The organism is Pelagibacterium sp. (assembly GCF_035555455.1).
Lineage (GTDB): Bacteria > Pseudomonadota > Alphaproteobacteria > Rhizobiales > Devosiaceae > Pelagibacterium.
Map to the genome: position 1 here is coordinate 1 of NZ_DATMGM010000012.1, position 57671 is coordinate 57671.

The window sequence follows — 57671 nt, forward strand, 5'->3', positions numbered from 1 at the left end:
AGTTCAACTAGCAGAACACTTTGGAAAGAGTGGCCATAGCGGGTGACAGCCCCGTATGCGAAAGTGAGACTTCAGGACTCGAGTAGGGCGGGACACGTGAAATCCTGTCTGAACATGGGGGGACCACCCTCCAAGCCTAAATACTCGTACATGACCGATAGCGAACAAGTACCGTGAGGGAAAGGTGAAAAGCACCCCGATTAGGGGAGTGAAACAGTACCTGAAACCGAATGCTTACAAGCAGTTGGAGCTCCTTTAGGGAGTGACAGCGTACCTCTTGCATAATGGGTCAGTGACTTAATCTAACATGCGAGCTTAAGCCGTTAGGTGTAGGCGCAGCGAAAGCGAGTCTGAATAGGGCGCTTCAGTATGTTGGATTAGACCCGAACCCCGGCGATCTAGGCATGACCAGGTTGAAGGTGCGGTAACACGCACTGGAGGACCGAACCGTTGTATGTTGAAAAATACTCGGATGAGTTGTGTTTAGGGGTGAAAGGCCAATCAAGCCGGGAAATAGCTGGTTCTCCGCGAAAACTATTGAGGTAGTGCGTCGGATGTATGCCGTTGGGGGTAGAGCACTGGATGGGCTAGGGGGTCGCGAGATCTACCAAACCTAACCAAACTCCGAATACCAACGAGTCTTATCCGGCAGACAGACGGCGGGTGCTAAGGTCCGTCGTCAAAAGGGAAACAGCCCTAACCTACAGCTAAGGTCCCCAAGTCATCACTAAGTGGGAAAGCATGTGGGAATCCCAAAACAACCAGGAGGTTGGCTTAGAAGCAGCCATCCTTTAAAGAAAGCGTAACAGCTCACTGGTCTAAATAAGGGTTCCTGCGGCGAAGATGTAACGGGGCTCAAGTGATGCACCGAAGCTTAGGGTTGCAGTTTACTGCAGCGGTAGCGGAGCGTTCCGTAAGCGAGTGAAGCCGAAGGGTAACCGACGGTGGACGTATCGGAAGTGCGAATGCTGACATGAGTAGCGATAAAGAGGGTGAGATGCCCTCTCGCCGAAATCCCAAGGGTTCCTGCTTAAAGCTAATCTGAGCAGGGTTAGTCGGCCCCTAAGACGAGCCCGAAGGGGGTAGTCGATGGGAACCACGTTAATATTCGTGGACCTGGTGGTGTGTGACGGATGGCGTAACTTGTCAGGCCTTATTGGATTGGTCCTGGCAGGGAAGTTGTCCCGGGAAATAGCCCCACCTGCCTTTAATGGCAAAGACCGTACCCTAAACCGACACAGGTGGGATGGTAGAGTATACCAAGGCGTTTGAGAGAAGTATCCTGAAGGAACTCGGCAAATTGCCTCCGTACCTTCGGAAGAAGGAGGCCCTCTCACTGGGCAACCAGTGTGGAGGGGGCACAGGCCAGGGGGTAGCGACTGTTTAGCAAAAACACAGGACTCTGCTAAGTCGGCTTCAAGACGACGTATAGGGTCTGACGCCTGCCCGGTGCCGGAAGGTTAAGAGGAGGAGTGCAAGCTCCGAATTGAAGCCCCGGTAAACGGCGGCCGTAACTATAACGGTCCTAAGGTAGCGAAATTCCTTGTCGGGTAAGTTCCGACCTGCACGAATGGCGTAACGACTTCCCCACTGTCTCCAGCATCGACTCAGCGAAATTGAACTCCCCGTGAAGATGCGGGGTTCCTGCGGTCAGACGGAAAGACCCCGTGCACCTTTACTATAGCTTCACGCTGGCATTCGTGTCGGCATGTGCAGAATAGGTGGTAGGCTTTGAAGCAGGGACGCCAGTTCTTGTGGAGCCGCAATGTGAGATACCACCCTTATCGTCATGGATGTCTAACCGCGGTGTAACAGCACCCGGGACAGCGTGTGGTGGGTAGTTTGACTGGGGCGGTCGCCTCCTAAAGAGTAACGGAGGCGCGCGATGGTGGGCTCAGACCGGTCGGAAATCGGTCGTCGAGTGCAATGGCATAAGCCTGCCTGACTGCGAGAGTGACAGCTCGAGCAGAGACGAAAGTCGGTCATAGTGATCCGGTGGTCCCGCGTGGAAGGGCCATCGCTCAACGGATAAAAGGTACGCCGGGGATAACAGGCTGATGATGCCCAAGAGTCCTTATCGACGGCATCGTTTGGCACCTCGATGTCGGCTCATCACATCCTGGGGCTGGAGCAGGTCCCAAGGGTATGGCTGTTCGCCATTTAAAGTGGTACGTGAGCTGGGTTTAGAACGTCGTGAGACAGTTCGGTCCCTATCTGCCGTGGGTGTTGGAATATTGAGAGGAGCTGCCCCTAGTACGAGAGGACCGGGGTGGACGAACCTCTGGTGGACCTGTTGTGGCGCCAGCCGCATAGCAGGGTAGCTAAGTTCGGACGGGATAACTGCTGAAAGCATCTAAGCAGGAAGCCTCCCTCAAAACCAGTATTCCCTATCAGAGCCGTGGAAGACCACCACGTTGATAGGCCGGGTGTGGAAGCGCAGCAATGTGTGAAGCTTACCGGTACTAATAGCTCGATCGGCTTGATCGTTCTCATTTACCAATGTCCGTAACCAGATATTGGTGGAAAGATCACAATCCTCACCGTCTTCCAAAAGACCGTGAGGCTAATACAAAAGACCAGTTCACGAGAAATAAGCAGGTTTATTCGACTTGGTGGCTATGGCGAAGCGCTCAGAACCCGATCCCATTCCGAACTCGACCGTTAAATGCTTCAGCGCCAATGGTACTGTGTCTCAAGGCACGGGAGAGTAGGTCGCCGCCAAGTCTAGTAAACCTGCAAAATCCTTCTCAAAACAAAATAAACACAAAAGCCCCGCCCAAAAAGCGGGGCTTTTTTGTGTGAAAAAAATTGAAAAAAATAAAAGTTGAAGGAAAAAGGCCAGCCCATATCATTGGAGCATCGACGCAACCCGATTGCGGCAGGCTCCATGGATATTGCGCTCGCCAGAACCTTTCTCGAAATTGTGGAGTCGGGCAGTTTTGTTGCCGCCGCCGGACGGCTGAACGTGACCCAGACGGCGGTGAGTGCCCGGGTGCACACGCTGGAAGAGACGCTTGGCCGCCGTTTGTTTATCCGTAACAAATCGGGCGCGCGGCTGACGCCAGCGGGCGAGCGGTTCGTGCGTCATGCGACGACGCTGGTACAGGCATGGGACAGCGCCCGACGACAGGTGGCTTTGCCGCAGGGACACACCGACATCGCCAGCGTGGGCACGGAGATCAGCCTGTGGAATCCGGTACTGGTCGACTGGCTCGCCTGGATGAAAGGGCGCGCGCCCGACATCGCCTTGCGCGCCGATGTCGGGACGCCCGCCCGCTTGCTGCAAGCGGTGCAGGACGGAACGCTGGATATGGCGGTGCTGTATGATCCGCCCCCTCAGGGTGCGACCACTGTTGTCGAGTTGCTCCATGAGGAAAAGCTGGTGATGGTGACCACCAATACGGCGCGGGAAATCGGGGATGTATCCGACTATATCCATATCGACTGGGGGACATCGTTTCAGGCCAGCCTGCAAGCGGCGTTTCCGTCGCTGGAAAGTCCAGGCGTATCGATCTCGCATGGCCCTCTGGCCTTGCTCTATCTGCTGCAGGTGGGGGGAACCGGCTATTTCCGGCTGGAAGCGGTGCAGGAACACCTAGAAACCGGTCAGTTGTACCGAGTGGCGGAGGCGCCGGAGTTTTCGTACTCGATGCATATGGTCTATTCGAGCCGCATGGAGCCCGAACTGATCGATGTGATACGGCGCGGCTTCATCGACAGCGTATGAAAACGTTCAGGCGCCGCCGTCTGTGGTCACAAGTATCCAGTTCGGGTCTTTTGAAAGGATACTGCGCTCGAAGGTCCAGATCTCGGTGATTTCGACCACGTTGGTGGGATGCCCTTGGGTGATGCGGCCCTCGCGGTCGGTTAAAAACGACACGAGTTGCACGACAAACCGCACCGATATCCATGCATTCGACCGATCGAGTCCTGCCGCGACGGGTTCGGCGGAGGAAAAACCGACCAAGAGCGTGGATAAGGTTTCGCTCCGCTCCTGCCGTTGGGTGATGGCGGCGAGGAACGTGGTGCGGACAGGCTCGCTCAACAGGTTCCGGACCGAAACGAGATCGCCGGCGGCAAAGGCGGAGACGATGTGCTCATAGGCAAGCTTTGCACCCGAAAGGAATTGATCGCGGTCAACACCATCCGCCATTCCGAGAACGCGATCCAATTGGTCGTCGAGAGGTTTGGTGTTGGCCGGGAGCAGTGCAGGGGCTGTTCGTAGGGGCAACCCGGACTGCTCGATGGTCGCGTTCTGATCCGAATGCTCGACCGACGCAAGAAAGCGCCAGGCGACGCCGATGAGGACCATGGTGATGACCCAGTCGATTACGCTGATGCTCGACACGGCGACGTCCTTTCCTCATTGGCGATGCGCGATATGGGGCAACGTGTTGAACTGATGGATCGGCGGCGGCGAGGTGAGGGTCCATTCCAGAGTTGTCGCGCCTTCGCCCCATGGATTGGATGTGGCCGGGCGTTTGACCACAAACGCCTCGATCACCACCACGACGAACAGAACCACACCGGTCGTGGAGATATAGGCACCCAGCGAGGAGACCAGGTTCCACAGCGCCATTGCATCGGGGTAATCCACATAACGGCGCGGCATGCCTGAGAGACCGAGGAAATGCTGCGGGAAGAAGACGATGTTGACGCCGATGAACATCAGCCAGAATTGCAGCTTGGCCAGCGTCTCGTTGTAGAGATAGCCGCTCATTTTCGGGAACCAGTAAAAGAACCCGGCAAAGATCGCGAAGGCGGAGCCCAGCGAGAGCACATAGTGAAAATGGGCCACCACATAATAGGTGTCGTGCAACAGATGGTCGAAGCCGGCGCTGGCCACAACGACGCCGGTCACTCCGCCGATGGTGAACAGCAAAATGAAGCCCATGGCCCATAGCATGGGCACCTTGAAACTGACTGAGCCTCCCCACATGGTGGCCAGCCATGAAAAGACCTTGATGCCCGTGGGCACGGCAATCACCATGGATGCGGCCATGAAATAGGTCTGCGTGCGCAGTGAAATGCCGGTCGTGAACATGTGGTGGGCCCAGACCAGGAAGCCGATGACGCCAATGGCGATCATGGCAAATACCATGCCCATATAGCCAAAGATCGGCTTACGCGAGAAGGTCGAGACCACATGGCTGATAATGCCGAAGGCCGGCAGGATCATGATATAGACCTCAGGGTGTCCGAAAAACCAGAACAGGTGCTGGTAGAGGATCGGGTCGCCGCCGCCTTCGGGCGCAAAGAAGGTTGTGCCGAAATTGCGGTCCGTTAAGAGCATGGTGATTGCACCGGCCAGAACGGGCAGGGAAATCAGCAGCATGAACGCGGTGACCAGCATGGACCAGGCAAAAAGGGGCATGCGGAACAAGGTCATGCCGGGCGCGCGCATGTTGAAGATCGTGGTGATGAAGTTGATGGCGCCCAGGATGGACGACGCGCCGGCGATATGGATGGAGAGGATGACCATGTCGACGGCGGGGCCGGGCTGGCCGATGGTGGAATAGGGCGGATAGAGCGTCCAACCACCGCTATGGCCAGTAGATCCTGGAGGGCCTTCAACGAACAGGGAGAGCAGAAAGAGGATAAAGGCAGCGACCAGCAGCCAGAATGATATGTTGTTAAGGCGCGGAAAAGCCATATCGGGCGCGCCGATGAGAATGGGCACGAACCAGTTGCCAAAGCCCCCGATCAGGGCTGGCATCAGGACGAAAAAGATCATCACCAGCCCATGGGCCGACACCACGGCATTGTAGAGGTCGGTGTTGAGAAACAGTTGCAGGCCGGGCTGCTGCAATTCGATTCGGATCGCCAGTGACAGCCCGGTACCCACCAATCCGGCAATCACTGAAAAGATCAGATAAAGCGTCCCGATGTCCTTGTGATTGGTCGAATACACCCAGCGTCGTATGCCCCGGGGCGGCTGGCCGACGGTCGATACGGAAGTATCCACTTTGCTGCTCCATACGGTTCGGGAAGCGCAGGGCCGCGCCAACCCGCGCAGACAGCCTAGGGCTGCAAAATGGAACAGACAATCGAATTTGATTTAGGGTTTGCTGCAAAATCTATGTAGTTATTTGAGGTGACCGGCGGGGAAAAGGATGCGGTAGTAACGGTCTTAGAGGGGCACACTCACCACAAGGATGTGTATCCCAACCCTCAATGGTGAGGGCATCGATACTGCAAACAGGCCCGCCAAAACACCACAGCCCGGCCCGGAGCAGCGCCGGGCCGGACTGGGTCCAGCTGGTGTTGGGTTGTATGCACACTCCTGGGGCGGGAGGGTGCATTACCCGGAAATATTACCAGCCAAAGTGGGAGTAGGAGCGATACGAATAGTTCGAGCCCCACTGATTTCCGACCATATTGCCGGCGCCGATGACGTTGCCCGAACCGGGAACCACAGTGTTGCCATTGCCCATGACGTTGCCATTGCCGGGAATGACCACCGGGTTTTTGCCCGAAACGATCATGCCGCTCGGGGCGACGGCGTGGCCCGAGCCGGTCACATTGGTCGAGCTGTTGGTTGCCGAGACGGCATTGCCCAGCCCGATGCCCGACAGAACGTTCGAGCCGTTCAGTATACCGCCGTTCAATACGGAAATATTACCCAGAGTGAGCAGGTTGTTGCCCACACCCAGCAGGCCCGAATTTCCCGAGTTGAAGAACTGGGCCTGGGCTGGCATGGCCAGAGCCAGGGTGGATGCGACGGTCAGTGCAGCGAGAAGTTTCATTTTTGCCTCCATGTGTTGGCGTCAGTCTCTTCGACACCAACGAGAAAGGCCGCTGACCGGGCGTTAGGCAATGATTTACCATGTTATTATGCGTTTCATGCGCCTTATGCGCGAATGGATCCGGTTTTAACCAGACGCGTTAGCCACACTGGGCCAAACGGCCTGATTGTTCAGACTTGGTTCAGCCCCAAATCCGCAATAGGACAGTCGAAATTGTCGTCCAGATCAAAGGATTTTCTCCATGCAGCCCAGACCCCTCGCTTTCGGCATTGCCGCCTTTGCAGCTCTCATGATGGGCGGCACAGCGCTCGCCGATGGGATGAGCATTGCCGGGGACATCTCCTATCGCGAGCGGATTGCGCTGCCCGATACGGCGGTGGCCACGGTGGCACTGATTGACGTGTCCCTTGCCGATGCGCCATCAGTGACCATTTCCCAGCAGGTGATCGATCCCGCCGGACAGGTGCCGATCCCTTTCGTGCTGCCGTTTGAACCCGATGCGATCCTGGCCGGGCACAGCTATGCGCTTTCGGCTCGCATCGAAGTCGACGGCCAGCTGTGGTTCATCAACGACACCCGTATTTCTGTTGATCCGCTGGTCGATGTGGGCATGGTCGCGATTCCGCTAGTCAGCGCAAGAGGAGCAGGCGATGAACAAGAGGGCGCTGAGCAGGCTGACCAGGAAGATAGCGTGGACGTGGCTGAGCCGGGCCCGCTTGCCGGTACGCGCTGGGTGCTCAAAGCGCTTGATGGCGCTGCCATCCACGCGGATGTCGAAACCACACTGATTTTCGCCGCGGACGAGGATTCCATCAACGGCAATGGCGGCTGCAATTCGTATGGCGGCTCGGTGTCGTATGACGCCGATGACGCCATTGCCATATCGCAGGTGTTTTCAACGCTGATGGCTTGCGACGAGCAGAGCATGACCCAGGAGCGGGCGTATTTCGACAGCCTCGAAGCTGTCGGATCCTACAGCATCCAAGGCGATGCACTGCTGCTGTTCAACGAAGACAGTGTTGAAATCGCGCGGTTCAGCGCGCAGACCGATACGGACGAAGACGCGTCAGAATGATCCATCCCTGAGCGTGGCGGGGTCCATCAGCGCATGGACCCTGTCGGCGCCCAGCCTTGCCAGCTTGAGCAGCATGGCCTTGCGGCGCGCGCCAGCCAGCGGCGCATGCGGCGCCGGGCGCATGATATCGCCCCAATGGCCGTCCGCGACCATCAGACCCTCGTCGGCAGGAAAAATGCCGGCGTCCAGTTCAGGCGGCTTGCAGAAAAAGAACCGGTCGCAGAAATCCTTGTAATCGGGCCATTTGGAATCGACACGATAGTCGGTGACGCTCGATTTGATTTCGACGATCCAGATTTCTCCCTTGCCCCCCAGCGCGATCACATCCGCCCGACGTCCATTGACCAGCGGCACTTCGGCAAAGCAGGTCATATCGTGCACCGAGCGCAGGAAGCGCATTACCCCCCGCTGAACGCGCAGCGCGGTGGGCGATTGGCGGCCATCAACAATCTGAGGTGCAAGTGCGGAATCGATTTCACTCATGTTCCTATTTTATTCCGCATGCCCGATGCTGGCCAGAAGTTTCCGGCGTCGCGGGCAAACGGATGCAAATGTGTGCATGAATGAAGGGAGGCGGTTAGGGCGTATCTTCGATGGAGTGACAGGAGATCGGCTCATCGGATTCGGCCATGGCATCGGTGAACGACACCTCATTGCCCTTGCTCCACCACTCATACTGGCCCGAGACATACCGCGCGCCGGACGCCGAGATCACGTTGACAAAGACCAGGCTTTCGCCCTCGATCGGCACAACAGCGAGGAAAATCGGATGGGCGTTGATATATTCGACCGTCATCGGTTCATCGATGCCGTCGCACTGATAGCTGATCACGTCGCGCTGTGCGTTGCCTTCGAGCGTGAGAACGAGCTGCATCGACGTTTCCACGGCAAAGGCTGGCAATGACAGCGCGGCCAGTGTCACGGCGGCGAGGATGGCTTTCATGCGAATTTCTCCTTGGAACGGGTTCGGCAATATTCTCGGCTGGACAATCCGCTCGCTCATTATCATGGCTTGCGATCACTATTGGGGCAAGTTCAAACCAAGCAGGTTGGTTCCCGGCAAAACCTCTCGTGAACCCGCGATTTGCCAATACGATTAAACGCTCTAGTATCGGTGCCGAGTGACTAGTGCAGGCTCCGCAAATCGAAGCTGGAAAGCGCTTTCAGCTGTAGCGATTGTGTCCCGAAGTGAGAACAGGATCGTCACACTCCATGTCTTACGCCGCAATTTTATCCGCCGCTCTTTTGACCGATGCCGACCTAGTGGGAGGCGACCTCGTGGTCGATACACCCATTGATGGGGCGAGACTGGGCGCTGTGGCCTCCCATGACCGCGTTGCGATCGATGCAATGATCGCGAAGGCGAAAGCGGCCTTCGAAGTCTGGAAGCTGGTTCCCGCGCCGCGCCGAGGGGAATTGATCCGCCTGTTTGGCGAAGAATTGCGAGCCGCCAAAACGGAACTGGGCGCGCTGGTCTCGCTGGAAACCGGCAAGATCGTTCAGGAGGGTCTCGGGGAAGTCCAGGAAATGATCGATATCTGCGATCTGGCAGTGGGCCAGGCACGGCAATTGTTCGGCCTGACCATCGCATCCGAGCGTCCGGGCCACTCCATGCGTGAGAGCTGGCATCCGCTGGGCGTGACGGGCGTGATATCGGCCTTCAATTTCCCCGTAGCAGTATTTGCCTGGAACTTTGCACTGGCCACCGTCTGCGGCAACGCCACCATCTGGAAGCCATCGGAAAAGGCACCGCTTAGCGCACTGGCGGTGTCCAGGATTTTCGAAAAGGCAGTAGGGCGGTTCGGCGAGGACGCGCCCGAGGGACTGCTGCAACTGGCCATTGGCGGGGCCGAACTGGGCGAGGCGCTGACCGCATCGCGCGACGTGCCGCTGGTTTCGGCCACCGGCTCGACCCGGATGGGTCGGATCGTCGGGCCGAAAGTGGCCGAGCGGTTCGGCAGGACCATTCTGGAGTTGGGCGGCAACAATGCGATGATCGTTGCGCCATCCGCCGATCTCGAAAACGCGGTGCGCGCCATCGTCTTTTCGGCGGTGGGCACATGCGGCCAGCGCTGCACCAGCTTGCGGCGGCTGATCGTGCATGAGGACGTGCGCGAGCAACTGGTCGAGAGACTGAAGACGGTTTACGCCGGGTTGCCGATCGGCAACCCGCTCGACGCGGGCACGCTGGTCGGCCCGCTGATCGATGCGCAGGCGTTCGATGCAATGCAGCACGCGCTCGATGCAGCGCGGGCGGAAGGCGGGGTTATTTCCGGCGGCGAGCGGATCGAGGCAGTTGCCGGTGGCCATTATGTGCGTCCAGCGCTTGTCGAAATCGCCGAGCAGACTGCCATCGTCCAGCACGAGACCTTTGCCCCCATTCTCTACATCATGCCCTACAGGACGCTCGATGAGGCCATAGCGCTGCAAAACGGCGTGCCGCAGGGCTTGTCGAGCTGCATCTTTTCCACCGATGTGCGCGAGACCGAGACCTTTCTGTCCGCAGCCGGTTCCGATTGCGGCATTGCCAATGTCAATATCGGCCCGTCGGGGGCCGAGATCGGCGGTGCATTCGGGGGCGAAAAAGAAACCGGAGGCGGGCGGGAAAGCGGTTCGGATGCGTGGAAGGGCTATATGCGCCGGCAGACCAACACCATCAATTATTCCACCGAGCTCCCGCTTGCGCAGGGAATCCAATTCGACATCTAAGGACCGCAGCCATGAGCCAGTTCCTGTCAAAGAGCGAAATTCGCGCCCGGTTCTGTCGGGCAATGTCGGACATGTATAAAGCCGAGGTTCCCCTTTATGGTGACCTCATGGACTTGGTCCGCGACGTCAATGCCGAGGTGATGGCGCGCGATCCAGAACTCAGGAAGCGGCTCGAAGCCTTCGACAATCTCGACCGCATTTCCGAAGAGCGCCACGGAGCAATCCGGTTGGGCACCGCCGAGGAGCTGTTCACCATGCGGCGGTTGTTTGCCGTGATGGGCATGGAGCCGGTGGGGTATTACGATCTGTCGGTGGCCGGTATCCCGGTGCATTCGACCGCCTTCCGGCCCACGCAAGGCACCGACCTCAAGCGCAGCCCGTTCCGGGTGTTCACCTCGCTGCTGCGGCTGGAGTTGATAGAAGATGCAGCGCTGCGCCAGGAGGCCGAAACCATCCTTGCCCGGCGCGATATCTTTACGCCCAAGCTGCGGGAGTTGATCGAGACATCGGAAACAGAAGGCGGGCTGCGCGAAGACGAAGCCCAAATTTTCATTCGCGAAGCCTTGGAAACCTTCCGGTGGCATTCGGACGCGACGGTGTCTGAGGCGACCTATCAAAAGCTCCATGACGCGCATCGCCTGGTCGCCGACGTGGTCAGCTTCAAGGGGCCGCATATCAACCATCTGACGCCCCGCACCCTCGATATCGATAGGGTGCAGCGCCTGATGCCGGCGCGCGGCATCACGCCCAAGGCGATCATCGAAGGGCCGCCGCCGCGCCACTGCCCGGTGCTGTTGCGCCAGACCAGTTTCAAGGCGCTCGAAGAGCAGATCGCCTTTCTCGGCGAAGCCGGAGAGCGGGTGCCGGGACGACACACGGCGCGGTTTGGCGAGATCGAGCAACGGGGTGTGGCGCTTAAACCAAAAGGGCGCGCCCTTTACGACACATTGCTCGACGCGGCGCGCGGGCTGGCCCAGCCCAAGGCCGATGGTTCCAACGCGGACCAGTATATGGCAGCGCTGAGCGAGGTGTTTACTCCACTGCCCGATAGTTATGATCGCTTGCGCAGTGACGGCCTTGCCTATTTCCACTATTTCCTAACGGACAAGGGCCGCGGCGCGCCAAAGGCAGACCTTGCAAGGGATCTGGAGGGGCTGGTCAGTCAGGGCCATGTGGGCTTCGACCCCATCGTCTATGAAGATTTCCTGCCGGTCTCGGCCGCGGGAATCTTTCAGTCCAACTTGGGCGACAACGCTGCAAAAGACCGGCTGGAACGCTCTAATCGGGACGTGTTTGAGCAGGCGCTGGGCGGTCCGGTTGCCGATGAATTCGCGCTGTATCAGGCCTTGGAGGACGCATCGATCAAAACCGTACTCGAAGAGGTCAACCAAGGCGCTCTCGTGTCACAATAGGGTGGTTTGAAGCGATTTAAGAGGCTGGTTTCCTTGCTTTGTGCGCGAGAAACGCTAGCATGACGGCGTCTGGGAAATTGTGCGAACCATCAACTGTTCCGCCACGTTTCCTGGCTCTTTCACACGCTAAAGGGCGCGCCCTTTTCTGCACGTGCATCAGGACAGATTATGATACCAGCTGCGTTTCCCGCACTCGTTCTTCATGATGCCGACAATGTTGCCGTCGCTCTCGACACCATCGAAGCGGCAACGCCCGTCGCTCCGGGTGTTTCTGCGGCGCAGCGCGTGGCGCGTGGGCACAAGATCGCGACACGCGCTATCGGGGTGGGCGACCCGGTTCGAAAATTTGGCCAGATCATCGGCTTTGCCCTCGCGCCCATCGGCCGAGGCGAATGGGTGCATGAGCACAATTGCGGGATGGGCGAGACAGGCGGCAGCATCGCGGGCGGATATGAATTCGGCTCGGAGGTCGCTGCGGTCGAGTATGTACCCGAAGCAGAGCGTGCCACCTTTCAAGGCTATCGCCGGGCCAATGGGATGGTCGGCACTCGAAACTACATCGGCATCCTGACATCCGTGAACTGCTCGGCCACCGTAGCGCGTTACATCGCCGATGCGGTCAATGGCTCGGATATGCTCAAGGACTATCCCAATATCGATGGGGTGGTGCCGTTTGTACACAGCACCGGCTGCGGCATGTCCGATGAGGGGGAGGGGTTTGACATCCTGATGCGCACCCAGTGGGGCTACGCGGCCAACCCCAACCTCGCCGCCGTGCTGCTGGTGGGACTGGGATGCGAAGTTTTCCAGATCGGGCGCATGAAGAAATTGTACAATATTGCCGAAGGCGACACTTTCCAGACGATGACCATTCAGGGTGAAGGCGGCACGCGCAAGGCGATTGAGCAGGGCGTAGAGCGTATTCGCTCCATGCTGCCGATCGCGGCACGAGCCCGGCGCGAAACCGTGCCGGCATCAGAACTGGTATTAGCGCTGCAATGCGGTGGTTCGGATGGTTATTCGGGCATTACGGCCAACCCGGCGCTGGGCGTTGCTGCTGATATTCTGGTGCGGCACGGCGGCACTGCAATCCTGTCGGAAACGCCGGAAATTTACGGTGCCGAACATTTGCTGACCCGGCGGGCCAAGTCGCGGGATATTGGTGAAAAACTCATCGACCGCATTCGCTGGTGGGAAGAGTATTGTGCCCGCAATGGCGCCCAGATGAACAACAATCCGTCGCCCGGCAACAAGGCAGGCGGGATCACCACGATCTTGGAAAAGTCGCTGGGTGCTGCCGCCAAGAGTGGCACGACGCCGCTGACTGCGGTTTATCAATACGCAGAACCGGTGCGTGAGCACGGGTTTGTGTATATGGACACGCCGGGCTTTGATCCCGTGTCGGCGACGGGACAAGTGGCGGGCGGAGCCAATGTCCTGTGCTTTACGACAGGGCGCGGGTCAGCCTTCGGGTGTAAGCCGGTTCCCTCCATCAAGCTGGCAACGACATCCGACCTCTATCGCCGGATGACCGACGATATGGACATCAATTGCGGTGATGTGCTGGAGGGTGTGACGCTGGAGCAAAAGGGGCGGGAGATTTTCCAGGCTATTCTTGATGTAGCGTCGGGGCGGCAGACCAAATCGGAACTGTTGGGCTATGGCAGCAGCGAGTTCACGCCCTGGCAGGTCGGCGCGGTAATGTAGTGCGAGTGGGTCAAGGCCTTGGTGTGGCGATGAAACAAAAGCGGCCAATCCGGGGTTCGGATTGGCCGCTTTTTTTGTGTTTGGAAGGCGCTCTAGCTGAACAGATCGGACATGGATTTGCCGATGATCTTGGTCGCACTGAAGACCAGCACCAGCGTGACGAGGATGGCAACTGACCCGATGGCCGCCGCTGCCTGAATTTCCTGACTTTCCAGACGCTCGTAGATGGCGATGGAAACGGTTTTCCAGCGGGCGGAATAGAGCATCACGGTGGTGCTCATTTCCGAGATCAGCGTCGTGAAGACGATGATGGCACCAGCAAGAATGCCCGGAGCAATAAGCGGGATCGTAACCTTGCGCATGGTCATTCCCCACGTGGCGCCCGCCACAGTCGAGGCCTCTTCCATCTTGGGGTCGACCTGGGCAACGGCTGCCACGACCGAGCGATAGATATAGGCAATACGCCGCACAAAGTAGCCGATGACGAGGATCAGGGCGGTCCCGGTCAGGACGACGGGGCCACTGTTGAACGTCACCAGCAAGGCCACGCCGGTCACGATCCCCGGCAGGATGAACGGTAGCATGATGGTCAGATCGAGCGCCCATTTTCCGGCAAACTTCTTGCGTTCGGCGACATAGCCGGTGAGCGTTCCGAACAAGACGCAACTGACCGTGGCAATGGTCGCAAGGATCAGGCTGTTCTGCATGGGCTCCACCATGCGGCTGAACACATACTGGTAGTTGCCCCAGCCATACTGGAGCGGCCACAGGGTGCCCGGCCAGCGTTCGGCAAATGAGGTGAACAGGATGACGATCTGGGGAAGAATAGCGAGAAACAGCAGGCCCCAGACATAGACGTTGGCGACGATCTTGATGCCCAGCCCGGTATGGCGGGCCGCGCGCCGCGTTGTGCTGCCAACGGTGACGAACTTGCGCTTCTTGTTGAACCGAACCAGCAGCACAATAGCGATCAGTGTAATCGCAACATTGACCAGCGCGATGGCGGCGGCGGCGTTGAGATTGAAATAGCCATGAATCTGGAAATACATCAGCGTCGAGAGCACATACATTTCGCCGCCCAGAATGGCCGGAACGCCAAACTCGCCGAGCGCTTCGATCAGGATGATCATGGCCCCGGCCAGCATGGGCGGCAAGGCAAGCGGCAGCACGATAGTGCGCAATATCCGGGCCCGCGATGCCCCCATCACGCGGGCGCTTTCCTCCAGATGCGGATCGACCGCCGACAGGGCACCCTGCACGAACAGGAACACATAGGTGAAGTTCGAAAGCACCAGCGCAAGGATGACGCCGAAATGCCCGTAGATCGGTGGCATCTGCAGGCCGAACCAGGCGTTGGCGTAATGGGTAAGAATACCGCTGCGTCCGAACAGGATGACCCACGCGTAGGCACCAATAAAAGGCGGTGAGATCAGCGGAATGATCGACAGCGACAGGATCAGCGGCTTGAACCGCATATCGACGCGCGCCACGAAATAGGCGGCTGGCAAGGCAACAAGCGTCGCCAGAACCGTGACGGCGACACCGATCACCAGCGTGTTGATCAGCGCGCGTTGATAGAGCGCCGATGTCCAGAATCGCTTGAAATTATCCAGCGTTGCGTTGGCCCAGTTGAGTGCTTCACCCGCTGGGGCAAAGCTGTTGGCCATGGTTGTAAGGATCGGATAGGCCAGAAAGGCCACGAGCACGAACAGCGTCAGCCCGCCTGCGACATAGGGCAGGAAATCGGGGCCGCGTTTGCGGCGTGGCGCAAACCGGTTTGGCGTAGTCTCAACGGTGGCGGTCATTGTGCATACGCCTTGAATGCGGTCGCATCGGTTCGGGCAAAGCCGAAATGAACCGGGCTGCCTTCCACAACGCCATCCGCAAAAGCCGGCACGTCTATGATGACAGACGCTTCGGACTGATCGGTTTCGACCAGATAACGAACGAAGGTGCCCAGGAACTGGATGCGAACGGCAGTGCCTGAAAGAGCGATATCGCTCTGGGCCGGTTTTTGTGCCGCGATCCACATCTTTTCAGGACGCACCATCAGCAGTCCGTCTTCCGCCTTGGTGAACCAGTCCGCCTCATTGGCTGCCGCTGATTTCAGCGCGACACCATCGAGGGTTGCGCCCGAACGGGTGCGGACCTGAGCGGCGTCTGCGGCGATGTTGGACAAATGCGAGGGGAAAAAATTCGCCTTGCCGATGAAATCGGCGACAAACAGCGAGGCGGGATTGGCGTAGATGTCAAAGGGCGCGCCCACCTGCATCAACTGGCCCTTGGAGAACACCGCGATCATATCGGAAATCGCCATCGCTTCTTCCTGATCGTGAGTCACATAGAGGGCCTTTACCCCCAGAGTCTTTTGCAGCCGGCGGATCTCGTCGCGCATCTCGACGCGCAATTTGGCGTCGAGATTGGCCAGCGGTTCGTCCAGAAGCAGCATTCCCGGCTCGTACACCAGCGCGCGTGCAATCGACACGCGCTGCTGCTGCCCGCCCGAGAGGTCAGACGGATGCCGGTGCGCCAGGCCGTCAAGATGCAGCAGCTTGAGCACCTTTTGCACCTGTGCGGTGACCACCGACTGCTCCGCGCCCCGCAAGCGCAGCCCATACGCGGCGTTTTCAAACACCGTCATGTGCGGGAACAGGGCATAGGACTGAAACACCATGCCGATATTGCGCTGAAACGCATTCATGCGCCGGAAATCCTTGCCATCGGCAAGGATGGAGCCGGAGGTGACGGTTTCCAGTCCGGCAATCATCCGCAATGTGGTGGTCTTGCCGCAGCCCGATGGGCCCAGCATGGTGAAGAACGTGTCGCCTTCGATGGTGAAATTGACGTTCTCGACGGCTGTCACTGCGCCTTCGTCGGTCTGAAAGACCTTGGTCAGGGCGCGGACTTCAAATGTCTTGAGATCGTCAAGCGGTTGGGACAGGAGCTCGGCTGTGGCCATATCGGTCACTCTGGTCTGGATTTGAGAATAAGTATGGAGCGGTCGTCGCCAAACAGTGCGCCGGCGCGCCCTTTGGTGCTGGCAAACGGACCGATGCGATCGGGATCGACCGCGTCGGCGTGGGCAAGAGCCGCCTCCCAGGAGGCAACGCTCGGCTCGCTGGCCATCATCGGATAGCCGTCCGAAAAGATTTCGAGGGTATCGATTTCGGCGAGCGGGATGTCCCGGGTCAGCACAGCGCCCGAAAGATCGGCGTAGCCGTCGGGCACTTGGGCGTTGAAGGCGGCAGGATCGGCCCGGACCGCCCGCAACCCGCCATCAAGCGCATGTGCGAGGGTATCGCCTTCCAGCGGTAAATCTCTGAGCAGCTCATGGTTTGCGACCCCGGTACGGATCGCCTCAAGGTCGGCGTCGGTGAAAGGCGGGCGCGCCGGTTGGGCGAGCCCGTCGACGATCAAGGCGCGGGAAGCGGCCCGGACATCCTCTGTTGCCATCCCGCGCTCGCTCAGCAGTGCCCACGCCAGTGAGCGCGCCGCTGCGAAGATGGAATCGGCGGGAAACGCGTGTTGCAGGCAGTGCGCGCCATTGATCCTGATCGTGCAGTCGCCGACCGTGATCAATCGCATGGTCTGCCCATCGCTGAAAGCGGCGGCCATGGCGGCGCGAAACCGATGCTCTCCGTTAAGAACGAGATCGGGTGCGATCTCCAGACGCTCGTAAACCGCTGCGATCGAGCGGTTCACTGCATCCAGGACTGCATCGGGTTCCGGCAGGCCCGCGGTTCGGGAAACGTCATGCAACGCTTCAGCGATCGCTCGGGCGGCCAGACGACCACCGGTCGCATTTGATCCCAGCCGATCGTCGTAGCGACGGCCGGAAATGTCGGTCGCCCCATCGGCCACGGCGTAAAAGACGCCAGGTACGAGCGCGATCTGATCTTCATTGGTATCAGGCAGGGCCTGATTTTTGGCGCAACTGAATGCTTCGATATAAAACACGGATATCCCTGCGGAGTAGGGACCCGGGACCGGAAGATCCCGGGTCCGTTGCGCTTATTGGGCGAACAGCTCTTCCCAATGGGCCAGGGCTTCGTCACGATTTTCAGCGGCCGCATCGGCGTCGTAGGTGAAAGTGACGATCTCCGAAGTCGGAGCGAGCCCATCCGGAGCGGCGATATCGGCACGGACCGACCGGCGATTGGTCGAAACCAGCAACTCGTGCGCTTCGGCCGAGTTGGCGTAATCGAGGAACAGCTTCGCGTTGTCCAGATTGCGTGCGCCATCGATGATGGCGCTGGCGTCAAATCGCAGCCCGGTGCCATCGGAGGGATAAACGGCGGTCACCGGGTATCCTTCGTCGACCATCGGGCCAATATTGGCTTCGCCGGTCACGCCGATTTCGATCTCCCCGCGGCCCACGTCCTGAAAGACGCTCTGGGAGGAGGTTGTGAAACGTGCGTTGGCCATGATGCCTTCAGCAACGTCCCAACCATAAAGCTGAAGAATCTGGGCGAGCTGGGCGTAGGCCGAGCCCGAAAGCGATGGGTTGGCGAGCACCAGTTTGCCGGCAAAACGCGGGTCGGACAGGTCTTCCCAGCTTGTCGGATACTCATCTTCAGCCAGAAGATTTGTGTTCACGATGAAAGCCTGCAGCGGCATTGAGCAGCCGTAATAGGTGTTGTCCGGCCCGATCACATCAGCGCTGAAATTGGCGATTTCAGTGCTTTCATAGGAAGCAAACAGGTCCGGATTGGCCATGAACGCTTCGCTGGATGCGCACAGGATAATGTCGCCCTGGGGGTTGTTCTTTTCCGCACTCATGCGTGTGAACAGCTCACCCACACCCGCATTAATGGTGGAAACGGAAACGCCCGGATATTTGGCCTGGAAACCATCGATGATGAGCTCGCCCGCATCTCCCGCCGGGTTGTAAACGACCACCGAGCCTTCCTGCGCCAGGGCAGAGCCTGAGAGCAGAACAGCAGTGAGCGCAAGGATTCCCAATTTTGGTGTCATGAGTTCCTCTCCCTTATGAACATCATCAAGCTTAAGGCGGTTGAGAAGTGAGTCAACAAGTTTTCGCAACCGGTTGCATAAGGCTGAGATTCACGCTTTACTCGTCGCAGTAGGGAGCGGCACTTCATGTGGGCATTGCGCTGATGGCTTTGGTGGGCGTCAGGTGGCGCCTGAAGTGGAGGATTGATGGCCGCGTCCATTGAAACAGGCGTAACCCAGGGGAGCTCCTTGAATATTACCATCCATACTTCAGTGGCGGAACTTGGCCAGGCTGCGGCGCGCGAAGGCGCGGAGGCGATCAGGCAGGCGATTGCCAGCAAGGGTCGGGCGTCGATCGTGCTGGCCACTGGCGCCAGCCAGTTTGAGACCCTTGAAGCCCTGATCGCCAGCGATATCGATTTTTCGAAGGTGACAGCGTTTCATCTCGACGAATATGTCGGCATGGACGACCAGCACCCCGCCAGTTTCCGACGCTATTTGCGCGAGCGCGTGCTCGATCGGGTTCCCGATTTCCAGGAATTCGTCCTGGTCGCGGGGGATGCGCCGGACCTGGATGCAGAGTTGGCGCGTTTGAACGCGCGGATAGATGAGGAGGTCATCGATGTCTGCTTTGCCGGAATCGGTGAAAATGCCCATCTGGCCTTCAACGACCCCCCTGCGAATTTCGAGACGACGGATCCCTACATCGTCGTCGATCTCGACGAGGCGTGCCGCCTGCAACAGCTGGGAGAAGGATGGTTCGAAACCCTTGCTGATGTGCCGCACAGGGCGATTTCCATGAGCATTCAGCAGATTCTCAAGAGTCGCAAGATCGTGCTGTCCGTGCCGGACTTGCGCAAGGCTGCGGCCGTTGCGGCGTCGGTGGAGGGTCCCGTTACCCCCACGGCTCCGGCATCGATTTTGCAGAGCCATCCAGCCGTTTCCCTCCATCTCGATGTCCCTTCGGGTTCGGCGCTCTCGGATGCAAAACGGGTCGGATGAAGCGTTGTGGTGTGCCGTCTTTTGCGGGAGCGGGTCTGGCGGTTATCCGTGCAACCGGTTGCAGATGTGGGTCTGAATCCGCTTGACGCCCGTGGCGCGGTCATGGACGCTCGACTCCCCGTTTGCCATCGTCCTTCCGACGAGAAAAACATAACGCTCGCAGGTCCCGATCCATGACGCGAACCACCGTCTCCCGGTCCACTCCAACGATCAGTCAGGTTGCTTCGGCGGCGGGTGTCTCGCGCTCCAGCGTCTCGCGGGCATTTTCCCGACCCGAGCTGTTGGGCAAGGAGACGGTGGAGCGTATTCTGGCGGTGGCCCGAGACATCGGCTATGTGCCCAATCACACAGCCCGGGCCTTGAGCACGGGGCGATATTCCAACATCGCGCTTGTGGTGCCGGACGTGGCCAACCCGTTCTTTCCGCCAATTATCGAGGGGGCGCAGGCCGAAGCGGACCAGTCCGATTTCTGTGTGTTCCTGGGCAACTCAGGCGAAAGTCCCCGGCACGAGGACGCATTGCTCGACCGCTTCATGGGACAGGTCGAGGGGGTCGTTCTGGTGTCTTCGCGCCTCTCGGAAGCCCGCATCCGCCATCACGCGGCGAGAAAGCCCATCGTTCTGGTGAACCGCGACGTCAAAGGACTGGCGCGGGTCTTGATCGACAGCAGCCAGGGCGTTGAGCAGGCGGTGGTGCATCTCAATGAACTTGGGCATCGGCGCATTGCCTATGTGGCCGGTCCGGCGCAATCCTGGTCCAACCGGCAGCGCCGCGCGACGGTGGTGCGGGTAAGCAAGCGGCTCGGCCTTGCCGTGACGGTGATTCCGACCCCGGTGCCGTCCTATGCGGCGGGGGTGGCGGCGGCCAAACAGATTATTAAAAGCAGTGTCACCGCTGCCGTCGCATTCGACGATCTGACGGCTCAGGGGGTGATGGCCGGACTTGCCGAACAGGGCCTGACCGTACCCAGTGACATGTCTGTCATCGGGTGTGACGACGTGCTGGGCGCCTCCACCTACCCCGCGATGACGTCGGTTTCCAGCCGGTCGGCGGAGGCGGGGAAGGCGGCAGTTTCGCTGCTTCTTGATTTTTTGAGCGGCAGTTCACTGGGCGATGCCCGTTTGGCGCTCGACACCCATCTGGTCATGCGGCAGACCACACTGGCACCAGCAACATGAAGGGATGAGATGGGCCGCAGTCGACGGGGGAGGAGCCTGGGGGCCTGGCTCAACTATTCCAAATTCTATTCAAAGTTTGATGAGGGGGATGAATGAAACGAATACTGCATGAGACCTGGCGCTGGTTTGGTCCCGAGGACAAGGTGAGCCTCCAGGACATCCGGCAGGCCGGCGCGCAGGGGGTGGTGTGTTCGCTCTACGATATTGCGCCCGGAGAGGTCTGGTCGCGTGAGCAGATCGCCAAACGGCAGGATGAGGTTGCTTTTCGGCCCGATGGCCAGCCGTCGGGTCTGGCATGGGATGTGGTCGAAAGCCTGCCGGTGTCGGAAGCCATCAAGACCCGGACCGGGGACTGCCAGACCCATATCGCGAACTGGAAAACCAGCCTCGATAATCTGGCGTCGCAGGGCCTCGAAGTCATCTGCTACAATTTCATGCCGATCCTCGACTGGACGCGCACCGATCATCATCATGTCCTGCCCCATGGGGGAACCGCGATGGTGTTCGATCTCGTCAATTTTGCCGTGTTCGACATCCACATCCTGAAGCGTCCTGGGGCCGATGTGGCGTTTCCCGACGAGGTGGTCGCAGAGGCGCAGCAACGGGTCGGCGCGCTGTCTGAAAGCGACAAGCGCGATTTGGCCGACGCCATTCTGGCGGGCTTGGCCGGCGCTGTCGAAAGCTGGACGGTGGAAACACTGAGAAGCCAGCTCGACCTCTATGCGCAGATCGATGTCGAGACTTTGCGGCGGCACCATTACGATTTCCTCGAAGAGGTGGTGCCCCATGCCGAAAAGCTGGGGCTGCGACTGTGCTGCCACCCCGACGACCCGCCGTTCGAACTGCTGGGCCTGCCCAAGGTGATGTCGACCGAAGACGATTACCGGCGCATGGTCGAAGCAGTCGACAGTCCCGCCAATGGCATCACCTACTGCACAGGCTCGCTTGGGTCGCGCGACGATATCGACCTTCCCGGTTTTGTCGATCGGCTGGGCGACAAGATTTTCTTCACCCATCTGCGCAACGTCACCCTCCATCATAAGGGCGTTCCCACAGGGTTCCTCGAAGACGACCACCTTGTGGGCAATGTCGACATGGCCGCTGTGGTCGGGGCCCTGCTGCGCGAACAGGAGCGGCGCATTGCTGCGGGACGTGCCGACTGGCAAATCCCGATGCGTCCTGATCACGGTCACGATCTGCTCGATGACCTCAAGCGTGGGGCGCGGGCCGGTTATCCGGCGATCGGGCGGCTCAAGGGACTGGCCGAACTGCGCGGCCTCATGCACGCCTTGGCGAGCAATGAGCCGGTGTCAGCGCGCTGATCTGAACGCGCATTAAACAAAGCGGATCGCTTCCCTTCAACAGGTGAGGCGATCCGCGCTGCACGACGACAGGGAAAAATCATGGACCGACTCGACAACCATTCGCTTGGCCATCTTCGCGAAGGCGTGGAAAGCCCGGCCTATGAGCGCAGCGCTGTCACAGCGGGGATTGTGCATCTGGGCATTGGCGCGTTTCACCGCGCCCACATGGCGGCTTATGTCGACAAGTGTCTGGCCGAAGCACCCCAATGGGGCATCGTCGGCGCGAGTTTCCGGAGCCCGGACACGCGCAACGCGCTGGAACCGCAGGATTACCTGTATTGTCTTTTGACCCGGGAGACGAAGGGCAATTCGGCGCGTGTCATCGGGTCGGTGATCGACATTATCGATGCCTCGCAATCCAGTCGCGATCTCATTGCGAAAATGGCCAATCCGGCTGTTCGGATCATTTCTCTCACGGTGACCGAAAAGGGCTATTGCTACGATCCGGTTGGCGGTGGCCTCGACCGTCAGCATCCGGCAATCGTTCGCGATCTTGCGGCGGATGGTTCTCCGCACTCGGTTCCCGGTGTCATCGTCGCCGCCCTCGCCAGCCGCAGAGCAGAGGGACTTGGTGGTTTCACGGTGCTCAGCTGCGATAACCTCCCCAGCAATGGGCGAGTAACGCGACGCGTCGTCATGGACTTTGCCGCGCTTGTCGATCCTGCTCTGGCGGAGTGGATCGGCGCCAATGTCAGCTTTCCCTCCACCATGGTGGACCGGATCGTCCCCTCGACCAGCGACAGGGATCGCGACGATGTCGCGGCAATGATTGGTGCAAGAGATGCATGGCCGGTGGTCGCCGAAGCGTTCAGCCAATGGGTTGTGGAGGATGATTTTGTCGCCGGTCGCCCCGACTGGGAACACTTCGGCGTCCAGATGGTCAGCGATGTCGAACCGTTCGAGCATATGAAACTGCGCATGCTCAATGGATCGCACTCGACACTGGCCTATCTCGGCCTGCCCTGTGGTTTTACCCTCGTGTCCGAAGCCGCCTCTGATCCCGATCTGCGTGTCCTGATCGAGCGGATGTTTGCCGAGGAAATCGCCCCGACGCTCTCGGTGCCCGATATTGACCTTGGCGCTTACGGACAGGCGTTGATCGTACGCTACACCAATTGGGCATTGGAACACCGGCTGGCGCAGATCGCTATGGATGGCACCCAGAAGCTGCCGCAAAGGCTGATCGCAACACTTCTGGAGCGGGCCGAAACAGGTCAGTCGTTCCATTTCCTCGCGCTTGCCGTCGCCGGCTGGATCGCCTTCATCGTCAATGCCACGCAAAAGGGCGCGACCATCGATGACCCGCTTTCCGACCGCCTGCAGGCAGCTAGCCGCAACGGAGACGACCCCGATCAAACCCTCGAAAATTTTCTGGAGATCGGTGAGGTGTTTCCTTTGGCATTCGCTCGTAACCAAACCGTCCGCAGCACGACCCGCGATCACCTCGACGCACTTCTTCGTCTGGGAGCGCCCGCCGCCATCAAACGCGCTCTGTCGCGATAGAACAGCCCGCCCTTGGGTGGCGGGCACAGAGCCTTTTGGCTTTGAGCCCTGATTGGAAACCGTTAGTCATGGATACCGTCCCGGCGAGCAAGCCCGACCTCGATGAAATCTACAGCCGGGTGGCCGACCGGGCGATCGACTTTTCCGCGCCGATCTCCCCTCAGATTTATACCCTCCTGCGCAAGGCGATCATTGAGAACACCATCGGGCCGGGAACTCCAATCTACGAATCGAAATTTGCCGAAGCGCTCGGTGTCAGCCGCACCCCGTTCCGCGCGGCCCTGCAACAATTGGTGAACGAAGATCTGGTCGAAACGCGCCCGCAGGTGGGGTCGGTCGTCACCAGGATCGACGGCAAGAAGGTCTTTTCGGCGATCTTTTCCCGCAGCGCCATCGAAAGGGCCATCGTCAAGCGCCTCGCCGAACTGGAAACGCGCCAGATGGACAGCCTGTCCCATCTTCTCACCCTTCAGGCCGAATGCACCGCCCGCGATGACTATGTGGGCTTTTTCGAACTCGACGATGCCTTTCACAGCCGGCTGGCCGAAATGGCCGGGGTGCCGGAAGCGTGGCGGTTGGTGGTTCTGAGCAAGACCCATGTGGACCGCGCCCGCCTGCACCTGCAAAGCGCTATCCCTGGACGTGCCGCCATGGCCTATCGCGAGCACCTCTCGATCATCGAAGCCATAAGAAATGGCGATGGCGAACGCGCCGCCGCGCTCATGGATAGCCATGTGGGGTCGGTTATGGATATTCTGGGCGATGGCCGCACGGGCAAAGGCTCAATTCCAGCGCCAGGAGGATAATATAAGCTCGACGCTGATTCTTATTGATCTGCTGGGCGCAGGAGCGCTTCTGCTGTGGGGGTTGCGCCTGATCAAGACGGGCATGCTGCGCTCCTTTGGCACCTCCTTGCGCTATTGGATCGGCAGGAGCACCGGCAATCGCGTTATGGCGGCGGTGGTGGGCATGCTCGCCACGCTGACGGTTCAGTCGAGCACAGCCACGGCGGTGATCATCGCTTCATTCGCGGCGCGCGATCTGGTCTCCAGCGTCATGGCGCAGGCTATCATGCTGGGGGCAAATATCGGCACCTCGCTGGCGGCGCTGATTCTCTCGCTCGACCTGCACTGGCTTTCGCCGGTGCTTATCCTCATCGGCGTCGTTACGTTCAACCGCAGCCTCTATGCGGGCGGGAAGGGGGTGGGGCGGGCCATTCTCGGGCTTGGCCTGATGCTGCTTGCGCTCCAGCTCATGGGCCAGGCCACCGAACCGGTGCGCAACTCGGAAGCGGTCATCTATATGCTGGCCAATCTGGGCGGCGCTCCGGCTTTCGCCCTGATGTTTGCGACCGGCCTGGCCTTTCTGGCCACGTCCAGCCTTGCCGTCGTGCTGTTCGTGGTCCTTTTGGGCCATGGCAGCATCATTACCCCCGAACTGGCGCTGGTGCTTGTCGCCGGAGCCAATCTGGGCGGGGCCATACCACCCTATCTGGCCGTGTTATCCGAGGGCATAGAGGCGCGCCGTCTCGCCATTACCAATCTCGCCATGCGCGGGGTGGGCGCGCTGGCCCTTACGCTTCTGGCTGGCGTAATCGCCCCCTATCTCTCCGCCATCTGGCCCGATACCGGCACTTTGGCGCTGGTGACCCATATCGGCTTTTCAGCGGTTCTCCTGGTCCTGTTTCTGCCCGTGCTGGGCCCGGTAGTCAGGCTCGCGGAAATGATCATGCCCGATGGCCCCGAGCCCAAGGCCGCGCCGCGCTATCTCGACGAAAGCGCGCTTTCAACGCCCGCGCTCGCCCTGTCTGCCGCGGCGCGCGAAACCCTGCGTCTTGGCGACATGGTCCGCGACATGCTCGAAACGAGCCTCGTCGCGCTCCAGATGTCTGATCCCTCGATCAGGGGGCGGCTAGACGAAATCGAGAACGAGATCGACATGGTGCACGGTGAGATCAAATCCTATCTCTCCCGCCTCGGTCGCGAGGAACTCGACGAGGAAGACACGCGCCGCGCCTCGGAAATCATGTCGTATGCCGTCAATCTTGAGCATATCGGCGATATCATCGATGCCGGCCTGTCCGAACTGGCTGGCAAGAAGGCCCGCCGCAAGCTCGCCTTTTCCGAGGAAGGGCGGGAGGAAATTGCCCGCTTCTACGATCGCACTCTCGACGTATTGCAGATCGCGCAATCGGTATTCCTCTCGCGTGACGTCGACCTTGCCCGCAAGCTTGTCGGGTTCAAGACGGAAGTGCGGCGGCTGGAAGCGGAGTCAGCGGAGCGGCATTTGGAGCGTCTGCGCGATCAGCGCAACGAGACCATCGAAACCTCAGGATTGCATCTCGACATCCTGCGCGATCTCAAGCGTGTGAACGCACACCTGATCTCGGTTGCCTACCCGATCCTTGATGATACCGGTGAATTGCGCGAAACCCGGCTGCGCTCCCGCCCGGAACAATAAGAACCTGCTCAGATTCCGGAGATCTTGTAGGTACAGCGGCGCGCGCCGGTTACGATGTGGCTGGTGCGCTCGACATGAACGTCCGGCCCAAGGATATCGCGAAACACCGTCAACTCTGCGCGGCAGAAATTCTGACACGCAGTGGCCGCAGCGCAGATCGGGCAGTGGTTTTCATGCAGCGTAAAGCCGCCCGATACGTCGGCCTCCCATTCGGCCATATAGCCCTCTTCGGAGCGCAGTTCGGCCAGCCTCGCAACCCGTTCGCCCAGCGAGTGCGCTCCACTCATCGCCGCGCGATAGCGGGTCCGGGTGCGCTCTTCACGGGCGTCGATCACCCGCGACAGCGCTTCGGGCCCGAAGGTATCGCCAATGATCCCGACCAGTTCCACGGTGAGGGCGGCATGGGTATCGGGAAAGCGCTCCTGCGCGCGCTCGGTCAACCGCCAGAATTGGGAAGGCCGTCCTACACCGCGTGACTGGCTCCAGCTTTCCACCAGCCCTTCTTCGCCCAGCCGAACCAGTTGCTGGCGCGCGGCCTCTCCCGAAGTGCCGAGCGCCTGTCCCAATTCGGCAGCCGTTTTCTCCCCGTGCATCTTGAGATGAAACAGGATTCGTTCCGCGGCGCTGCGCGGGTTCCAGCTTCCAGATGCGGAAGGTTCACTATCCGGTTTGCTGCTTGACATGGCTCCGGGGCGACATTTAGAAAGCTCTCTCTTGGAAAATACAGAGGCGGTGGTCCGAGATCAAGCCCCGCTGTGCCTCTGTTGACCGATCAGTGCCGAAAAACAATCAGAGCGATGACCATTTCCGACCCGATCCATACGCCTGAGCAGGCTTTCTCGCGCCTTGCCTTCAATTGCGCCGACCACCCCGCTGCTCGCGACGCGGTGCCTATGTCCCAGTTCACCGGTGCGATGAGTACGCTGGCGAGTTCGGTGAGCGTGGTGACCGCGGCCCTCGATGGCGAACGCCATGGACGCACCGTCACCGCGATGCTTTCGCTTAGCGCCGAGCCGCCCGCCGTGCTGGTCTCGATCACCCGCGACAGTGACCTTGCCGCGATGATCGACAAGGCCGGGAAATTCTCGCTTTCGATCCTCGCCGATGACCAGCGGGCCGTCGCCGATGCGTTTGCTGGTTGGGGCCCGGCGGACAGATTCGAGGGTTGGAGTGCCTGGCCGTCCGGTCAGCCTCGCCTCGAAGGGGCGGTCGCCAGCTTCGATTGCGCCCTGGCCGGCACCATCGTCCTCGATACGCACATTCTTTACGCTGGCATCGTCCTGCACACTGCGTCCTACCCCGATCGCACCCCGCTCCTATGGCACCAGCGCCGCTATGCCGGCGTCGATGTGGAGTAGGGTGCCGCTGCGCTCATTCCGCTCCCCTCTGGCCCCCTTCATGCCCTTGTGACAGAAGAGGTGAACAGGCTTGCGCGCCCAGCGCTGCCCGATAATATCAACGTCCTGGAACCAACTCATTTCTAGGACGTCGGAGGTCATCAATCATGTCGCGTAATGTCTTTTATGCCGGTCGCGCAGCCTTTGCTGCGGCACTTGTAGTCGCCCTGTCCGCTCCGGCGGGTTTCGCACAGGAAGGGACCGTTGATGATCCCCGCCTGTTCACCCCGGGCAAGCTGACGGTCTCGACGTCCGATCCGGTGTTCCCGCCATGGATGATGGATAACGATCCCGCCAACGGCGAAGGCTTTGAAAGCGCTCTGGTTTATGCCATCGCCGCGCAAATGGGCTTTGACGCCGACGACGTCGTCTGGCTGCGAGAAACCTTCGATCAGGCCATCGCTCCGGGCGCCAAGCGCTATGATTTCGGCATCCAGCAGATTTCCGTCACCGAGGACCGTAGCCAGATCGCGACGTTCTCCGATGTCTATTATCAGCCCCAGAAGGCCGTGGTCGCCATGCCCGGCTCGCCGGTGGGCGAGGCGGAAAGCTTCGCCGACCTGCGCGAGGTGCGCTGGGGCGTCATGATCGGCACCACCGACCTCGATTATGTCGAGCAGATCATCGGTGTCGACAATGCCGCCGTGTACAACGATCAGGTCGGACTGTTCCAGGCGCTGCAAAGCAACCAGATCGACGCAGTGGCAACCGAGTTGCCAACGGCGCTCTATCTGACCGCCGTTCAGGTTCCGGATGCGGAAATCGCTGCCATCCTGACACCTGACGAGCATGATTACGGCCATGGCCTGCTGTTCGAGCAGGGCAACGATCTGGTCGATTGGGTCAACGAAGCGATCGCAGCGCTCAAGGCCGATGGCACCATCGATGCGCTGGTCGCGGACTATCTCATCGCTGATCCCGACCTGCCGATCATCACGGAATGACCGTCGAGGTTTCTGTGCAAGACAGCAAAGGGGGCGGGCCTGTTGAGGAGGCCCGCCGCCCGCTTCCGCCAGCCCGTAAGAAGGCCAGCGCCGCCGAGCGCTACGTTCCCGCCGCCATTTCGATACTGATGGTGGGGCTTGTGTTCGGTGGGGTGATCTATGCCGTCACGTCTGCCGAGCAATGGCCACGCATCGCGCGCCAGTTCTTCGATCTCAACGCCATGGCCATTTCCTTCCCCAAGGTGCTGGCCGGTTTCTGGCTCAACATCCAGGTCTGGGTGGTGTGCCTGTTTGGCATCATGGCGTGGGGACTGGTGCTGGCGCTGTTCCGCTCGCTTTCGGGGCCATGGTTCGCGCCGTTGCGCGTCTTTACCGTGGTCTATATCGACCTGTTCCGCGGCCTGCCGGTGTTGCTGCTGGTGCTGATTTTCGGCTTCGGCATTCCGGCGCTCAACCTGCCCGGACTGCCCAATTCCGCCCTGTTCTGGGGCGCGACGGCCATGATCATTTCCTACGCGGCCTATTCCGCCGAAATCTTTCGCTCCGGGATCGAGGCCGTCCATGATGGACAATGGGCGGCGTCGCGGGCCCTTGGCCTGTCGCAATGGCAGACCATGCGGTTCGCCATTCTGCCGCAAGCGATCCGCAACGTCGTGCCCGTGCTGCTCAATCTGGCGGTGGCGCTGCAAAAAGACGTGGCGCTGCTCTCGGTCATTGGCGTGCGCGATGCGGTGCGCGAAGCGCAGATCTATACCGCCCAGACCTTCAATTATTCGTCTCTGATTGCTGCGGCTTTGCTGTTTCTGGTGGCAACCATTCCGCTGGCGCGCCTCACCGACTATATCGCACGCAAGGACCGCAAGCGGCGGCTCCAGGGGGTTTTGTGACCGATCGCTGCATCTCAATTTCCGGCGTTACCAAATATTATGGCAATGTGTTGGTTCTCGACGATGTCGATCTCGACGTTGGCCGCCATGAAGTCGTGTGCCTGATCGGTGCTTCAGGTTCGGGCAAATCGACCCTGTTGCGCTGCATCAACGGGCTGACCGAATTTGATCACGGCACCATCTCGCTCGATGGGGTGTCGATCGAGGACCCGTCCTGGGGCCGCAACGGCATCTATCGCCGCATCGGTATCGTATTCCAGTCTTACAATCTGTTCCCGCATATGAGCGTCATGGAAAACATCACGCTCGCGCCAATCCAGGTGCACGGCGTGCCTGCGTCCGAGGCGATGGCCAAGGGGAGGGAGCTGCTCGACGCTTTCGGCATGGGCCGGTTTGCCAATGCCTATCCCGAACAATTGTCTGGCGGCCAGCAGCAGCGCGTCGCCATCGTCCGCGCCCTGGCGACCCATCCCCAGGTGCTTCTGCTTGACGAAGTGACTGCGGCGCTCGATCCAGAACTGGTCGGAGAGGTGCTGGCGGTCATCAGGCGGCTCAAGGCCGAGGGTATGACCATGGTGATCGTGACCCACGAAATGGGCTTTGCCCGCGACGTAGCCGATCGGGTGTGTTTCCTCGATGGTGGCCGCATTCTCGAACAGGGCCCGCCTAAGGCTTTGTTTTCTGCGCCAGAGAACCCCCGAACGCAGAAATTCCTCCAACGCATAATCGAGGCCGGCCGTCTCTGAACGACCACCGTTCACCATTATCGAATAATGAATGAACCATCAGGCGGGTTATCCAGCCTGATGCAGCGTCTATATTGGACTTCAATCGAAACACAGAAAGATTGGAGCCCGGACATGCGCAATCAGATCAGGGGTCTGCACCACGTCACTTCAATGGCGCGTGATGCCGATGCCAACAACCGCTTTTTCACCGACACGCTCGGATTGCGGCGGGTGAAAAAGACCGTCAACTTCGACGAACCGTCGGTCTATCACCTCTATTACGGTGATGAGATGGGAACGCCGGGGTCGGTCATGACCTATTTCCCGTTCCCCAACATCATTCGCGGACGCCCGGGAACGGGCGAAGTGGGCGAAACCGTGTTTTCCGTGCCCGAAGGCAGCCTCGGTTTCTGGAAGGAGCATTTCGCTCAAAAAGGCGTTGCAGGCGTTCTTGCTGACGATAGTTTTGGGCAAAAGCGCCTGCGGTTTTCCGCCGTCGATGGCGACAGCTTTGCGCTGGTGGAAGATGTCAACGACCAGCGCCCGGCCTGGACGGGCGGCTCGATCGCCGGTGACGTCGCCATTCGCGGCTTTTCCGGCGCTAGCCTGAGGCTGCGCGACAGCGGCGCGACCGAGGAACTGCTCCGATTCATGGGCTATGAGCTCGCGGATACCTCCAAGGGCATCAAGCGCTTCGTCATCGACGGCGGCAACGGGGCCGATATCATCGATATCCAGACGCTGCCCAATATGCCGCGTGGCGATCTGGGTGCAGGTTCGGTGCACCACATCGCGTTTGCCGTGGACGACAGGGCAGCTCAGGATACGGTGCGTGCCGCACTGATCGACAGCGGCCATCAGGTGACGCCACCGATCGACCGGGACTATTTCCACGCGATCTATTTCCGCACGCCGGGTGGGGTGCTGTTCGAAATCGCCACCAATGAGCCTGGCTTTGATCGTGACGAGGATACCGCTCATCTGGGCGAAGCGCTCAAGCTTCCCACCCAGCACGAACATTTGCGGGCCTGGCTCGAAACCCATTTGCCCGAACTCGACTAGGAAAAAAAGCGCCCGGCTACACGTCGGGCGCTTCGTCATCTTGAAACCCTGACAGAAAGGCACATCGCATGACTGAAAGCTATGTGTTCAAAGAGCATCCGGCTCAAGCAGCTGGTGCCCCGACATTGGCCCTGTTCCACGGAACTGGCGGCGACGAGAACCAGTTCTTTGCGCTGGGGCGGCAATTGCTGCCCTCGGCCCGGTTGATCGCGCCGCGCGGTGACGTGTCGGAAGGCGGAGCTCTGCGCTATTTCCGGCGTACCGGCGAAGGCGTCTATGACATGGACGATCTGCGCCAGCGCACGGACAAGATGGCAAACTTTCTTCGCAGCGTGAAAACCGACGGCAAGCTGGTTGGTTTGGGGTATTCCAACGGCGCAAACATTCTCGCTGCGGTTATGTTCGCCTATCCCGACCTGATCGATGCTGCGGTGCTGATGCATCCGCTGATCCTGTGGCAGCCGGAGCCTGTAGAGGGGCTCAAAGATCGCAAGGTCCTGATCACCGCCGGTCGTCGCGACCCGATCTGTCCCGCGCCCCAAACCCAGGCGCTGGCCGATTGGTTTGCCGCGCAGGGGACGGAAACGGAAGTCGTCTGGCATGAGGGCGGGCATGAAATCGTGCAGGCGGAGCTTGTCGCCGCCGCCCGCTTCCTGTCAGGCCAGCAGGTCTGACCAGTCCGGGTGGCGGCGGAACTGCACCGCCACATACGGGCATTGCGGGACGATCTTGAACGCGTCCCGCCTTGCATCCTCTATGGCACGCTTGACCAGCTTGAGCGCGATGCCCCGCCCCTCGAAAGCCTTGGGCACACCGGTATGATTGATGACCATGGTGCCATCGGGGCGGCGGAGATAGGTCATCTCCGCCGCGTTGTCATCGCCCAGATCGGCCCAGTACCGGCCACGATTGCCGGCCTGGGTGTGATGGATGTCGAGGGTGTGTTCCATGGTCGCTCCTGTGCGGGGTTGGAGAGGCGCGGTCAGCCTATAACAATCCTGATCCTGTTGCCTGCCGGATCGCGGGTTTCAATCCCCGAAGCGATCTCGATGACCGGAGAGGCGGCGATGTCGAGACGGGCGCGGATTTCGGCCAGCGTGTCCACATCGGCAACGATGATCTCGAACCAGCGCAGGCCCGCCACGCCTTCCGGCGGCGTCGAAGGATTGCGTCCGGCCCAGATGTTGAACGCCAGAATATGGGGGGCATAGTCAAGGCTGACATCCCCCATGCCATAGCGCCGCGAAAGCAACTGACCGGCAAAACCCAACTGGTCGCGGTAAAAATTCATGGCGGTGTCGAGGTCGTCCACATGCACATGGACGTGGCCGATCCGCGTGCCCGCCGGCATCGGGGCCATTGGCGTAGCGTCGCCATCGAGTTCCGCCAGCAGTCCCGGCACGTCGATGGGTTCACGGCCCGAATGCGGGGTTCCATCCGGGGTCATGGCCAGCAATTCATCGTTCTCGACAAAACGGCCACGCCACGGAGTTTCGTACGTGATCTCGATGCCGTTGCCGTCCAGATCCCACAGATAAAGGGCCTCGGTCACCAGATGGTCGGTGGGTGAAACCCGGACACCGGCGGCCAGCGCGCGATTGAGTGTACGGGCCAGATCCTTCCGGGTCGGCACGTGTACGGCGACATGATACAGCCCGACAGTGTGGGGCACGACCGGGCCACTGGCTCCGGTTTCGAGGACGATAAGGCGCTTGTCGCCCGCGCCCAGTATCAGCCGGTCCGTCGTCTGCTCGATGACAGTCAGCCCCACCACGTCCCGCCAGATGGCAAGAGCGCGTGCGGGGTCGGTGACGGCAATGTGAATGGGGCCGAGCCGGGTGGTCGTGGGGACCAGCAGCGGCGTGGCGACGGTCGCTTGGGGGGCAGACATAAGCAAATCTCCTTAACGGGACCCGGTGATGGGTGGGCAATAAGTCATTGCTACCAACATAATCGCGCGTGCCGGTGCGATTAAGGGGATAGATCGCGACGGATTGTTGCCGGATAGCGAATGGTGGAGGCAGGTCCTGTCCACCTAGGGAGCCAATGCGCCCCCTCTGGCCGGGGGATGAGTCTATTGGATGCCGCGTTGCGTTCTCACCCTGAACAGCGTTCAATCGGTGCAAGACACACAGGAGGCCCCAGATGACCCTCACGCCCGCGCTCACCGACAAGCTCAAGAACCCCCGGATTGTCGTTGCCGGCGGGTTCACCGACGGTAAATGGAATACCGTATCATCGCGCGGCAAGGTGTTCCGCGTCAGCAATCCAGCCACCGGAGAGGTTCTGGCGCAGATTTCCGACCTGTCCACCAAGGCGACAAAAGAGGCGATCGAGGCGGCCCATGCCGCCCAGCCTGCATGGGCTGCGCTGGCGGCAAAGGAGCGGGCCGATCTGCTCAAGGGTCTCAATCGGTTGATGATCGAACATGCCGATGATCTGGCAACGGTTCTGACGCTGGAAATGGGCAAGCCCTTCGCCGAAGCCAAGGGCGAAATCCTCTATGGGGCGGCCTTTATCGAATGGTTCGCCGAAGAAGCCCGCCGGGTCTATGGCGATACCATTCCCGGGCACACGGCCAACACCCGCATTACGGTCATCAAGCAGCCGGTGGGCGTTGTGGGGGTCATCACGCCGTGGAATTTCCCCAATGCCATGCTGGCGCGCAAGCTGGCCCCGGCGCTGGCGGTCGGGTGCACGGTGGTTGCGAAACCCGCTGCGGAAACGCCCCTGTCAGCCTTGGCCATTGCCCGGCTCATGGAGTGGGCCGGATTTCCGGCGGGTGTGTTCAACGTGGTCCCCGGCACCGATGCGGCCGCGATCGGGGAAGAATTATGCGCCAATCCTAAGGTGGCCAAGATCAGCTTTACTGGCTCGACCAATGTGGGCCGGACGCTGATGCGCCAATGCGCTGACGGCATCAAGCGCATGAGTATGGAACTGGGCGGCAACGCGCCGTTCATCGTCTTTGATGACGCCGATCTCGACGCCGCCGTCGCTGGCGCAATGGCGTCCAAGTTCCGCAACGCAGGCCAGACCTGCGTATGCGCCAACCGCATCTATGTGCAATCGCAAATCCATGATCGGTTCGTAGCGCGTCTCGGCGAGGAAATGGCCCGTCTGAAGGTCGGCGACGGCCTGGAAGAGGGCGTTACCATAGGGCCGCTGATCACCGACAAGGCGGTCGACAAGGTGACGGAACTGGTGGGGGACGCCCGGGATCAGGGCGCTGTAATTGTCATGGGCGGCACTCCCACCGGAGAGGCGACCTTCTATCCACCGACCCTGATCACCGGGGCTACAAAGGCCATGCGCCTGGCGCGGGAGGAAATTTTTGGCCCCGTCGCGCCGGTTTTCAGGTTCGAGACGGTAGACGAGGTGATCGATCTGGCCAACGCCACCGAGTTCGGCCTCGCCGCATATTTTTATGGGCGCGATATCGCGAAGGTCACCAGGGTGGCCGAGGCTCTGCAATATGGAATTGTCGGGATCAACACGGGCCTGATCTCGACGGAGGTGGCCCCGTTCGGCGGCATGAAGCAATCGGGCTTCGGACGCGAGGGGTCTAAATATGGAATCGAGGATTACCTCGACATCAAATATCTCTGTCTCGCGGTGTGATCGTATCCAAGCGTAGTCGTCCCAAGTTGCCGCTTACTTCCCGTTAGCCGTGAAATCCTAAATTGGATTTTTGCGCAGCGGGGTAGCGATTCGGGATATGCGGACCAGAGCGGTTTTCGGACGGGTGCGGGCCCGGGCATTCTTGCCGGTACGGCGGAAACGCCGCTCCTTGGCGGGCGAACTGGCGCTGGCTTTCATCGCGATTGCCCTGTTGGCATGGGCGGTGATCGATGGGCGCTATGTCGATCTCTCCGCCATCGTTCCCGAAGTTTCCGGCCCGCGCGACGTGGTGTCGACAAGCTTTTCCCTCTGCGCCGGGGCTGGAGGCACCTGCGTCATCGATGGCGATACCATCCGCATCGCCGATATCGATACGCCCGAGGTGCGCGACTATCGCTGCCCGGAGGAAAAAGCGCTGGGGGATCGCGCCACCCGCCGCATGCTTGAACTGGTCAACGCGGGGGCTTTCACCATGGCGCTGTGGGACCATCGCGATGAAGACCAGTACGGTCGTAAACTGAGGGTCTTGTGGCGCGACGGGCAGTCTCTGGGAATGATCCTCGTGGCCGAAGGCCTTGCGCGACCATGGGATGGCGCAAGGCGGAGTTGGTGCGCATAGAGCGTTTTCACTCAAAGTTTCTTGTCGTCAGTAATGCGGCGGTGGGGGCTCGGCCTTGCCGGACCGCGCCAGTTGCTCGACGGCGGCCATCTGATCGTCGATCGCCTCGACTCGCCGCTTGAGCCGGTCGATCTGCCGCCACTGATCCGCAATTACGGCGCTCAATTCATCGATCATGCGGTCCTGATGGGCCAGTCGCTCTTCAAGAGCGGTCAGCCTGTCGGTGTGGGTGTCTGGCATCGCGGGGCCTATGGTAAGAATGCACCGGCATCAGGAGCCTGACGCCGCAAGGGCATAGAAATCGCGCAGATGCGCCGCGAAGTCCACCCCGACTTGGCCAATGCCCGGCCAGTCTATAAGCAGGTATCTGGAGTGAGCGGGGAGGGCGCCGATGTTCGTGGTTGCGGGGGAAAGCCTTATCGATCTGGTCGCCGGGCCCAAGCGGACCGACGGTGTGTTGCAAATGGGCGCGCATCAAGGCGGCTCGCCGTACAATTGCGCCATCGCGCTGGCCCGTCTGGGGCAAGAGACCGGTTTTTTATGCCCCATCTCCAGCGACAGTTTCGGTGATCTGCTGCTGGCTCCCCTGGAAAAGGCCGGCGTCGTTCCTTTGATCAAGCAGCGCTCCGACTGCAACACCACCCTTGCGGTGGTGACCCAAAACGCCAGGGGCCTGCCCGCCTACGCGTTTTACCGGCAAGGCACCGCGGAGCGCGATATCAGCCGCGAAAAGCTGCTGGCTGCGCTGCCTCTATCAATCGATCTGTTCCAGATCGGCGGCTTCCTGCCCATTGAGCCCGACGACGCAGCGATCTGGCTCGATGTGGTCAAATCGGTCGCCGCCCGGGGGACGGTGCTGTCCATCGATCCCAATGTCCGGCCCAGCCTCATTGCCGATTTCCAGGGCTACACAGAACGCCTCGACGCGTTCCTCGACCTCGCCCATATCGTGAAGGTGTCCGATGAGGACCTTGTTGCGCTCGATGCGCACAAATCCATAGAGGAACACGCGCGGGCGCTGCTGGCCCGGCCCCATGTAGAACTTGTCGTGGTCACCCTGGGCGCGCAGGGTGCCTGCGCATTCACCGCGGACGCAAGAGCGAACGCCCCGATCTACCGCCCTGAAATGCTTGGCGATACCGTCGGGGCCGGTGACGCCATGATGGCCGGCATTCTCGCCGCCCTTGCTGAGCGCAACGCCCTGGCGATTGGCCGGATCGGCGCACTCGATGCAACCTCGCTCGAAGCAATCCTGCGGTTCGGGTCGGTGGTGGCTGGCCTCAATTGCGCACATGTCGGGTGCAATCCTCCCACCCGCGCCGAGGTGGAAGCGGTGCTGCAGACCAATTAAATTCCTCACACCTGTCGGAACAATTGATCGGCATCCGTCCTTGCCAGTGCTCGGACTCGAAAGAAAATTCGCGCCCGATGCATCGATTGGCAATTGCGCGGCCTGAAGGCGCGATTTAATCTCGCCGCCCGAAACACCCGGACACCCAAATGAGCCCGTTTCATCAGATCCTTGGCAACAACCTCGTCGCCAATGTGACCAATTTCACCGTTTGGTTCGCGATCACGTTCTGGATTTTTATCGAGACCCAGTCGGTGTTTGCCACGGGCATGGTGGCCGGCATCTATCTGGTTTTCACCGCGGCGTTCGGCTTCTGGCTCGGCTCGATCGTTGATCACAATCCCAAAAAGCTCGCGATGATGGGATCGAGCGCCGTGTCCGTGGTCTTTTACGCGCTGGCCTTCGCCATGGTGCTGTTCGAGCCGCAGGGCAGCTTTTCCAATCCCTATGGCTGGTATTTGTGGCTGTTCGTGCTGCTGGTCATGCTCGGCGTCATCGCAGGCAATATCCGCTCGATCGCCCTGCCAACGCTCGTCACCATCCTCATCCCCGAGGGCGAGCGCGACAAGGCCAACGGTCTGGTCGGCATGGTGACGGGCATCGGCTTCCTGACCACGTCGGTGATTTCCGGTTTCCTCGTCGCCTGGGGCGGCATGGTTCTGGTGCTGGTTCTCGCGCTGGCGGTGACTGTCCTGGTGTTGCTCCACCTTGGACTGGTGATCATAGACGAGGGCCGGGCGCCTCCCGTCCCCGGTGTGCCGTCCGAACCTGGCAGGGTTGATATCGCTGGGACCATCAGGGTGATTGCCGCAGTTCCGGGGCTGTTCGCGCTGATCTTTTTCGCCACCTTCAACAATTTCCTCGGCGGCATCTTCATGGCCCTTCTCGACGCCTATGGGCTGTCGCTGGTGTCCGTGCAGGTGTGGGGACTGCTGTTTGGCCTGCTCTCGACGGCGTTCATCATCAGCGGCCTCGTGATCTCGCGCACCGGCCTGGGGCGCAATCCGGTCCGCACGCTGCTGCTGGTCAATCTCGTCACCTGGTCGGTGTGTTGCGTCTTCACGCTCCAGCCCTCGATCTGGCTGCTGGCCTTCGGGTGCTTTATTTGGATGCTGCTCGGCCCCTATGCAGAGGCGGCTGAGCAAACGACCTTGCAAAAGGTCGTGCCTCTGGAGCGTCAGGGGCGGGTGTTCGGCCTGGCGCAGTCGATTGAACAGGCCGCATCACCGCTGACGGCTTTCCTCATTGGCCCCTATACCCAGTTTGTGGTCATTCCCTTCATGACCGATGGCGCGGGCGCACGAACGATTGGCGGATGGTTCGGCACCGGGCCGGATCGCGGCATAGCGCTGGTGTTCACGGTGGCGGGGATGATCGGTGTCCTGGTGACCGTTCTGGCGCTCAATTCGCGCCCCTATCGCCAGCTTTCCGCCCATTATGCTGGGGGTACGGCGACGGAGGACGAGGCCGGCCAGAAGGGTCCGCGTCCGGCCTAGTAGGGCTGCACCCGGGACAGGTGGCGGTCCGCGCCCATGGTCAGGGCGAGCGCCACAAAGGCAAACACCATCATGCCGAACGCGACGATATGGGCCTCGGTCCAGCGCAATTGCTCGACATAATCGAAAATCGCAATCGAGAGCACCTTGGTCCGGCCCGGGATGTTGCCGCCGATCATCATAACCACGCCAAATTCCCCCACCGTATGGGAAAATCCCAGCACCGTGGCGGTCAGATATCCGGGCCGTGCCAGAGGAAGGACGACCAGAACGAAAGCCTTTTTGAAATCAAATCCGAGCGAAAACGCCGCTTCCAGGGGGCCGGGGCCGATGGAAGCAAACGTATTGCGCAGCGGCTGCACGACAAAGGGCAGTGAATAGAACACCGATCCGATCACCAGTCCGGGAAAGGTGAAGGCCAGGGTGCGCGCCCCCCACAGCGAGGCCAGCCAGCCGCCGGGACCGTTGGCACCCAAAAGGATGAGCATGTAAAAACCCAGCACCGTGGGTGGCAGCACCAGCGGCAGGGCGACCAGCGCGTTGACCAGCACTGTCCAGCGGGATTTGGAACGCGCCAGCCACCAGGCGACCGGTGTGCCAAGGAGCAGCAGAATGATCGTTGTAGTGGCGGCCAGCGCCAGGGTCAGCCTGATCGCTGGCCAGATTTCCCAGAACAGGGTCACTGGGGCGCAAACCCATAGCCATAGGCTTCGATGATGGTCCGGGCCGCGTCAGAGTGCAGGAAGTCAAGGAACGCGCTGGCCGTCGCGTTTTCGGCATCCAGCAGAACCGCGTCCTGCGTGATGGGCGTGTACAGGTCATCGGCCACAATCCAGCTCGATCCGTCCTCGCGGCCGATCACTTGCGAGAGCGCAACAAAGCCCAATTCGGCGTTGCCGGTGTCGACGAACTGAAAGGTCTGCGAAATGTTCTGGCCGACCACCATCCGGTCGGCGAGACGCTCGGTCAGCCCCAGTGCGGCGATCGTCTCCACGGCGGCAGCGCCATAGGGGGCAGCTTGCGGCTCGGCGATGGCGATCTGGGTGAAATCGCCTTCAAGACTCTCGGGCCCGCTCACCAGGTCCGGATCGGTGGAAAACAGCACCAGTTTGCCGATGGCATAGGTAAAGCTCGATCCCTCGACACCCAGCCCCTCATCGAGCAGCCGCGCCGGAGTGGCGGCATCGGCGGACAAAAACGCATGGAACGGCGCGCCCTGGGTGATCTGGGCATAGAACTGTCCCGTCGCCCCGAAGGACAAGCCGATCTCTTGCCCCGTCTCGGCGGCAAAGGCCTCTGCCAGGTCTTCGGCGGCAGCAGTGAAATTGGCGGCAACCGCCACCAGCGCATCCTGGGCAAGGATGGCTGGAGAATGACCAAGAGCGAATACGGCCAAAAAGGCCGAAGCAATCATACGCATGAAACCTCCCTCGATATGTCCGTTTGGACATATCGAGATATCGCACGACCTGCGCCGGAGTGGCAAACGATATGTTCAGTTGGAAAGGTCGGACTTGAGGCGGCGCAGCGCGGCCACGTCATCTTCTATGGCCGCTTCGGTGGCGGCCTGCATGGCGCGATAGCGGCTGAGAACCTCGCGTCCCAGATCGGTGAGCTGCGCGCCCCCCTGTCCCGATCCGCCCCGGCTGGTGACAACGAGTGGAGCGCCGAACCCGGCATTGAGGGCCTGCACCAGGCTCCACGCCCGCTTGTAGCTCATGCCCATGGCCTTGCCTGCAGCGCCGATCGAGCCGGACCGTTCAATACCCTCAAGCAGGTCGGCCCGCCCCGGTCCGATATAGGCCTCGGCATCGAGCGTGATGCGCAGATGGCCCAGACCGGATGGCGGGACCGGCTTTTTCATTCAGGCCGAAAGTTTGGCAGCTTCGGCGGCCAGTTTGCGGATGGTTTCGAAATCGCGGGCGGCGATGGCATCTGCCGATACCACCCAGGAACCGCCGACGCAGATCACGTTGGGCAGGGCCAGATAGGTTTTCGCCTTTTCAATGTCGATGCCGCCGGTCGGGCAAAAGATCAGATCAGACAGCGGCGAAGCAAAGGATTTGAGGACCGGCGCACCGCCCATGGCTTCGGCGGGGAAGAACTTCAGATAGGTATAGCCCAGAAGCGATGCGGCCATGGCCTCGGAGGGGGAGGCAATGCCGGGCAGCAGGGGAATTGAGATATCCGCTGCGGCTTCGAGCAGCGCCACCGGTGCGCCCGGCGACACCATGAACTGGCATCCCGCGTCGACCGAGGCCTCCATGTCGCTCTTTTTGCGCACGGTGCCCGATCCGACCACAGCGCCCGGAACCTTGGCCATTTCCGCCATGACCTTGAGCGCATTGGGGGTGCGCAGGGTCACTTCCAGATTGGTGAGCCCGCCCGCCACAAGGGCCTCGGCCAGCGCGCGCGCCGTCTCCACGTCATCGTGGATGATAACCGGGACAACCGGGGCGGCGGAAAGAATGGTACTGAGCTTTGCGGCGTCCTGGGCCATGGTATTGTGGTCTCCAACCAAAGACTTGGGGGTTGGGGATGCTCTAGCATGGCTTTTATTGAATTGGGAACCAAAACTGCCTAAGTGAACCCCGCGGCAGTGGGCCGCTCCCGTTTTTTATTGCCCCGGGGATTTTATCGTCATGATCCAGAAGATCAACGCCTTCACTCCGATGGAGGAGGCTCGGGCCGTCCTCGCTTCCAGCTTCGATCTCAAATTTTCCGGAGCGATCGAGAAGGAGACGCGTCCGGTCTTCGAAAAGGTCCGCGCGCGCATTCCCGAGATCGAGTGGCCATTCTATGCGCCGCTGATCTTCCAGATCAACCGTCTGAAAGCGGAAAAGAACGCGGTCATCCTCGCGCATAACTACCAGACCCCGCAAATCTATTACGGCGTCGCCGATATCGTTGGCGACAGCCTGCAACTGGCCGTCGAAGCCACGCGGGTCGAAGCCGATGTGATCGTGCAGTGCGGCGTGCATTTCATGGCCGAGACCTCCAAGCTGCTCAATCCGCAAAAGACCGTGCTGATCCCCGACAGCCGGGCCGGGTGCTCGCTCGCGTCCTCGATCACGGCGGAAGACGTGCTGGCCATGAAGGCCCAATATCCCGGCGTGCCGGTGGTCACCTATGTGAATTCTTCGGCCGAGGTGAAGGCGGTGACCGATGTGTGCTGCACATCCTCGAATGCTCTGAAGATCGTCGAGGCAATGGACAGCGACACGGTCATCATGATCCCCGATCAGTATCTGGCCAAAAACACCGCCAAAAAGACCAACAAGAAGATCATCACCTGGGCCGGGGCGTGTGAAGTGCACGAAACCTTCACCCCTGATGATATCGCCGAACTGCGCGCCGCCTACCCGGGCGCCAAGATCATCGCCCACCCCGAATGCCCGCCCGAAGTGATCGATGTCGTCGATTTTGCCGGCTCCACCTCGGGGATGATCGATTGGGTGCAGTCGGAAAAGCCGGCGCGGGTGGTCATGGTCACCGAATGTTCGATGAGCGACAACGTCGCCGCTGAAACCGAGGGCGTATCCTTCCTGCGCGGCTGCAACATCTGCCCGCACATGAAGCGCATCAATCTCGAAAACATCCTGTGGAGCCTGCACACGGGCACCGAGGAAGTGATTGTCTCCCCCGACCTGATCGAGCCTGCCCGCGCAGCGGTCGAGCGCATGATCGAGATTTCGGCCCGCACCTAAAGTATTTCCGGCTACAGATCCGCACGGCGTCCAGAGGGGGAGGGGGCGATCGCTATTTTCGACAATATGTTCAACGCCGAAGGGGTGGTCATCGTTGGCGCGGGGCTAGCGGGTCTGTTTTGTGCCCTCAAGCTCAGCCCGTGCCCCGTCACGGTCCTCTCGCCCATGCCATTGGGGATGGGGGCGTCGTCAAGCTGGGCGCAAGGTGGAGTGGCTGCAGCTGTCGGCGCGGGCGATAGTGCGAGCGCCCATGCCCTCGATACCGAAATGGCCGGGGCAGGGATCGTCGATCATGGCATTGCCACCTCGGTGACCGCAGAAGCGGCGGCACGCATCGACGATCTGGCGCGCTGGGGCACGCCCTTCGATCGCAATGGGTTGGGAGAGTTCGTGCTCTCGCGTGAAGCGGCCCATTCCGCCAGCCGGGTCGTTCGGGTGTCGGGCGACAGGGCCGGTCATGCCATCATGCAGGCGATCATCGCAAAGGTTCGCAACACACCGTCCATCCGCGTGGTCGAAGGGATCACGGCGGTCGATCTGGCGCAAGCCGATGGCCGTGTTGTGGGTGTTTATTGCCGCAAGCTGGGCGATCGCTATGTCGAGCCCGTGCTGGTCCGCGCCCGGGCCACGGTGTTGGCCGCCGGTGGGCTGGGCGGGCTGTATGCGGTCACCACCAATCCCCCTTCGGTGCGCGGCCACGCCATGGGCATGGCGGCACGGGCCGGGGCGGTGATCGCCGACCCCGAATTCGTCCAATTCCATCCCACCGCGATTTTGACGGCGCGCGATCCCGCCCCCCTCGCCACCGAGGCCTTGCGCGGAGAAGGGGCCATTCTGGTCAATGACCTTGGCGAGCGCTTCATGGCCGATATCCACCCCGATGCCGAACTGGCGCCCCGCGATATCGTCGCGCGCGCCAATTTCCGGCAGATCAAGGCGGGCCGGAAGGTCTTCCTCGATACCCGTCAGGCGCTGGGCGAAAAGATCCTCACCGCCTATCCCACCGTCGCCGACTATTGCCGGGCCGGAGGCATCGATCCGGTGAACGACCCGATCCCGGTAACCCCGGCGGCCCATTATCACATGGGCGGCGTTGAGGTGAACGAAAGCGGGCGTTCGTCGCTGCCCGGACTTTGGGTGTGCGGCGAAGCCTCCTGCACCGGACTGCACGGCGCCAACCGGCTCGCCTCCAATTCGCTGCTCGAAGCCATCGTTTATGGCGCACGGATCGCCGAGGACCTGTCCGGGCTCGAACCGCAACGCGGCCCGCTGCCTCCATTCGACGGCATCGGGTGGGATGCAGAGGAGGGCGGGCGCGCCGAGCAGGTCCTGCGCGATCTCAAGGCGGTGCGCGACCTGCGGGCGGTGATGAGCGCCGAGGTCGGGGTCGAGCGCGACGCGCCGGGCCTGCGCCGGGCTTTGCGCACCCTGCTTGAGCTGGAGGAAACGGCAACGGGCGTCACTCGCGCCTATCTCAACATGGTGTCATCGGCGACGCTGGTTGCCGCCGGCGCCCTCAAGCGCACCGAAAGTCGCGGTGGCCATTTTCGCACCGATTTCCCGCAATCCGACCCGCAATGGCAGACGCACACACGGATTACCCTGGCCGAGGCGCGCGAAATCCGGGCGCAGGCCTGAAGACGCCGGGACACATCGTGCCGTGTTGTCGATCATGCGGCTGGAAAGCATAATGGCAGATACTGCGCCGCCAGTTTGCGCGCCTGCTCGATGATGTGAGCCGATGCGATCTGTCCTGGCTCAATTGAAACGGAGAAGACAATGACCCAGGACCTGGCCCGGATCCGCGCCTTCGTACAGGTGTTTGATGCGGGAGGCTTTTCAGCCGCAGCCCGGGTGCATGGCCGTTCAAAGGCGCTGTTGTCCAAATACGTGACCGATCTCGAAGACCACCTCGGCGTCCGGCTCATGAACCGCACGACGCGCAAGCTCAGCCTCACCGAGGCGGGCGATGCCTATTACCGCGAGGTGAGCGATATCCTCTCCCAGCTTGACGATCTCGATGCGACCATTTCAGAACAGACAGCCGCGGCGCGGGGAATCCTGCGTGTATCCGCCCCGCGCAATTTCGGGGAAGCGACGCTTCTTGAGCCGCTGTTCGAGTTTACCAGCGCCCACCCGGACGTGACACTGGACCTGCGGCTGGAAGATCGCATGGTCGATCTGGTCGAAGAAGGTATCGACGTTGCGCTGCGCATTTCGAAAATGGCCGACACCTCGCTGATCGCGCGCAAGATAGCCGAAACCTCGGTTGCGGTGATGGCGGCCCCCTCGGTCATCAAGGCCCATGGGGCGCCCCAAAGCCCTGAGGCCCTGCGCGGCGTGCCGTGCATCATCGATACCAACATGACAGGTCAGGCCAACTGGCAATTCGTCGAGGATGGCAGGACCGTCACCGTGCATGTGGACGGTCCGGTACGGGTGAATTCGGCTGTCGGGGCGCTGGTTGCGGCCCGAAAAGGCCTCGGTTACGCATTATTGCCGAGCTTTCTCACTGATTCGGCCATCAAGAAGGGGGAGCTCGTGCCGGTTTTGACCGATTATCTGCCGCAACGTCCGCTGCTACAGGCGGTCTATCCCCACCGGCGGCACCTTTCGGGCAAGGTGCGGGCACTGATCGACTTCCTCGTCGATTGGTTCGAAAACCACCCGGTCAATTCCTGAAGACATGCAGGGCGGGGTTTTCAAACGGGCCGGGGCAGCTCTCCTTACGGTTCTGGCGCTAGCCGCGCCGGCCGTTGCGCATCCTCATGTGTGGATCGATGCCGCCGGAGAGATACTGTTCGAAGACGGCGCGATCGCCGGCATGCGGCATCACTGGACATTCGATCCCTATTTCTCTGCCTGGGCCATCCAGGGGCTCGATGCTGACGGCGATGGAAACCTGTCGCAAACCGAATTGCAGCCCCTCGCAGAGGAGAACATCGAAGGGCTCGACTACTACTCCTACTATACCTTCGCGAACCCTGAAGGGCTCGACGGACACGCCGCGGTCGGATCGGCTTACGATCCGTCGATGACCTACGCCGACGGACGCGTGACGCTGACATTCACCATGCGGTTTCGCGAGCCCCAAAGCATCTTTGGCATCTATGACATCGAGGTGGGCGACCCGGAATATTACGCTGCCTTCACCTTTCCTGATGCCGGTGCCGTGAGGCTTGAAGGAGCGCCCGAGGGCTGCGCTGTGGTGGCCAAGGAGCCACAGCCGATCGATCCTCAAATCGAGGAACGGCTGTTCATGCTGCCGCCCGAGATCACTCAACTGCCCGAGGACCTCCGACAGGCGGCGCGTGATCTGGCCAATCTGGTGACCGTCACCTGCCCCGCCAGCGCCCCGGCCACGGCGCTTCAGGCCATTGAGACCGTCACCGCGCAGCGTCCGGCGACCCCGTTTTCCGCGCCGCCCGCCGAGCCCTCGATCCTGCCGTCACAGGGCGGGTTCTTCGGCTGGATCGCCGCCCAGCAGCGTGTCTTTTATCGCGCGATGACCGATGCGCTGGGGGCGCTGCACCGCGATGCCAGCGCCTTCTGGATTCTGGGTGGCCTGAGCTTTCTGTATGGCGTGTTTCACGCGGCGGGGCCGGGCCATGGCAAGGTGGTGATCTCATCCTATATGCTCGCCAATGAGCGCCAGCTCAGGCGTGGCATTGTCCTGAGCTTTCTGTCGGCGATGATGCAGTCGGCGGTGGCTGTGGCGTTCGTTCTGGCAGCCGCCGGTGTGTTGCGGCTCACATCAACGGCAATGAGTGAAGCCGCCCACGCCATGGCGGTTGCATCCTATGGGCTGGTCGCGCTGCTTGGGGCGTGGCTGGTGCTGCGCAAGCTCGGTTTCCAGCGCGGCCATGCTCACGGCGACGGGCACCATCATGATCACAGCCACGACCACGAGCACGATCATCGTCACCACCATGACCACGATGCGTGCTGCGGCCATATGGTCACGCCGCAACAGGCCCGGGGCGGGTGGCGCGAAGGATTGGGCGTGGTGGTTTCGGTCGGCTTGCGGCCCTGTTCGGGCGCTCTGATCGTCCTGGTTTTCGCCTTGAGCCAGGGTCTGCTGCCTGCCGGAATTCTGGCCACGTTTCTCATGGGGTTGGGAACGGCGCTGACCGTTGCGATGCTGGCCACGCTGGCGGTATTTGCCAAGGGAGGCGCACTGCGACTCACCGCCGGAGGGTCTGCGGGCACCCGTCTTTTGTGGTGGTTCGAACTTGCGGGCGCGCTTCTGGTCATGGGTTTTGGGGTGATCTTGCTATTTGCCAGTTTTTAACCGGTCAAATGGCCGCATTTTGGTGCAGGGGAGTTGCCCCGCTAGGGCTTATCGCTATTGTGCGCCTAATTTTCCAAGCCGAAAAATCCTCACCATGACCGCTTCCTTGCCTCTCGATCATCCCGCCATTCAGCCGAGAAAAATCGGCGTCCTGCTGCTCAATCTGGGCACACCGGACGCGACCGACTATTGGAGCGTGCGCCGATACCTCAAGGAGTTCCTCTCCGACACGAGGGTGATCGAGACGCCGAAATGGCGTTGGTGGCCGATCCTCAACCTGTTCGTTCTCACGACGCGTCCCCAGAAGACCGGGGCGAATTACGAGATCATCTGGGACAAGGAGCAGAACGACAGCCCGTTGCGGATCATCACCCGATCGCAGGCGGATAAGCTGGCGGCGGCTCTTGATGATGAGCGGATTGTCGTCGATTTCGGCATGCGCTACGGCAATCCGAGCACAGCCAGCGCCATCGAAAACCTCAAGGCGCAGGGCTGCGATCGCATCGTGATCTTCCCGCTCTATCCGCAATATTCGGCGACCACGACGGGCACGGCCAACGATCAGGCCTTCCTGGCCCTGAAAGATATGCGCTGGCAGCCTGCGGTCCGAACCGTGCCCGCCTATTTCGACGATGAAGTCTATGTCGAACGGCTGGCCAAATCGATCGAAGAGGGCGTTGCCGCTCTCGATTTCGAGCCCGATCTGATCCTGACTTCGTATCACGGCATGCCCGTCGAATATCTGAAAAAGGGCGATCCATATCACTGCCAATGCCACAAGACGACGCGGCTGGTGCGCGAAAAACTGGGCTGGCCCGAAGACAAGTTGATGGTCACCTTCCAGAGCCGGTTCGGGCGCAGCGAGTGGTTGCAGCCCTATACCGACGAGACGCTGATGGCGCTGCCGTCAAAAGGGGTCAAGAAGGTTGCCATCGTCGCCCCGGCGTTCTCTGCCGATTGCATCGAAACGCTGGAAGAGCTGTCTCTGGAAGCGCGTGGCCAGTTCCTCGATGCCGGCGGCGAGCACTACGCCTATATCCCGTGCCTCAACGATACCGATGACGGCATGGCGGTCATCGAATCCATCGTGCGCCGCGAATTGTCGGGCTGGGTCTAGCGTCGCCGGAAAAGCCAATTCGCGCCTGGTGGCGATTGTCAGGCCTCGCGGGTCGCCGTACAGTCGCGCGCAAAACGCGTGACCAGCGAGGCCCCAGCAATGGACGGATTTTCGATCACCCTGATTGCCATAGGACTGTTGGGCGTCCTCGTCCTCGTGGCAGGCGTCAAAACGGTGCCGCAGGGCTTCAATTTCACCGTTGAGCGATTCGGGCGCTACACCCGCACCCTGACGCCGGGCCTTAACATCATCGTACCGTTCATTGATGCCATTGGGCGCAAGCTCAACATGATGGAACAGGTGCTCGACGTGCCCCATCAGGAAGTGATCACTCGCGACAACGCTTCGATCACCGCCAATGGGGTGACCTTCTACCAGATCCTCGACGCCGCAGCGGCCGCTTACGAGGTGGCTGATCTCCAGAACGCGGTACTCAACCTCACAATGACCAATATCCGGTCGGTGATGGGCTCCATGGACCTCGATGAATTGCTCAGCCACCGCGACGAGATCAATTCGCGCATCCTCAAGGTGGTCGATGCGGCGGTATCCCCATGGGGTGTCAAGATCACTCGCATCGAGATCAAGGACATCGATCCGCCCAAGGACCTCGTCGATGCCATGGGCCGGCAGATGAAGGCCGAGCGCGATCGCCGGGCTGTGATTCTGGAAGCTGAAGGCCAGCGGCAGGCCCAGATTCTCAAGGCCGAAGGTGAAAAGCAGGCCCAGGTGCTCGAAGCCGAAGGCCGCCGGGAAGCCGCGTTTCGCGATGCCGAAGCACGGGAGCGCTCGGCGGAAGCCGAAGCCAAGGCCACCCAGGTGGTGTCGGAAGCCATCGCTCAGGGCGATGTTCAGGCCATCAACTATTTCGTCGCCAACAATTACGTCAAAGCCCTCGAAAAGATCGCGTCTGCCCCCAATCAGAAGGTGCTGATGCTGCCGGTGGAAGCCGCCAGCGTGATCGGCGCCCTGGGCGGGGTCGCCGAGATCGCCCGCGAAGCCTTTGGCGGCGACGCGCCCCAGCGCAACCGTCCCGCGGCCCGGCCCCCGGCAACGCGCAGGGACGGCTAAAGCGCTGCGCGAACCCAGATTTGCTCCAGGAGCCGCCCTCATGGCCATCATCGATTTCATCGCCGCCAATTCCGCATGGTCCTGGGTCGTTTTCGGGCTGGTGCTGCTGGGGATAGAGCTGGTGGCGCCCGGCGTGTTCATGGTGTGGCTGGGGGCTTCGGCAATCCTCACCGGCCTCACCGTCTTTCAGACAGGCATCGGCTGGCCCATGCAATGGGGGCTGTTCGGCGTCCTTTCCGTTGCCCTGGTCAGCGGTTGGCTCGCCTTTTCGCGGCGTCGCTACGGCAACGCGCCACCCAGCCAAGATCCTCTCATCAACCGGCGCACCGCTCGGCTTCTGGGCCGCGAAACGGTCCTGACTGACGCGATAACCGATGGGTTCGGGCGCGTGCGCATTGACGATACCTTGTGGCGGGTTGCTGGTCCCGAACTTCCCGCAGGTACCACTGTGCGCATCGTCGGTGCGCGGGGTGCCGTTCTGGATGTGGAAGCTGTTGGATAAAGCGTCCGATAGGACCGATTTTAAAGCTTTGTTAACCATAAGTTGAAACCCTCGGCTCACCTTTCCGGAAGTGTGAAAATTGGGCCGAAACCTGTACCGAATCGCCGCGATCCTGTTGGTCGGCGCCAGCCTCGCTGGCGGCAGCGCGCAAGCTCTTGCTCAGGGTAATGGCTCGGGAACCGACAATCCCGACCTGTTGCGCGGTCCATTGGGCTTCAGTTGTTCTCCGGGAACGCTGTGCGATGTTCCGGCCAGCGATCTGGTCGCGCGGCCCGTCTCTGCCCCTATGACCCTTGCAGCTCCGGTCTCTGCACCCCCGGCTGCCACAACCGGCTTTGCCCAACCCGCAACCCCGGTCGCGGTGCCCGCTGTTTCTCCGCATCCTATCGTCGACAGCGGTGGATTCGGCGATCTGCATTACGGCATGTCCCTGCGCGGCGCCTATGTGCGCACCGACGCCCACGAGCGGTTCGAACTGATCGCTATCCCCGAATTTGGCCTTTCCCGGCACGGCGGCGCGACGGATCTGGACGTCGATGCGTCGCTGAACATCGTGCTGCCCACCGATTCGGATGCGCGCGTCAGTCGCGCCGAATTGGGCGCAACCGTCGAACATCGCCTCTCGCCATCGGCGGGTTTGAGCTTTGATACCGGCCTCGCGCTGCATCAGGATGACCCCACCGGCCTTACTGTCGACGACGCCGATGTCGCGATCGCCCCGCAGACGCTCACCGGTCACGCGCAGATGGGATACGTCCAGCGCTTTGGGCGCTTCAATGCTGGTGCGACCTTGGGGCTGAGCCGCAATTGGGTGGGCGACACCACCCGCATCGACGGCACCACCTTTTCCAATGACGGGGATTCCTACACCCGCTACGAGGGCGGGGTGCGTGTTGGCTATGCGGTCACGCCGCTGATCGAAGTCTTCGGTGCAGGGGAGGCTGGGCGCAGCGAATTTGACGCGGTCGATCCCGGCCTTGGGGCATTCCGTACCAGTTCGGACATGGTGTTGCGCGGAGGTATCGCCGCCAACTGGCAGGATGTGCTGACCGTCGAAGCCTCGGTCGGCTCGGGCTGGCGGCAGTATGACGCCGCTGGCCTCGCCGACGCGCAAAGCTGGCTCTATGCCGCTTCGCTGGGCTACCAGGCGACTGCAACCACCCGATTTACCACAAGTTTTGAGACCGACCTCACCCCCGGCCACGGGGCGTATGGCGGGGCGATCACCCGCTATGGGCTGGATTTGGGCGTCCGGCACATCGCCAATTCATGGCTCACCCTGCGCGGCAACGCCGGTGCCGCCTTGCTGGTGCGCGAGGATGGATCTGAGGATGGGCGGCGCTACAACGCCGGGCTGGGGGCCGAACTGGTGCTCGGCCCGCACAGCACCGCCACGCTGGATTACGATTACGCTGTGCGTGAGGATTACGGTGCCACCCCCACCGAACGGGATGAGCACCGGATCAGCGCCGGGGTCAGCCTGCGATACTGATCGGGATTTCGCCGGTCAGCGTCTTGAGTTCCTGCATGAACGCATCGGCGATGTCCTCGCGGTCGAGTGCGAACACCACATTGGCGCTCAAGAACCCGATCTTGGAGCCGCAGTCGAACGAACGTCCTTCATACTTGACCCCGGTGAACTTCTGCATGTCCATCAGCGCCTGCATGGCGTCGGTGATCTGGATTTCGCCGCCAGCACCCGCCGCCTGCTCGGTGATCAGCCCGAAGATTTCCGGCTGCAGGATGTAGCGCCCCGAGATGATGAGATTTGAGGGGGCATCCTCGGGTTTGGGCTTTTCCACCATGCCGGTGATGGAAAACCGCTCATCGGGTCCTTCGCCCCGCGCCACCACGCCATAGGAGGAAACGTCCTCGTGGGGCACTTCCTCGACGGCGATCACATTGCCGCCCGTCTGCTCATAGGCGTCCATCATCTGCTTGAGAACGCCGGGTTCCGATTTGAAGATCATGTCCGGAAGCAGCAGCGCGAACGGTTCGTTGCCGACGATGTCGCGGGCACACCACACGGCGTGGCCGAGTCCCAACGGTTCCTGCTGGCGGGTAAAGCTGGTCTGCCCTGCCTTGGGCAGGTCGCGGCGCAGCTCTTCGAGGGCGTCGAGTTTCCCTCGCGCCTCAAGGGTCGCTTCCAGTTCGAACTGGCGGTCGAAATGGTCCTCGATGACACCCTTGTTGCGCCCGGTGACGAACACAAAATGCTCGATCCCCGCCTCGCGGGCCTCATCGACCGCATATTGGATCACGGGCCTGTCGACGACCGTCAGCATTTCCTTGGGCATGGCCTTGGTGGCGGGAAGGAATCGGGTGCCCAGACCGGCGACCGGAAAGACTGCTGTGCGGACTGTGTTGGCCACTGTGTGCTCCATTTTAAGAATGTCTGCCAAGATAAGACAGTTTCAACGCCTTGATGCAAGATTGCGGCAAACCTGCATGGTCTTGCAGTGCGCCCGGCGCGAGGCAAAGCCTGTATTAGAGCCCAGGAGTTGATAGAATGAGAACCAGGGCTCCGGATTCTTCCATTATCGTGACCTGTCCGAAGGAATAGCATGGGTATCCTCGTCACCGGCGGCGCCGGCTATATCGGCTCTCACATGGTTCTGCATCTCGCCGATGCGGGTGAGCGTGTCATCGTTCTGGACAATCTCACCACCGGTTTCGATTGGCTGGTCGATCACCGGGTCAAGCTGGTCGAGGGCGATATCGCCGATGCCGATCTGGTCGGACGGCTGATCGCCGAGCACGAGATAGAAGCGGTGATCCACTTCGCCGGCTCGATCGTCGTGCCCGAATCGGTGGAAAATCCGCTCAAATATTACCGCAACAACACATCGAAAACCCGCGACCTGATCGAAGCCTGCGTTGCCGGCGGCGTCCGCCATTTCATCTTTTCGTCAACGGCGGCGGTGTATGGAATGGTCGGCCTTGAGCCGGTCGGCGAGGAGGGCGCTCTCAATCCGGTGTCGCCTTATGGGCGCTCCAAGCTGATGAGCGAGTGGATGCTGGCCGATGTCGCTGCCGCCCATAAGATGACTTATGGCGTGTTGCGCTATTTCAACGTTGCCGGCGCGGACCCGCAGATGCGGGCCGGACAATCGACGGCGGGGGCGACGCATCTGATCAAGGTCGCGGTGCAGACGGCGCTGGGCCACCGCGACAAGATGAGCGTGTTCGGCGACGACTACGCCACGCCGGACGGCACCTGCGTGCGCGATTATATCCATGTCTCCGATCTGGTTTCCGCACATGGCCTGCTGCTCGATCATTTGCGCAAGGGTGGCGAAAGTCTCACCGTCAATTGCGGCTACGGTCGGGGCTTTTCGGTCGATGAGGTGATCTCGACGGTCAAGGCGGTCACCGGCATTGATTTCATCGTGGAACACGGCCCGAGACGGGCGGGCGATCCGGCCTCGATCGTTGCCAGTGCCGACCGGATCAGAGTGCTTGGCTGGCAGCCCCGCCACGACGATCTCGCTGGAATCGTCGATATGGCCTATCGCTGGGAAAAATATCTCGATACCCGCAACGATCGCCCGGCGATCTTCTGAAACGGGGCCGATCGGTCGCCCGGAACGCGAAAACCCTGTTCCGTATGGCCGGCAAAATACGGTATGAACATCCCATGACCGGCTTGCGCGCTCCCTTGGGCTCTCTTCTTGTGATCGTGCTGGCGCTGGCGGTGGCGTGGAGTGCCCCCGCGCTGGCCCAGCAAAGATCGCTGTTCGACGTGTTGTTTGGCGGCAATAACAATGCGGCCACCCAGCCGCCCCCGCCTGCTGCCCAGCCGCGCACGCAGCCTCAGCCGCAATCGATCCGGCGCGCGCCAGCGCCTGCGCCCGCTCCGGCCCCCGTCGCGCCACCCGCGCAAACCATCGCCAAGTCCGACGTCGCGCAGCGGGTTGCCGTGTTCGGAGATTCCCTGGGCGTTGATCTCGCCCGGGCCCTCGATCGCCTCTATGCCGAAAACCCCGACATTGCCGTGCTGCAAAAATCGGTGGGGTCTTCGGGCTTCGTGCGCAACGATTTTTACAACTGGAACACTGCCATAGAGGATGAACTGGTCGCCGACAGTTTTGACGTGGCCGTGGTCGCCATCGGCGTCAATGACCGGCAGGTGCTCAACGGAGCCGAGCCGCTCAGCGACCCCTGGCGCGAGGCCTATCGGGCCCGGCTCGACGCGTTCCTCGGCAATATCAGGGCTGCCGGAAAACAGGTGATCTGGATTGAACTGCCGCCCATGGAGCAGCCCACCTATGGGGCGGCCATGGCGCAGATTTCATCGATCCACAAGGCGGCCATCAGCGCTGTCGGCGGTGAGTGGGTCGAAACCTATGACCGCTATCTGGGGGAAAATGGTGCCTACAGCGCCAGTGGACCCGACCTCAACGGCAATATCGTCGTCATGCGCAAGGGCGATGGCATCCATTTTTCTGCCGCCGGGGCCGACAAGCTGGCGTTCTATGTCGATCGGGCCATGGGAGCCGGCGGCAGTCGGGTCAGCCTTTCGGGCAGCACTCTGGAGGTTGCGGACCTGTTGGCCGGAACCGATGCCGCCACAATGCTGCGCCCGCCCTTCCAGGGGCTGGAGCAGATGCGGCTGGTCGAAATGGCCAGCCTTGTGCAGGACCTTGGCGGTGTTGCCCCGAGGGCAGGCGATCTGATCCTCGCCGGAACGCCGGTGGCCAGAGGCTTCGCGCTCGAAGATATGCTCGACGCCCCGGCGGGCCGGGTCGATGCGTTCGGCGTGGGCCGGGTCCGGCGCGTGGTCGAGAACCCCACGGGGCGATAGCATCTTCAACGCGGCAGGGATGTTGCCCCCATCAGGTCCAGATCGATGGCCCTTGCGGCCTGACGGCCTTCGCGGATGGCCCAGACCACCAAGGATTGGCCGCGGCGCATGTCGCCCGCCGTATAAATCCCTGCAACGCTCGTCCGGTAGCTGAACGGATCGGCCAAAAGATTGCCGCGCGGGTCCAGGTTCGCACCCAGTTGGGCGAGCATGCCCTCGTGCACCGGGTGCGCAAAGCCGATGGCCAGCAGCACCAGTTCGGCAGGCAGCAGGAAATCGCTCTGCGCAATCGGCTGCCGGTCGATGCCGACCCGGGTGCATTGGACGCCACGGGCGTGGCCGTTTTCGTCGGCGACGATTTCGACCGTTCCTGCGGCAAACTCGCGGTTGACCCCCTCGGCCTGCGACGATGACGTGCGCATCTTGATCGCCCAGTTGGGCCACGAGGTGAGCTTGTCTTCCTTGAGCGGCGGCTGGGGACGGATATCGAGTTGAGTGACCGAAAGCGCCCCTTGCCGGACGGCAGTGCCTACACAGTCTGACGCCGTATCCCCGCCCCCGATCACCACGACATGCTTGCCGGTGGCCAGGATCGGCTCGCCCGTCACCCGCTCCCCGCCAGTGCGGCGATTTTGCTGGATCAGATAGGGCATGGCGTAGTGGACACCGCCAAGTTCGGTTCCCGCGCAACCCGGATGGCGCGGATGCTCCGCCCCGCCACAGAGCAGCACCGCGTCGTGATGGTCCCGCAAATCGGACAGCGGGCGGCTCACCCCGATATTTTCGCCAAAGTGGAAGACGACGCCCTCCGCTTCCATCTGGCTCTGACGGAAATTGATGTGGTGCTTTTCCATCTTGAAGTCGGGGATGCCGTAGCGCAGCAACCCGCCCGCCTTCGCCTCGCGCTCATAGACATGCACCTCATGCCCAACTCGCGCCAACTGCTGCGCGGCGGCCAGCCCGGCAGGCCCCGCGCCGACGATGGCGACCCGTTTCCCCGTCCGCTTTGCAGAAATCTGCGGGTGAACCCAGCCGGCCCGGATTGCCTTGTCGGCGATGGCCTGTTCGATCGTCTTGATGGCGACGGGGACATCTTCGAGGTTGAGCGTACACGCCTCTTCACAGGGGGCCGGACAGATGCGACCGGTGAATTCGGGAAAATTGTTGGTCGAATGCAGGTCGCGCGCCGCCGCTTCCCAATCGTCTTGATAGACCAGATCGTTCCAGTCCGGGATCTGGTTATGGACCGGGCAGCCCGTATCGCCATGGCAATAGGGAACCCCGCAGTCCATGCACCGCGCCGCTTGGTTGCGCAGGTCTGTCTCGCCCAGCGCCAGGGTGAATTCGCGATTGTGCCGCACCCGGTGAGACACTGGCTCATAGCCTTGCTCTTGCCGCGCAATCTCCAGAAAGCCCGTGACCTTACCCATTGGCCCGTTCCTCCTGTGGAGCAGGTGAAATCGGCGCTCGATCCTCCCGCCGTTCTTCCATGGCACGGCGATAGTCGGTCGGCATGACCTTGACGAATTTGGCCCGGTAGGCGGCCCAATTGTCGAGGATGGTTCGGGCCCGCTCCGAGCCGGTATAGTGCAGATGGTTGGAGATCAGCCGGAACAGCTGCCTGTCCTCGATTAGCGGTTCGAGATCGACCATGGCAAGGTTGCAGCGCGACTGGAATGTCTGATCTTCGTCGAGCACATAGGCGATACCCCCGCTCATCCCGGCAGCAAAGTTCCGCCCGGTTCGGCCAAGAACGACCACCACACCGCCGGTCATATATTCGCAGCCATGGTCCCCGACGCCCTCCACCACGGCGAGCGCCCCCGAATTGCGCACTGCAAAGCGTTCCCCCGCCACGCCCCGGAAATAGCTCTCTCCGGAAATTGCCCCGTAGAGCACCGTATTGCCCACGATCACCGAATCCTCGGGGACGGTCCTGGCGAGTTCGGACGGTCGGATGACGATCCGCCCCCCCGACAACCCCTTGCCGACGTAATCATTGGCATCCCCGACCAATTCGAAGCTGATCCCCTTGGCGAGGAAGGCCCCGAAACTCTGCCCCGCCGTACCCCGGAACCGCACCGAAATCGTGTCCTCGGCAAGCCCTTTGTGCCCATGCACTCTCGCGACTTCACCCGACAGCATCGCCCCGGTCGCCCGGTTGCGCGAACGGATCGGCTTTTCCAGCCGCACCGGCGTTCCCCAATCGATGGCATCGCGTGCCCGCTCGATCAGCCGCCGGTCCAGCACGGCTTCGAGATGGTGGTCCTGGCTCTGGGTGTGGCGGATGGCAGCGCCGTCCACAGGCTCCGGCTTATGCAGCACCCGGCTGAAATCGAGCCCTTTCGCCTTCCAGTGTTCGGATTGCGTTCCCTCCAGCAGGTCCGAGCGCCCGATCACCTCGTCGATCGTCCGCGCGCCGATAGAGGCCAGCAGGGCGCGCACCTCTTCGGCGACGAAGAAGAAATAATTGATGACATGCTCCGGTGTGCCCTTGAAGCGTTTGCGCAGCACGGGGTCCTGGGTGGCGATGCCGACCGGGCAGGTGTTGAGATGGCACTTGCGCATCATTACGCACCCGGCTGCGATCAGCGGCGCGGTGGCAAACCCGAATTCGTCGGCCCCCAGCAGCGCCCCGATCAACACGTCGCGCCCGGTCCGCAGGCCCCCATCGACCTGCAAGGCCACCCGCGACCGCAGCCCATTGAGCACCAGCGTCTGGTGCGTTTCGGCCAGCCCGATCTCCCAGGGCTCGCCCGCATGCTTGAGCGAGGTGAGCGGCGATGCCCCGGTGCCGCCGTCATGGCCCGAAATGGTGATGTGATCGGCGCGCGCCTTGGCCACCCCCGCCGCGACCGTCCCCACACCCAATTGGGCCACCAGCTTCACCGAAATGTCGGCTTCCGGGTTGACGTTCTTGAGGTCGAAAATGAGCTGGGCCAGATCCTCGATCGAATAGATGTCGTGGTGCGGTGGCGGCGAGATCAGTCCCACCCCGGGCGTCGAGTGCCGCGTCCTGGCGATCATCCGGTCAACCTTATAGCCGGGCAATTGGCCGCCCTCGCCGGGCTTGGCCCCCTGAGCAATCTTGATCTGGAGCATGTCGGCATTGACCAGATAGTCGGTGGTCACCCCAAACCGCCCCGACGCGACCTGCTTGATGGCCGAACGCTGCGGGTTCATCGTCCCGTCGGCGAGAGGCGCATAGCGCTGGGGCTCTTCGCCCCCTTCGCCGGTGTTGGATTTGCCGCCAAGCTGGTTCATGGCGATTGCAAGTGTTGTATGCGCCTCGCGCGAGATCGACCCAAAACTCATCGCCCCTGTCGAAAAGCGGCGCACGATGGCTTCAGCCGGTTCGACATCCGAGAGGTCAATAGCGGGCCCGAGCGTCTTGAGCGCAAACAGCGAGCGGAGCGACAAGCGCCCGGCTGTCTCCCCGTTGGCCGCGCGCGCAAACGCGTCGTAGCGCTCCTGCGCTGCGTCTGGCGTATCGCCTTTGAGGCGCACCGCGTGTTGCAGGGCGGTGACCGTTTCGGGTCCCCACGCATGGGCCTCGCCGCGCATACGAAAGGCATAGTCTCCGCCGATATCGAGGGCGTGCGCCAGCAGCGCGTCGTCGGAAAAGGCAAGGGTGTGCCGCCGCAGGCTTTCCTCGGCGATCTGATCGAGCCCCACCCCTTGGATGGCCGTTGCGGTGCCAAAAAAGTATGTCTCGACGAAATCCGAGGCGAGCCCAACGGCATCAAAGACCTGCGCGCCGCAATAGGACTGATAGGTCGAAATGCCCATCTTGGACATGACCTTGAGCAATCCCTTGCCGACCGATTTGATGTAGCGGTCCACCAAGTCCTGCGCGCTTATTTCCTGCGAGAATGCGCCCTCGGCGTGCAGCGAAGCGAGCACTTCGAAGGCAAGATAGGGGTTGATGGCCTCGGCACCATAACCGGCCAGCATCGCAAAATGAT

51 protein-coding genes and 2 rRNA genes (1 of these 53 running past the window's edge) are annotated in these 57671 nt (G+C 61.2%); 33 read left to right on the top strand and 20 right to left on the bottom strand.

Going from position 1 to position 57671, the window contains the following annotated elements; translation table 11 throughout:
• From VNS12_RS01975 to VNS12_RS01985, 3 genes are all read left to right on the top strand, one after another.
• Positions 1-2487: ribosomal RNA gene (locus VNS12_RS01975) — 23S ribosomal RNA — on the top strand; the annotation flags it as partial.
• 121 nt (positions 2488-2608) lie between these two features.
• Positions 2609-2724, top strand: a 5S ribosomal RNA gene (gene rrf, locus VNS12_RS01980).
• Positions 2725-2887: 163 nt separating this feature from the next.
• The gene (locus VNS12_RS01985; RefSeq protein ID WP_325486163.1) at positions 2888-3727 is read left to right on the top strand and encodes a LysR family transcriptional regulator; all 840 of its coding nucleotides are present in this window, start codon (positions 2888-2890) and stop codon (positions 3725-3727) included.
• Between the two features lie 6 nt (positions 3728-3733).
• On the opposite strand, the gene VNS12_RS01990 is transcribed toward VNS12_RS01985, so the two are convergent.
• From VNS12_RS01990 to VNS12_RS02000, 3 genes are all read right to left on the bottom strand, one after another.
• On the bottom strand, positions 3734-4348 hold the full coding sequence (locus tag VNS12_RS01990; protein ID WP_325486164.1) for a Tim44/TimA family putative adaptor protein: 615 nt from the start codon (positions 4346-4348) through the stop codon (positions 3734-3736).
• A 15-nt stretch (positions 4349-4363) separates the two neighbouring features.
• Positions 4364-5965, bottom strand: coding sequence for a cytochrome c oxidase subunit I (gene ctaD / locus VNS12_RS01995; RefSeq protein ID WP_325486165.1), 1602 nt, complete (start codon positions 5963-5965; stop codon positions 4364-4366).
• Positions 5966-6314: 349 nt separating this feature from the next.
• A complete protein-coding gene (locus tag VNS12_RS02000; protein ID WP_325486166.1) occupies positions 6315-6746 on the bottom strand; it encodes a hypothetical protein in 432 nt (143 codons plus the stop codon).
• A 241-nt stretch (positions 6747-6987) separates the two neighbouring features.
• Between VNS12_RS02000 and VNS12_RS02005 the strand changes: the two genes are divergently transcribed.
• Positions 6988-7821 (top strand): YbaY family lipoprotein, encoded by an 834-nt coding sequence (locus tag VNS12_RS02005; protein WP_325486167.1) that lies wholly within the window; start codon positions 6988-6990, stop codon positions 7819-7821.
• Here the strand turns inward: VNS12_RS02005 and VNS12_RS02010 are convergent.
• Entirely contained in the window at positions 7813-8304 is a 492-nt protein-coding gene (locus VNS12_RS02010; protein ID WP_325486168.1) for an MmcB family DNA repair protein, read from the bottom strand. The two genes, VNS12_RS02005 and VNS12_RS02010, sit on opposite strands and share 9 nt — an antisense overlap.
• A 94-nt stretch (positions 8305-8398) precedes the next feature.
• A complete protein-coding gene (locus tag VNS12_RS02015) occupies positions 8399-8764 on the bottom strand; it encodes an MliC family protein (RefSeq protein ID WP_325486169.1) in 366 nt (121 codons plus the stop codon).
• A 269-nt stretch (positions 8765-9033) separates the two neighbouring features.
• Here VNS12_RS02015 and amaB point away from each other — a divergent pair, with 269 nt between their 5' ends.
• The 3 genes from amaB to VNS12_RS02030 all read left to right on the top strand — a co-directional run bounded on the left by amaB (position 9034) and on the right by VNS12_RS02030 (position 13649).
• Positions 9034-10530, top strand: coding sequence for an L-piperidine-6-carboxylate dehydrogenase (amaB, locus tag VNS12_RS02020; protein WP_325486170.1), 1497 nt, complete (start codon positions 9034-9036; stop codon positions 10528-10530).
• Between the two features lie 11 nt (positions 10531-10541).
• On the top strand, positions 10542-11942 hold the full coding sequence (hglS, locus tag VNS12_RS02025) for a 2-oxoadipate dioxygenase/decarboxylase HglS (protein ID WP_325486171.1): 1401 nt from the start codon (positions 10542-10544) through the stop codon (positions 11940-11942).
• 168 nt (positions 11943-12110) lie between these two features.
• Positions 12111-13649 carry a UxaA family hydrolase gene (locus tag VNS12_RS02030; protein ID WP_325486172.1) on the top strand — a complete coding sequence of 513 codons (1539 nt, stop codon included), beginning with the start codon at positions 12111-12113 and terminating at the stop codon, positions 13647-13649.
• Positions 13650-13741: 92 nt separating this feature from the next.
• On the opposite strand, the gene VNS12_RS02035 is transcribed toward VNS12_RS02030, so the two are convergent.
• From VNS12_RS02035 to VNS12_RS02050, 4 genes are read right to left on the bottom strand one after another with little or no spacing between them, the layout of a single operon-like run.
• Complete coding sequence (locus VNS12_RS02035; protein WP_325486173.1) at positions 13742-15454, bottom strand: ABC transporter permease; 1713 nt, start codon at positions 15452-15454, stop codon at positions 13742-13744.
• A complete protein-coding gene (locus tag VNS12_RS02040; RefSeq protein WP_325486174.1) occupies positions 15451-16608 on the bottom strand; it encodes an ABC transporter ATP-binding protein in 1158 nt (385 codons plus the stop codon). Before VNS12_RS02040 ends, VNS12_RS02035 begins: the two co-directional genes overlap by 4 nt.
• Positions 16609-16613: 5 nt before the next feature.
• The gene (locus VNS12_RS02045) at positions 16614-17606 is read right to left on the bottom strand and encodes a hypothetical protein (RefSeq protein WP_325486175.1); all 993 of its coding nucleotides are present in this window, start codon (positions 17604-17606) and stop codon (positions 16614-16616) included.
• A gap of 54 nt (positions 17607-17660) precedes the next feature.
• Positions 17661-18623 (bottom strand): extracellular solute-binding protein, encoded by a 963-nt coding sequence (locus tag VNS12_RS02050; RefSeq protein WP_325486176.1) that lies wholly within the window; start codon positions 18621-18623, stop codon positions 17661-17663.
• 228 nt (positions 18624-18851) lie between these two features.
• Between VNS12_RS02050 and VNS12_RS02055 the strand changes: the two genes are divergently transcribed.
• The 6 genes from VNS12_RS02055 (at position 18852) to VNS12_RS02080 (ending at position 26109) form a co-directional block, all read left to right on the top strand.
• Positions 18852-19604 carry a glucosamine-6-phosphate deaminase gene (locus tag VNS12_RS02055; RefSeq protein ID WP_325486177.1) on the top strand — a complete coding sequence of 251 codons (753 nt, stop codon included), beginning with the start codon at positions 18852-18854 and terminating at the stop codon, positions 19602-19604.
• 173 nt (positions 19605-19777) lie between these two features.
• A complete protein-coding gene (locus VNS12_RS02060; protein WP_325486178.1) occupies positions 19778-20782 on the top strand; it encodes a LacI family DNA-binding transcriptional regulator in 1005 nt (334 codons plus the stop codon).
• Between the two features lie 104 nt (positions 20783-20886).
• Complete coding sequence (uxuA, locus tag VNS12_RS02065; protein ID WP_325486216.1) at positions 20887-22104, top strand: mannonate dehydratase; 1218 nt, start codon at positions 20887-20889, stop codon at positions 22102-22104.
• A gap of 81 nt (positions 22105-22185) precedes the next feature.
• A complete protein-coding gene (locus VNS12_RS02070; RefSeq protein ID WP_325486179.1) occupies positions 22186-23649 on the top strand; it encodes a mannitol dehydrogenase family protein in 1464 nt (487 codons plus the stop codon).
• Positions 23650-23717: 68 nt separating this feature from the next.
• Positions 23718-24455: a GntR family transcriptional regulator gene (locus VNS12_RS02075; RefSeq protein WP_325486180.1), complete on the top strand. Its 738-nt coding sequence runs from the start codon at positions 23718-23720 to the stop codon at positions 24453-24455.
• Positions 24412-26109, top strand: coding sequence for a Na/Pi cotransporter family protein (locus tag VNS12_RS02080; protein WP_325486181.1), 1698 nt, complete (start codon positions 24412-24414; stop codon positions 26107-26109). The genes VNS12_RS02075 and VNS12_RS02080 overlap by 44 nt, the downstream gene beginning before the upstream one ends.
• 8 nt (positions 26110-26117) lie before the next feature.
• Here VNS12_RS02080 and VNS12_RS02085 read toward each other — a convergent pair whose 3' ends face one another.
• Positions 26118-26702 (bottom strand): helix-turn-helix transcriptional regulator, encoded by a 585-nt coding sequence (locus tag VNS12_RS02085; protein ID WP_325486182.1) that lies wholly within the window; start codon positions 26700-26702, stop codon positions 26118-26120.
• Positions 26703-26906: 204 nt separating this feature from the next.
• On the opposite strand from VNS12_RS02085, the gene VNS12_RS02090 reads away from it, so the two are divergent.
• The 6 genes from VNS12_RS02090 to VNS12_RS02115 all read left to right on the top strand — a co-directional run bounded on the left by VNS12_RS02090 (position 26907) and on the right by VNS12_RS02115 (position 31801).
• The gene (locus tag VNS12_RS02090) at positions 26907-27467 is read left to right on the top strand and encodes a flavin reductase family protein (protein ID WP_325486183.1); all 561 of its coding nucleotides are present in this window, start codon (positions 26907-26909) and stop codon (positions 27465-27467) included.
• A 146-nt stretch (positions 27468-27613) separates the two neighbouring features.
• Positions 27614-28450 carry an ABC transporter substrate-binding protein gene (locus tag VNS12_RS02095; protein WP_325486184.1) on the top strand — a complete coding sequence of 279 codons (837 nt, stop codon included), beginning with the start codon at positions 27614-27616 and terminating at the stop codon, positions 28448-28450.
• Between the two features lie 14 nt (positions 28451-28464).
• Complete coding sequence (locus VNS12_RS02100; protein ID WP_325486185.1) at positions 28465-29337, top strand: amino acid ABC transporter permease; 873 nt, start codon at positions 28465-28467, stop codon at positions 29335-29337.
• Positions 29334-30083, top strand: a complete 750-nt coding sequence (locus tag VNS12_RS02105) for an amino acid ABC transporter ATP-binding protein (RefSeq protein ID WP_325486186.1) — start codon at positions 29334-29336, stop codon at positions 30081-30083. Before VNS12_RS02100 ends, VNS12_RS02105 begins: the two co-directional genes overlap by 4 nt.
• Positions 30084-30197: 114 nt before the next feature.
• Positions 30198-31127: a VOC family protein gene (locus VNS12_RS02110; RefSeq protein ID WP_325486187.1), complete on the top strand. Its 930-nt coding sequence runs from the start codon at positions 30198-30200 to the stop codon at positions 31125-31127.
• Positions 31128-31195: 68 nt separating this feature from the next.
• A complete protein-coding gene (locus VNS12_RS02115; RefSeq protein ID WP_325486188.1) occupies positions 31196-31801 on the top strand; it encodes an alpha/beta hydrolase in 606 nt (201 codons plus the stop codon).
• Here VNS12_RS02115 and VNS12_RS02120 read toward each other — a convergent pair.
• Both VNS12_RS02120 and VNS12_RS02125 read right to left on the bottom strand, forming a co-directional pair.
• Positions 31784-32077: a GNAT family N-acetyltransferase gene (locus tag VNS12_RS02120; RefSeq protein ID WP_325486189.1), complete on the bottom strand. Its 294-nt coding sequence runs from the start codon at positions 32075-32077 to the stop codon at positions 31784-31786. The genes VNS12_RS02115 and VNS12_RS02120 overlap by 18 nt on opposite strands.
• A 32-nt stretch (positions 32078-32109) precedes the next feature.
• Positions 32110-33018 carry a VOC family protein gene (locus tag VNS12_RS02125; protein WP_325486190.1) on the bottom strand — a complete coding sequence of 303 codons (909 nt, stop codon included), beginning with the start codon at positions 33016-33018 and terminating at the stop codon, positions 32110-32112.
• A 254-nt stretch (positions 33019-33272) separates the two neighbouring features.
• On the opposite strand from VNS12_RS02125, the gene VNS12_RS02130 reads away from it, so the two are divergent.
• Both VNS12_RS02130 and VNS12_RS02135 read left to right on the top strand, forming a co-directional pair.
• A complete protein-coding gene (locus tag VNS12_RS02130) occupies positions 33273-34748 on the top strand; it encodes an NAD-dependent succinate-semialdehyde dehydrogenase (RefSeq protein WP_325486191.1) in 1476 nt (491 codons plus the stop codon).
• Positions 34749-34917: 169 nt separating this feature from the next.
• Positions 34918-35367 (top strand): thermonuclease family protein, encoded by a 450-nt coding sequence (locus VNS12_RS02135; RefSeq protein WP_325486192.1) that lies wholly within the window; start codon positions 34918-34920, stop codon positions 35365-35367.
• Between the two features lie 27 nt (positions 35368-35394).
• On the opposite strand, the gene VNS12_RS02140 is transcribed toward VNS12_RS02135, so the two are convergent.
• Complete coding sequence (locus VNS12_RS02140) at positions 35395-35607, bottom strand: SlyX family protein (protein ID WP_325486193.1); 213 nt, start codon at positions 35605-35607, stop codon at positions 35395-35397.
• Between the two features lie 151 nt (positions 35608-35758).
• Between VNS12_RS02140 and VNS12_RS02145 the strand changes: the two genes are divergently transcribed.
• Together VNS12_RS02145 and VNS12_RS02150 are read left to right on the top strand one after the other, a co-directional pair.
• The gene (locus VNS12_RS02145) at positions 35759-36718 is read left to right on the top strand and encodes a carbohydrate kinase family protein (RefSeq protein WP_325486194.1); all 960 of its coding nucleotides are present in this window, start codon (positions 35759-35761) and stop codon (positions 36716-36718) included.
• 149 nt (positions 36719-36867) lie between these two features.
• The gene (locus VNS12_RS02150; RefSeq protein WP_325486195.1) at positions 36868-38214 is read left to right on the top strand and encodes an MFS transporter; all 1347 of its coding nucleotides are present in this window, start codon (positions 36868-36870) and stop codon (positions 38212-38214) included.
• Here VNS12_RS02150 and modB read toward each other — a convergent pair.
• From modB to eda, 4 genes are all read right to left on the bottom strand, one after another.
• A complete protein-coding gene (gene modB / locus VNS12_RS02155) occupies positions 38211-38897 on the bottom strand; it encodes a molybdate ABC transporter permease subunit (RefSeq protein WP_325486196.1) in 687 nt (228 codons plus the stop codon). The two genes, VNS12_RS02150 and modB, sit on opposite strands and share 4 nt — an antisense overlap.
• Positions 38894-39634 (bottom strand): molybdate ABC transporter substrate-binding protein, encoded by a 741-nt coding sequence (gene modA, locus VNS12_RS02160; protein WP_325486197.1) that lies wholly within the window; start codon positions 39632-39634, stop codon positions 38894-38896. The genes modB and modA overlap by 4 nt, the downstream gene beginning before the upstream one ends.
• Positions 39635-39709: 75 nt before the next feature.
• On the bottom strand, positions 39710-40078 hold the full coding sequence (locus VNS12_RS02165) for a winged helix-turn-helix domain-containing protein (RefSeq protein ID WP_325486198.1): 369 nt from the start codon (positions 40076-40078) through the stop codon (positions 39710-39712).
• Positions 40079-40714: a bifunctional 4-hydroxy-2-oxoglutarate aldolase/2-dehydro-3-deoxy-phosphogluconate aldolase gene (gene eda / locus VNS12_RS02170; RefSeq protein ID WP_325486199.1), complete on the bottom strand. Its 636-nt coding sequence runs from the start codon at positions 40712-40714 to the stop codon at positions 40079-40081.
• A gap of 172 nt (positions 40715-40886) precedes the next feature.
• Between eda and nadA the strand changes: the two genes are divergently transcribed.
• From nadA to VNS12_RS02210, 8 genes are all read left to right on the top strand, one after another.
• On the top strand, positions 40887-41921 hold the full coding sequence (gene nadA / locus VNS12_RS02175) for a quinolinate synthase NadA (RefSeq protein WP_325486217.1): 1035 nt from the start codon (positions 40887-40889) through the stop codon (positions 41919-41921).
• 66 nt (positions 41922-41987) lie between these two features.
• Positions 41988-43559 carry an L-aspartate oxidase gene (locus VNS12_RS02180; RefSeq protein ID WP_325486200.1) on the top strand — a complete coding sequence of 524 codons (1572 nt, stop codon included), beginning with the start codon at positions 41988-41990 and terminating at the stop codon, positions 43557-43559.
• Between the two features lie 141 nt (positions 43560-43700).
• The gene (locus VNS12_RS02185) at positions 43701-44603 is read left to right on the top strand and encodes a LysR family transcriptional regulator (protein ID WP_325486201.1); all 903 of its coding nucleotides are present in this window, start codon (positions 43701-43703) and stop codon (positions 44601-44603) included.
• Between the two features lie 4 nt (positions 44604-44607).
• Positions 44608-46212: a HoxN/HupN/NixA family nickel/cobalt transporter gene (locus tag VNS12_RS02190; RefSeq protein ID WP_325486202.1), complete on the top strand. Its 1605-nt coding sequence runs from the start codon at positions 44608-44610 to the stop codon at positions 46210-46212.
• 94 nt (positions 46213-46306) lie between these two features.
• Positions 46307-47329, top strand: coding sequence for a ferrochelatase (gene hemH, locus VNS12_RS02195; protein WP_325486203.1), 1023 nt, complete (start codon positions 46307-46309; stop codon positions 47327-47329).
• 99 nt (positions 47330-47428) lie between these two features.
• Entirely contained in the window at positions 47429-48400 is a 972-nt protein-coding gene (locus tag VNS12_RS02200; RefSeq protein ID WP_325486204.1) for an SPFH domain-containing protein, read from the top strand.
• Between the two features lie 40 nt (positions 48401-48440).
• Positions 48441-48902: an NfeD family protein gene (locus VNS12_RS02205; RefSeq protein ID WP_325486205.1), complete on the top strand. Its 462-nt coding sequence runs from the start codon at positions 48441-48443 to the stop codon at positions 48900-48902.
• A gap of 79 nt (positions 48903-48981) precedes the next feature.
• Positions 48982-50394, top strand: coding sequence for an outer membrane beta-barrel protein (locus tag VNS12_RS02210; RefSeq protein WP_325486206.1), 1413 nt, complete (start codon positions 48982-48984; stop codon positions 50392-50394).
• Here VNS12_RS02210 and galU read toward each other — a convergent pair.
• Entirely contained in the window at positions 50378-51274 is an 897-nt protein-coding gene (gene galU, locus VNS12_RS02215; RefSeq protein WP_325486207.1) for a UTP--glucose-1-phosphate uridylyltransferase GalU, read from the bottom strand. The genes VNS12_RS02210 and galU overlap by 17 nt on opposite strands.
• A 192-nt stretch (positions 51275-51466) precedes the next feature.
• Between galU and galE the strand changes: the two genes are divergently transcribed.
• Both galE and VNS12_RS02225 read left to right on the top strand, forming a co-directional pair.
• Positions 51467-52465: a UDP-glucose 4-epimerase GalE gene (gene galE, locus VNS12_RS02220; protein WP_325486208.1), complete on the top strand. Its 999-nt coding sequence runs from the start codon at positions 51467-51469 to the stop codon at positions 52463-52465.
• A 74-nt stretch (positions 52466-52539) separates the two neighbouring features.
• On the top strand, positions 52540-53706 hold the full coding sequence (locus VNS12_RS02225; protein ID WP_325486209.1) for an SGNH/GDSL hydrolase family protein: 1167 nt from the start codon (positions 52540-52542) through the stop codon (positions 53704-53706).
• Between the two features lie 5 nt (positions 53707-53711).
• On the opposite strand, the gene VNS12_RS02230 is transcribed toward VNS12_RS02225, so the two are convergent.
• Together VNS12_RS02230 and gltB are read right to left on the bottom strand one after the other, a co-directional pair.
• The gene (locus VNS12_RS02230; protein ID WP_325486210.1) at positions 53712-55136 is read right to left on the bottom strand and encodes a glutamate synthase subunit beta; all 1425 of its coding nucleotides are present in this window, start codon (positions 55134-55136) and stop codon (positions 53712-53714) included.
• Positions 55129-57671: the 3' portion of a glutamate synthase large subunit gene (gene gltB, locus VNS12_RS02235; RefSeq protein WP_414693044.1), read on the bottom strand. 2092 nt of this gene lie beyond the right edge of the window; 2543 of the gene's 4635 nt are visible here — the last part of the coding sequence; its start codon lies beyond the right edge, outside the window; it ends in the stop codon at positions 55129-55131. Before gltB ends, VNS12_RS02230 begins: the two co-directional genes overlap by 8 nt.

Bases quoted from the DNA above. Each gene is read 5' to 3' on its own strand.
- VNS12_RS02200 (WP_325486204.1), top strand. From the start codon at position 47,429: ATGGACGGATTTTCGATCACCCTGATTGCCATAGGACTGTTGGGCGTC.
- VNS12_RS02115 (WP_325486188.1), top strand. From the start codon at position 31,196: ATGACTGAAAGCTATGTGTTCAAAGAGCATCCGGCTCAAGCAGCTGGT.
- VNS12_RS02205 (WP_325486205.1), top strand. From the start codon at position 48,441: ATGGCCATCATCGATTTCATCGCCGCCAATTCCGCATGGTCCTGGGTC.
- VNS12_RS02015 (WP_325486169.1), bottom strand. From the start codon at position 8,764: ATGAAAGCCATCCTCGCCGCCGTGACACTGGCCGCGCTGTCATTGCCA.
- VNS12_RS01985 (WP_325486163.1), top strand. From the start codon at position 2,888: ATGGATATTGCGCTCGCCAGAACCTTTCTCGAAATTGTGGAGTCGGGC.
- VNS12_RS02150 (WP_325486195.1), top strand. From the start codon at position 36,868: ATGAGCCCGTTTCATCAGATCCTTGGCAACAACCTCGTCGCCAATGTG.
- VNS12_RS02190 (WP_325486202.1), top strand. From the start codon at position 44,608: ATGCAGGGCGGGGTTTTCAAACGGGCCGGGGCAGCTCTCCTTACGGTT.
- VNS12_RS02110 (WP_325486187.1), top strand. From the start codon at position 30,198: ATGCGCAATCAGATCAGGGGTCTGCACCACGTCACTTCAATGGCGCGT.
- VNS12_RS02090 (WP_325486183.1), top strand. From the start codon at position 26,907: ATGACCATTTCCGACCCGATCCATACGCCTGAGCAGGCTTTCTCGCGC.
- VNS12_RS02225 (WP_325486209.1), top strand. From the start codon at position 52,540: ATGACCGGCTTGCGCGCTCCCTTGGGCTCTCTTCTTGTGATCGTGCTG.
- VNS12_RS02030 (WP_325486172.1), top strand. From the start codon at position 12,111: ATGATACCAGCTGCGTTTCCCGCACTCGTTCTTCATGATGCCGACAAT.
- VNS12_RS02010 (WP_325486168.1), bottom strand. From the start codon at position 8,304: ATGAGTGAAATCGATTCCGCACTTGCACCTCAGATTGTTGATGGCCGC.
- VNS12_RS02125 (WP_325486190.1), bottom strand. From the start codon at position 33,018: ATGTCTGCCCCCCAAGCGACCGTCGCCACGCCGCTGCTGGTCCCCACG.
- galE (WP_325486208.1), top strand. From the start codon at position 51,467: ATGGGTATCCTCGTCACCGGCGGCGCCGGCTATATCGGCTCTCACATG.
- hemH (WP_325486203.1), top strand. From the start codon at position 46,307: ATGACCGCTTCCTTGCCTCTCGATCATCCCGCCATTCAGCCGAGAAAA.
- VNS12_RS02120 (WP_325486189.1), bottom strand. From the start codon at position 32,077: ATGGAACACACCCTCGACATCCATCACACCCAGGCCGGCAATCGTGGC.
- nadA (WP_325486217.1), top strand. From the start codon at position 40,887: ATGGAGGAGGCTCGGGCCGTCCTCGCTTCCAGCTTCGATCTCAAATTT.
- VNS12_RS02185 (WP_325486201.1), top strand. From the start codon at position 43,701: ATGACCCAGGACCTGGCCCGGATCCGCGCCTTCGTACAGGTGTTTGAT.
- VNS12_RS02140 (WP_325486193.1), bottom strand. From the start codon at position 35,607: ATGCCAGACACCCACACCGACAGGCTGACCGCTCTTGAAGAGCGACTG.
- VNS12_RS02165 (WP_325486198.1), bottom strand. From the start codon at position 40,078: ATGAAAAAGCCGGTCCCGCCATCCGGTCTGGGCCATCTGCGCATCACG.
- VNS12_RS02005 (WP_325486167.1), top strand. From the start codon at position 6,988: ATGCAGCCCAGACCCCTCGCTTTCGGCATTGCCGCCTTTGCAGCTCTC.
- VNS12_RS02095 (WP_325486184.1), top strand. From the start codon at position 27,614: ATGTCGCGTAATGTCTTTTATGCCGGTCGCGCAGCCTTTGCTGCGGCA.
- VNS12_RS02040 (WP_325486174.1), bottom strand. From the start codon at position 16,608: ATGGCCACAGCCGAGCTCCTGTCCCAACCGCTTGACGATCTCAAGACA.
- hglS (WP_325486171.1), top strand. From the start codon at position 10,542: ATGAGCCAGTTCCTGTCAAAGAGCGAAATTCGCGCCCGGTTCTGTCGG.
- eda (WP_325486199.1), bottom strand. From the start codon at position 40,714: ATGGCCCAGGACGCCGCAAAGCTCAGTACCATTCTTTCCGCCGCCCCG.
- VNS12_RS02230 (WP_325486210.1), bottom strand. From the start codon at position 55,136: ATGGGTAAGGTCACGGGCTTTCTGGAGATTGCGCGGCAAGAGCAAGGC.
- amaB (WP_325486170.1), top strand. From the start codon at position 9,034: ATGTCTTACGCCGCAATTTTATCCGCCGCTCTTTTGACCGATGCCGAC.
- VNS12_RS02080 (WP_325486181.1), top strand. From the start codon at position 24,412: ATGGCCGCACGGGCAAAGGCTCAATTCCAGCGCCAGGAGGATAATATA.
- VNS12_RS02000 (WP_325486166.1), bottom strand. From the start codon at position 6,746: ATGAAACTTCTCGCTGCACTGACCGTCGCATCCACCCTGGCTCTGGCC.
- VNS12_RS02070 (WP_325486179.1), top strand. From the start codon at position 22,186: ATGGACCGACTCGACAACCATTCGCTTGGCCATCTTCGCGAAGGCGTG.
- VNS12_RS02050 (WP_325486176.1), bottom strand. From the start codon at position 18,623: ATGACACCAAAATTGGGAATCCTTGCGCTCACTGCTGTTCTGCTCTCA.
- modA (WP_325486197.1), bottom strand. From the start codon at position 39,634: ATGCGTATGATTGCTTCGGCCTTTTTGGCCGTATTCGCTCTTGGTCAT.
- VNS12_RS02130 (WP_325486191.1), top strand. From the start codon at position 33,273: ATGACCCTCACGCCCGCGCTCACCGACAAGCTCAAGAACCCCCGGATT.
- VNS12_RS02075 (WP_325486180.1), top strand. From the start codon at position 23,718: ATGGATACCGTCCCGGCGAGCAAGCCCGACCTCGATGAAATCTACAGC.
- VNS12_RS02035 (WP_325486173.1), bottom strand. From the start codon at position 15,454: ATGACCGCCACCGTTGAGACTACGCCAAACCGGTTTGCGCCACGCCGC.
- VNS12_RS02085 (WP_325486182.1), bottom strand. From the start codon at position 26,702: ATGCACGGGGAGAAAACGGCTGCCGAATTGGGACAGGCGCTCGGCACT.
- VNS12_RS02180 (WP_325486200.1), top strand. From the start codon at position 41,988: ATGTTCAACGCCGAAGGGGTGGTCATCGTTGGCGCGGGGCTAGCGGGT.
- VNS12_RS02060 (WP_325486178.1), top strand. From the start codon at position 19,778: ATGACGCGAACCACCGTCTCCCGGTCCACTCCAACGATCAGTCAGGTT.
- VNS12_RS02145 (WP_325486194.1), top strand. From the start codon at position 35,759: ATGTTCGTGGTTGCGGGGGAAAGCCTTATCGATCTGGTCGCCGGGCCC.